Origin of the sequence: Kibdelosporangium philippinense (assembly GCF_021390435.2) — a bacterium.
In the GTDB taxonomy this organism is placed as follows: domain Bacteria; phylum Actinomycetota; class Actinomycetes; order Mycobacteriales; family Pseudonocardiaceae; genus Kibdelosporangium; species Kibdelosporangium philippinense.
In genome coordinates, this window is sequence record NZ_JAJVCN010000004.1 from 1,612,777 (window position 1) to 1,669,844 (window position 57,068).

Consider the following 57,068-nt stretch of genomic DNA (forward strand, 5'->3'; position numbering starts at 1 on the left):
AGCCGCAGGATCGCGGCGGCCCGCTCGATCGACTGGATAGGTCCTGGCACGGCGCGACCCTAACCCCACCGGCTGCGATTCGACAATGTCGAACACCCTTCCGTGGCCGTTCGACAATGCCGACCGCACCTCGTTGACCTGCTCTGAAAGCGATTTTAACGTTCGCGGGGCCAGGGGAGCCGGGTGTCCTTTGTGGAGGAAAGCAATGGTGCGAAACCTCAAGGCCCGCGGACTGCACGGCGAGTTAGCCGCGGAGTTCATCGGGACGTTGATCCTCATCCTGTTCGGATGCGGGGTGGTGGCCCAGGTCGCGGCCGCCGGGATCGGTGATCACGACAGCATCGCGTGGGCATGGGGGCTTGGCGTGACGCTGGGTGTGTACGTGGCGGCCAAAATCAGTGGCGCGCACCTGAATCCCGCGGTGACCATCGCACTGGCGGTGTTCAAGGGCTTCTCGTGGCGCAAAGTCGCCCCGTACGCACTGGCGCAGACCGCGGGCGCGTTCGTGGCCGCTTTGCTGGTGCGCTGGAACTACACCGAGGTGCTCAACGCGGCCGACCCTGGTCTGACGATGAAGACGCAGGGTGTCTTCTCGACCCTGCCGGGTAACGGCACGCTTCCGGTGGGTGACTGGGGCGCCTTCCGTGACCAGATCATCGGTACCGCGATCCTCGTGCTGGTCATCTTCGCCATCACCGACCTGCGCAACTCCGCTCCGCTGGCCAACATGACGCCTCTCGTCGTCGGGTTCTCCGTTGTCGCCATCGGTATGGCGTGGGGGACCAACGCCGGATACGCGATCAACCCCGCCCGTGATTTCGGGCCGCGGCTGGCTTCGTGGCTGACCGGGTACGAAACGGCGTTCAAGGACCAATACGACTTCCCATATTGGTGGATACCGATTGTGGCGCCGATTGTCGGCGGCCTGATCGGCGCGGCGGTCTACAAGTACTTCATCGAGAACTACCTGCCATCGGACACCAACGAACTTCAGGCCGCCTGAAAGGAGACCACTCATGCCGGACTTCGTCGCAGCCGTCGACCAGGGCACAACCAGCACCCGGTTCATGATCTTCGATCACGGCGGCACCGAGATCGCCCGCCACCAGCTCGAGCACGAGCAGATCCTGCCGAAGCCGGGCTGGGTCGAGCACGACCCGACCGAGATCTGGGAACGCACCCGCTCGGTGATCGAATCCACCTTCACCAAGACCGGCTTGTCCGTTTCGGACCTCGCCGCGCTCGGCATCACCAACCAGCGTGAGACCACAGTGGTCTGGAACCGCCGGACCGGCCGCCCGTACTGCAACGCGATCGTGTGGCAGGACACCAGGACCGACCGCATCGCGGCGGAGCTGGAGCGCAGCGGCAAGGGCGATGTGATCCGCCGCAAGGCAGGCCTGCCGCCAGCGACCTACTTCTCCGGCGGCAAGCTGCAGTGGATCCTGGAGAACATCGACGGAGTCCGCCGGGACGCCGAGAACGGTGAAGCGATCTTCGGCACCACCGACACCTGGCTGCTGTGGAACCTGACGGGTCAGCACGTGACCGATCCGACCAATGCCAGCCGCACGATGTTGATGGACCTGGAAACCCTGCAGTGGGACGACGAACTGCTGTCGTTCTTCAACATCCCGCGTCAGATGCTGCCGGAGATCAAGCCGTCGTCCGGCTTCTTCGGCACCACCCGCGCTGACGGCCCGTTGCACGGTGAGCTTGCCGTGACCGGTGACCTCGGTGACCAGCAGGCGGCGACCGTCGGCCAGGTGTGTTTCCGGCCGGGTGAAGCCAAGAACACTTACGGCACAGGCAACTTCCTGTTGCTCAACACCGGGCACGAGCTCGTCCGGTCGAAGCACGGCCTGCTGACCACGTTGTGCTACCAGTTCGGTGACGACAAGCCGGTCTACGCCTTGGAAGGCTCGATCGCGGTGACCGGATCGGCCGTGCAGTGGCTGCGGGACCAGCTCGGTATCATCAGCGGCGCCGCGCAGAGCGAAACCCTGGCCTCGCAGGTCGCCGACAATGGCGGGATCTATTTCGTCCCAGCGTTTTCCGGACTCTTCGCGCCCTACTGGCGGTCGGATGCTCGTGGCGCGATCGTCGGCTTGACCCGTGCGACGACCAACGCCCACGTCGCCAGGGCCACTCTGGAGGCGATCTGCTACCAGAGCCGCGATGTCGTTGAGGCCATGGAGAACGACTCCGGTGTGAAGCTGGACGTGTTGCGTGTGGACGGTGGCGTGACCGCGAACCAGCTGTGCATGCAGATGCAGGCGGACGTGCTCGGAGTGCCCGTGTCCAAGCCGGTCGTCGCGGAGACCACCGCACTCGGCGCGGCCTACGCGGCCGGTCTTGCCGTCGGGTTCTGGAAGTCCACTGAGGAACTTGAGCAGAACTGGAACGAGGACCGTCGCTGGCAGCCAACGTGGACCGAGGAACAGCGGGCCACCGGTTACAAGGGCTGGCAGAAAGCAGTCGGCCGAACCCTTGACTGGGTCGATGTTTAGGCCGTGTCTCAAAGCCCCGTCCGCGATAGCCGGGCCGGATGCGGCCCCTGACGCCACCGCCGGAACGCCAAAAGACAACCAGTATTCCGACGTCCCGGCGGCGACGCCAGGAACCGCCCCGCTGTGTCCCGACTCCGGCCTCCGGCCGGGGCAGGCTCTCATCGAACGGGGACTTCGAGACACGACCTAGGAGATGACCACAGTGCCTTCCGTACCCCTTTCCCCGCAGTACCGCGCGGACGCGTTGGACAAACTGCGGACTCAGGAAGTCGACGTCCTGGTCATCGGCGGCGGCGTGACCGGCGCGGGGATCGCGCTCGACGCCGCAACCCGAGGGCTGTCGGTCGGGCTGGTCGAAGCCCGTGACTTCGCCGCGGGCACGTCGAGCCGGTCGAGCAAGCTGATCCACGGTGGCCTGCGCTACCTGGAACAGCTCGACTTCAAGCTGGTACGGGAGGCACTGAAGGAACGTGGGCTGCTGCTCACGAAGCTCGCTCCCCACCTGGTGCGTCCAGTGAAGTTCCTGGTCCCGCTCAAGCACCGGGTGTGGGAGCGCGGCTACATCGGCGCGGGCGTCATGCTCTACGACACCCTCGGCGGCGCACGCGCCCTGCCGCGTCACCGGCATCTCAGCCGCCGCAAGGCTTTCGATGCCGCGCCAGCCCTGGCGCCCAACGCGTTGATCGGCGCGATCCAGTACTACGACGCTCAGGTCGACGACGCCAGGCACACCATGATGGTCGCGCGGACCGCGGTAGAGCTGGGTGCCTCGATCCTGACCCGGACTCAGATGACGTCATTGGTGCGTGACGGCGACCGGATCACCGGCGCACACGTCCAGAACCTGGAGACTGGCGAGGAATTCACCATCCGGGCACGTGTCGTGGTTGCCGCGACAGGGGTCTGGAGCGACGACGTGTCGAAGGCGGCTGGCATTCCCGCGCCCTTCACGGTCCGTGCCTCCAAGGGCATCCACATCGTGGTCGGAAAGTCCGCGATCGACCTGGACACCGGGTTGATCCTGCGGACCGAGAAAAGCGTGTTGTTCGTGATTCCGTGGGGCAATCACTGGATCGTGGGAACCACTGACACCCCTTGGGATCTGTCCCGAGAGCACCCCGCGGCGAGCAAGGCCGATGTGGACTACGTGCTCGATCACGTGAATGCCGTGCTGCGTAAGCCTCTGACGCACGACGACATCGAAGGCGTGTACGCGGGACTCAGGCCTTTGCTGGCCGCAAAAGCCGCTGAGACCACGAAACTCTCCCGTGAGCACGCCGTCGCGAACCCCATCCCGGGCTTGGTCCTGATCGCGGGCGGCAAGTACACGACCTACCGCGTGATGGCCGAGGACGCCGTGGACGTCGCGGCCACCAACATCTCTGGCGACGTACCAGGTTCGCGAACCGACCGGCTGCCGATCCTTGGCGGCGATGGGTATCAGGCTCTGTGGCGCGAGCGCCGGAGCCTCGGCTTGCCGTTGGAGCGCGCCGAACACCTGCTCCAGCGCTACGGCACCGCGATCCACGACCTGCTGTGGCTGATCTCCGAACAACCCGAACTCGGCGAGCCGATCCCGGGCGCGCCGGAGTACCTCAAGGCAGAGGCCGTGTACGCGGCAACCCACGAGGGCGCGCTGCACCTCGAGGACGTGCTGACCCGGCGGACCCGGATTTCCTTCGAGGAAGAGGATCGTGGCGTGACCGCGGCGCCGGAAGTCGCCGCCCTGATCGCGCCGGCGCTTGACTGGAATGACACCCGGCGCCAGCACGAAGTGGACAGCTACCTGTCCCGCGTCAAAGCGGAACGGGCCGCACAGGAACAGCCGGGCGACGACGCGGCCAACGCCACTCGCCTCAGCCTTGCGGCGCCCGTGGTGCCCGCCGGTCTTTCCGTGCTGCAAGCTCCTCAGCCGACACGGGCGTCAGCATCGGCGCGCCGGGCGCACAGAACATGGTGACCACCACCTTGTGCGATTTGTCCCAACAGCGGACTGATCCGGTAGGGGACGAGTTCGCGCATGACCAGGGCGACGTTCGTGCGTTCGACGCCCGGAATGGCGAGGATCTTCCCGGCGATGCGGTAGAGGTCGTCCGCGTCCGTGGCGACGACTTGGACCATCAGGTCGACGACACCGCTGATGCCGTCCACCTGGAGAACCTCGGGGACGGCCGCGAGGGCCGTGGCGACGGAATCCAGTTTGCGCTGGACCAGCTGGACAGTGACGAACGCGGTGAGCGGATAGCCCACGGCCGCGGGGGAGATCCGGCGTTCGAAGGACGCGAGGGTTCCGTCCTGTTCGTGCCGGGCTAGGCGGGCTTGCGCGGTGTTGCGGGAAATACCCACCTCGTCCGCAAGGGCGACGGTGGTCGCACGCGGGTTGTTGGTGAGCGCAAGCAGCAACTTGGCGTCGATCGGGTCGAGGCTGGGCATCGTGCTCACTCTCCGGACTCTCGCGGGTTCGTCCTGCGTGCGTTTTGCTCAAAATTCCTGGTGTCGATTGTGCTACTGCGCGGTCGGTGATGCCATTGTTCATCACTTTGCGCAGGAGGATGGCATGTCCGTGATGGCGCCGACCCGGCATCAGGTGCTGCGGGAGATCGAGGATCGCGTGCTGTGGCTGTCCGCGGCGATCGTGCATCACGCCAACCGGGTACGGCCGAACCCGTCAGGTCTCAAGGTCGGCGGCCACCAGGCGTCCTCCGCCTCGATGGTGTCGATCATGACCGCCCTCTGGTTCAACCACCTCAAGGCCGAGGACCGGGTCTCGGTCAAGCCGCACGCCTCGCCGGTCCTGCACGCGATCAACTTCCTGCTCGGTTTCCTGGACGAGGAGTATCTGCCGCGGCTGCGTGATTTCGGCGGGCTGCAGAGCTATCCGAGCCGTGTCAAAGACCCGGATCCGGTCGACTACTCGACGGGCTCAGTCGGGATCGGCGCCACCGCGCCCATCTGGGGCGCGATCGCCCGTCGATACCTCGGTGAAGGCACGCCTGGCCGTCAGTACTCCCTGCTCGGCGATGCCGAGCTGGACGAGGGTGCGGTCTGGGAAGCGATCATGGACCCGATGGTCCCGCAGCTCGGCGAGCTGGTCTGGATCGTCGACCTGAACCGCCAGTCACTCGACCGAGTTGTGCCCGCGATCGCCGCGGACAAGCTGCAAGGCATGTTCGATGCGGCAGGCTGGCAAGTCATCACGCTCAAATACGGTCGTCTGCTTGAAGAATTGTTCAGCCGTCCTGGCGGTTCCGAGTTGCGCGGGCGTATCGACACCATGAACAACCCCGAGTATCAGCGGTTGCTGCGATGCGACGCGGCTCAACTGCGGCAACGGTTGCCGGGTGACAGTGCTGCGATCGCCCAGCTCATCTCCTCCCTTGACGACGACTCGTTGCTCGCCGCTTTCGCGAACCTCGGCGGGCATGATCTGGCCGCGCTGGACAAGGCTTTCGACGCGATCGACGACACGCGGCCGACCGTGATCTTCGCCTATACGGTCAAAGGACACGGCCTGGCGACCCAGGGGCATCCGCAGAACCACTCGTCTCTGCTGACGACCGAGCAAATGCGCGCGCTGGCGACCCGTCTCGGCACAGACATTGATCAACCGTGGCAAGGGTTTCCGTCGCCCAGCGAGGCCGCGCGGCTATGCGTTGACACGGCAGCCCGGTTGCGGCGTAACGAGATCAAACATACCGAGCCTCCTGCGCTGCCCTTGGACATTGGGCGGACGCTATCCGGGACCGCGACCACCCAAGCCGCTTTGGGGCGGATCTTGCTGGATCTGACTCGCTCGGCGCCGGAGGCCGCGGCCCGAGTGGTGACCGTGAGCCCGGATGTCAGCTCGTCGACGAACCTCGGGGGATGGGTGAACAAGGTGGGCGTGTGGTCGCCGACCGAGCGTCCCGACTGGTTCGCCGACGACGCCGAGACCATCCTGCACTGGCGGGAAAAGCCGACTGGGCAACACATCGAACTCGGTATCGCCGAGGTCAACCTGGTGAGCCTGCTCGGGGAGCTCGGTGCGACGTGGAGCCGGTGGGGCAAGCCGCTGCTACCCATCGGGGTGCTCTACGACCCCTTTGTCGAGCGGGCCCTTGAACCGTGGTCGTACGGGATCTACGCGGGCGGTCAGTCCATCATCGTCGGCACTCCGTCCGGGGTGACCTTGGCTCCCGAAGGTGGCGCGCACCAGTCGATCAAGACGCCGTCGATCGGGCTGGAGCAGCCGGGGTGCATCACTTACGAGCCCGCGTTCGCCATCGACACCGAATGGACCTTGCTGGCCAGCTTGGCACGGCTCGGCAAGCCGGATGGCAGTTCGGCTTATCTCCGGCTGTCCACCCGACCGGTCGACCAAGCGCTTGCTTGTGTGCCAGCGGATCCCGCAGCCAGGGAACGTCGCCGCAGGCAGGTGGTCGCGGGCGCGTATTCCTTGCGGCAGGTGGAGACGCCTCTGGTCACCATCGCCGCGATGGGAGCCTTGGTGCCTGAGGCCCTTGCGGCGGCGGATCGTCTGGCGCAGGCCGGGGTGGCCGCGGACGTGGTCTGCGTGACCAGTCCCGGCCTGCTGTATCGAGCTTCGCGTGCGCGGCAAGGGCATGAGCACGCTGATTCGTGGATCCTGGACCAGGTCTTTCCGGCTGCGAGGGCCACTCCGTTGGTCACCGTCCTTGACGGACACCCGCACACGCTTTCGTTCCTGGCCACCATCAACCAGGTCCGGCACACCAGCCTCGGGGTCACCGGGTTCGGCCAGTCCGGGTCCATTGAGGACGTTTACCGATACCACGGCATCGACACGGACAGCATCATCCGAGCGAGTCTGGACTGCGTAGCGCCGTAGGCGGCTGGGCAAGGACACGCCGCGACGGCCGGGGTTCCGGTTGGCCGAGGACGTAGGCTTGGTCCGCGGCATAGATCGCGGCCAAGTCCGCCTCGGTGAAGCCGCGACCGGTAAAGCGAGCCACGGCGGTCATGCCCTTGGCCTTCTTGTGCCGGTAGTCCTCGAAGTCGAGGTCCTCGGAGTTCGGCGGGTCCGGATCGATCCGAGGTTCGCCCGAGTACACCAGCTTTCCGTTCTCCGCGAGCGTGATCCGGAAGAGGGCATTGACGTTCCAGAACACACTCGCGGCCGTCCCGTTGCGCGACAACGCCGCAGCTGTCTCCGGGTTGGCGCCTTGGAAACCGTTGTCCTCAACGGCCAGAACGTAATCATCCACCGCGAGCACGGCGAGCACCGACACGTAGTCGTGCTGCGGCCACGAGTCCGCGATCGACCTGATCGGCACAGGTGCCGCGGGATCGCCGCCGAAGATTGTGATCACCTCGTCCACTGTGAGGCCCTTGATGACAGTGATCGTGGCGGCTTCGCAGATCAGGCTGTCCTTGATCCACCGGTATTCCGCTTCCGGCGCGATCACCACCGGTGGCTCGGGTTCGCCGCGCAGCCGGTGACCGAGCCGGTCGGTTTTCTTGAGCACGACATCCGGCGTGGCCGGTGCCTGCCAGATGATCAGCTGGTACGACTCCTCACCTTCGTCCCGGCCGGACACCTGCACGCGGATGCGATAGTCGCCAGGCCATGGCGGCGTCTCCACCCGGCGCTGACGATGGCGGTACGTCGGCTCCTCGCGTTGCAAGATCGCGCCGCCTTCCGGCGCGGTCCAGCTGATCTCGACAACCTCGTCATATGCGACGAAATCCTCGTCCTCCGGCGGGCCTTCGAGGATGCGGAGCAACAGACTCAGCCGACCTTCGGCCATGCCGGTTCGAACGGCCACGCCATCCTCGACGGCCGCGACAAGGCCGTTTCCGGAGAAGTCCACAGTGGAAGGGGCAGATCCTTCGGTGAGGAAGAACATGTGATCGTGGACCGCGACCGACGCCGAGGATTGGCTTGGCAGCAAATACTCGGCCCTGCGTTTGGCAAGCACAGCGGCGGTATAGGCGGCTGGCTTGGGCACAGTCGGGAGCACGATCGCGGCCGCGCCAAGCGCCGCACCGATGATCGCCTCCGTCTCACTGGCCACCGCCGTGCCCAACGAGCGGAATACCGCTGTGGACACCACGACCGCGAGCGCGAGATGGGAGGCACCGTGCTGGGCCGCGACTTCCTTCTCACTCCCGGTCGCCTCGGGTACAGAAGCCTTGTCCACCAAGGCTTCCACGAGCTCGACCACGAGATCCGTCGCGCCGGGATGCACCTGCTCGACGACCGCGAGCGCGCGCTTGGTCGCGGTTTCCTCGCCCATCATCCCGACCATGCCGAACCTGCCGCCGGTCGGTCGTTCCAGATTCGCCACCAGATCGCCTGGGATGTCCACGGACAGCCCGTCGACCTTGAGTTCCAGCGCGCCAAGCAGCCGCTCGGACAGCATGTCGCCGAGTTCGTACAACGCCGACTGGACTTTCGTGCCGCGATCGGGATGGCCCTTCGGCTCCCAGCGCCCGAGCCGGGCCGCTGGCTCTTGCGGCACGAGCGCCGCGATCTCGGGCAGCACGGCCGTCACGAGTGGTTCGAAGTCTCTGATCCCCATCGTCATATCTTGGCTGAGCGATAATGCAGCCATGAGCAGTGGGGGATGGCGCGTCCTGTTGTGGGACGACGACGTCAACAGTGTGGCCACGGTGGCATTCGTGCTGCACCGGGTGGTCGGTCTGCCGCTGGGCACGGCGCTTGACCTGCCCCATGAAGTGGATACGCGTGGCGTCGCGGAAGTCGGGCTGTACGACAACATCGAGGACGCCGAGGTGACCGCGGCGCGGATGCAGGTGTTCGGCCTGCACAGTGGGGTGGTCGCGGCATGATCCCGGACAGACTCGTCCACGAGGGACTGCAGGTGCTGGCCGAGATGTTGCAGGGTTTCCAGGCCCGGCGGCTGCCCTCCGGCGGGGTTTTCGCCTCGCCGAAGCTCGGCGGCCCCGAGGCGCTGGCCACGCTGTTCCCGCCGGTGTCAGCGGATCCGCAGATCGTCGCGGACTTCCGGGCCCGCCACGAGGCCGGTATGCGCGGCGAGGTCTACGCGGCCGTGATGCGCACGCTTGAGCGTTGGGGCCACGAGTGCGGACCGGGCTGCGATCAGACGCACTTCGACGACCTGTTCGTATCGCTGACGAATCTGCGATTCATGCTGCGTCCCCGCAAGGACGGCGCCGCCAGGGTCCACGACCTGGCCGAGCAGTTGGCGATGCGGGCAACGCACTATCTCGACGCGCTCACCGAGACCTGGTTCCAGCCCTTGATCAGGGCCAAGCTCAACGGAGAAACCTCGCAATGAAGCCAATGGTCGTCCTGGACGCGCCATCCAACCTTGGCCTGCGCATGCCCGCGCCCGGCGTCGTGCCCGGTTGCTACAAACTCGCTGGCGCGCTGCGTGATCAAGGCCTGCTGACCAGGCTGGGCGCTGCTGACGCTGGCTACGTCGTGCCGCCGCGGTACGACGTCTCGGCCTGGTCGCCCGGTGATGGCCTGTTCAACGCCGATGCGATGGCCAGCTACACCGTGAAACTCGCATCGCGGATCGGGAAACACCTGGACCAAGGGGAATTCCCGGTCGTTCTTGGCGGCGACTGCAGCATTCTGTTCGCTGCCATGTTGACGCTGCGCCAGAAAGGCCGCTATGGCCTGGCCTATTTCGACGGCAGCGCGGATTTCCTGCGTGCCGAGCAGTCAGGCCGGGTGGGCGCGGCGGCGGCCGCGACGCTGGCCCTGATCACCGGCCGAGGGCAGGCCGATATCACCGACATCGACGGCTGTGGTCCGTACGTGCGCGACAGCGACATCGTGGTGCTCGGCAACCGAGACGACGACGAGGACGTACCGAACCTGGCTGAAGCGGACATCCTCTGCTGGACCGCGCCACAGATCCAGGCCGAGGGTGCAGCCGCGGTGGCCGAGCGGACGTTGGCGCGGTTCGAGGGGCTCGACGGGTTCTGGGTGCACCTCGACGTGGACGTGCTGGACATCGAGGTCATGCCGGCCGCGGACGCCCCTGATCCCGGCGGCCTGCAGTACAGCGAACTGCTGGACCTGCTGAGGCCGATGCTCGCTGATGAGCGGTGCGTCGGCCTCAACGTGGCGATCTACGACCCGGACCTGGATCCCGACGGCCGCTACGGCGCTGAACTCACCGATGCCCTGGTCGCAGCCTTTCGTTAGTCGGCGAGGCTCTCGATCAGCTCACGCGCGAGCGCGCTGAAATCGGCGTTGACCTCGGGAATCAGCAACACCAGCTGGCACATCGAAGCCAGGATGGACACGTTGCGCAGCTGGTTGGCTTTGGCCAGGTCGAGCCAGCGCTGAACCACGGCGTGCTGGATGTCCCCGCGCGTGTCAGGGTCCACCCACGCCATGGTGACCAGGGCGAACGCGGCCGCCTCGGTGATCCAGTCCTCGGGGCCGTCCAACAGGTCCGTAAGGATCTCGCGGCGTCGCGAGGTCGGCCACGGCTCGGCGGTGGCGTGGTGCAGGATTCCCAGGCACGCCCACGCCTGCACGGCCCGGATCCACATGTGCGGTGCGTGCCTGCGCAGCAGCCCGCCAATGTGATCGTCGGACGGCTCAGGCGGATGCACGAGCACGCTGACCAGTTCATCCGGGTCGAGCCCGGACAGCACTACCGCGCCGTCGTAGGCGTCGATCGGCGACAGCCAATGAATAGCGGCCGTGCGCCGGACCGCATCCGCGACCTCTTTGGACGGTGGCGGCACCGCGGGATACGACTCGGTGCCGTCGTATCGCCACACGACATGCGGCGTCTCGCGGGCCGCGATCCTGATGTCAGGCTCAGGCACCGACTCGAAGGTGAAAGTGGCCTTGGGAACGCCGTCCGCAGCGCGAGCAGGGCACTTGGTGGTTCCACGGCCGACAACGTCACCGTGGACAAGCTGTCCGGCTGCCAGTCTTGTTTGCCAAGCACCTGCCGAAGCAGGTTGATCACGGCTTCTTCCGGTTCCGGCACGAGTCCGAGCCATGGCCGGTGGTTGCTGAGCTTCGCGAGCACGTGCTCCGCGAAGCTCCCGGGCTGCTCCCTGACCTGGTCAGCGAGCGCGATCAGGCGCGTGACGTCCTCGTCGAGGTCGTATCGCAGGCCCAGTGCCACGGCACCGGCCTTGGGGTGGTCAGGTTCCCGGTCGAGTACGTGCTGCGTCCACTTCAGCGCCTCGGCGGGCCGGTTCGTGCTGCCGAGCAGTTCAGCCACGTCCAAGCACAGTCCCAAGTCTTCGGGCGTGCGCTCGATTTCCGCTTCCCACAAGGCAATCGCCTCGTCATTGCGACCCGCGGAACGCAGCGCGTAGCCCTTCACCACGACTGCTTCATGCGACGGCTCGATCTCGTAGGACTTCTCCGCCCACGCGATGGCCTCGTCGTGCTCGCCAAGCCTGCGTGCCAACAAGGACGCACACCACAGCAGCATCGCGTGATCGCCATGACGTGCAACGGATGCGCTCAGCAATTCCCACGCGGGCAGCAGCGGTTCCCGCTCGTCATCGGGCACTGGATCGGCGAGCCCTTGGGCGAGTCGTCCCACAGCGATCGCCATTGCCTTGGGCGACACGTGATCCGGCAAATCCGGGCGCCGCAACCACGCCACGTCCAGCCACGACCGGCTCGGCTCGTGCCCGGCGACAGCGAACAACGTGGCAACCGCGCCATCCCATTGTCCGGCAACGGCACTGGCGTGTGCGCGGAGCGCGATCGTGCCGATGAAGTCCTGGCCTTCGACCTCATCGAGCACCTGCAGCAACTGCTCAGCGCCGCCCGCACGGGCGATGATCTCGGCGAGCGCCTCGTGTACGTCCGGCAGCCGAGGGTCGTACGCGATGGCGTCCGCCAGATGGCGAAGAGCATGCGGCAGATCGCCACTGTCAGCCACGAGTCGCGCGACCGCGACTTCGCCTTCGGCGTCGAGTTGTTCAGCCGAGCACTCGTGTTCCACATCAGCTCCCAGGATCGCGGTGCCGCAGCCTAGCGCCCACGTTTTTGGGCACACTGGCGGCATGGTCGATCGAGTGGGTTCGGAACCACAGTACGAAGTATTCGCCGACGAGTTCCTCGAACACGCGCGTGACGGCCTCTACAACGCGCACTACGACCGGCCCGCGTGCCTGGAACTGTTGGGCGATGTCGACGGTCGCACTGTGTTGGACGCGGCCTGCGGCCCTGGGCTGTACGCGGAGGAACTGGTCGCCAGAGGCGCCCACGTGATCGGGTGCGATCTGAGCCCGCGGATGGTCGAGTTGGCCAGCCAACGGATTCCGTCCGGCGAATTCCATGTGCACGACCTCAACCACCCCATCGACTGGCTGCCGGATTCCTCGGTCGACCTTGTGTTGTTCGCGCTTGCCGTTGAGTACGTCGATCACCGAACAGAGCTGCTGCGGGAATTGCGGCGGATATTGCGGCCCAACGGCGCGCTCGTGGTGTCCCGGCCCCATCCGACCGGCGATTGGCTTCGGCTTGGCGGCAACTACTTCGAGACGCGGGTCATCGAGGAGGTGTGGAGCCGCGGCTGGCAAGTCCGGTACTGGGTCGCTCCCTTGGAGCGCGCGTTCGAGGAGTTGCGCGCGGCCGGCTTCCTGATCGAGCAACTCGTTGAGCCACGGCCGACTCTCGCCGGTGCCGAGGTGGATACGGAGCGCTACCAACGTCTTCTGACGCAGCCAACTGGATTCCTTGCGATCAGGGCGATTCCAGACCCCAGGCGAACGTGAGGCCGGTCACGTTTGACAATCGCGCAGGCCGCTGACCGCGTCCAAAGGTGAAGAAGTGGATGTCTGCGCGGACATGAATGCCGATCACGCACAACTTTTCCGGGCTGATGTTCGTACATAAAGCGTGAGATCAAGTGCGCGGAGGCGGCCGCTGTTGAAGTTATCCGCGGTGGCGGTCGCGGCTGTGGCGGGTGCGGGCGTCGCCTTCACCTATGTGGCCACCGGGGGAATCACGAAGACCACGCCACCAGCCGACGCGCAGGCAGCTGGGCACGGCGGAGTGCTGTTGAACTCCGAGACTCCCCAACCGACGTCGACCGCCACCACCCCGACCACCACCGCCGCGCCGCCGGAGAACCAGGTTCTGCCGTTCAACGCGAAGCTGACGACCGACAACATCCCGGTCAAAACCGGCGGTGTCCGCAGCGGAGCCTGCAGCGGTTCATTGATCGCCCGTGAATGGATTCTCACCGCCGGACACTGCTTCCGGAACGTGAACGAAGTCCGGGTCTCCGGAAAACCGCCGTACACGATGAAAGTCGTGGTCGGCAAGCTCAAGGACAGTGACCCCGGCGGGCACACCGCCGAGGTCGTCGACGTCCGGCAGTCCAAGGTCAGCGACCTCGCGGTGGTGAAACTCAGCGAGCCGGTCGACGGCATCACACCCGTGAGCTTGGGTGACTCGAAGCCCTCGGTCGGGCTGCAGGTGAAGTTCGCGGGGTGGGGGTCGCTCTCCTCGACCGTGCTCTCGCCGTCCGATCACCTCAAACGCGGCGACTTCAAGGTCGTCAAGGTCAACCAGTACACGCTGGAAGCTGAGCCGATGGTGCCGCGTACGGTTGAGAACAGCCCGTGCCCGCAGGACTCGGGCGCGCCCTTTTTCGTATCCGACGACGACAAGACGGGCAAGGTCATCGCCATCGTGAACACCGGGCCCTCCTGCCCGCAGCCCGGTCGCGAGATCATCGCCCGTGTCGACGCCGTCGCCGACTGGATCCGCGAGCAGACCGGTTAGGGTTTCAGCAAAGGCCGGAAACAGGGCGGTGAGCTGGCGTGAGGTCCACGATCTGCTGGGTGGCGGCAGTCTTGGTGGTAACGAGCGCATGCGCCGCGGGTGGCGAGTCACCACAGCAGCCAGCGCCGACCGTCACGAGTACGCCGACGACCACCACGACTGAACCCAGCGTGACGCTGCCGCCGATAACAAGGCCGTCGACCAAACCCACTGGCGGCGGCGCAGGTGAGGTGTCGGTGGAAGGCACGGTCGTTGCCGGTGTCGAGGCGACGTGCGTGCTGCTCCAGACCGGATCCGAGAACTACCTGCTGCTCGGCGCCGATCCGCGGGTCGCTGTGCCTGGGCGGCGTATCGCGGTGCGTGGCAAGGTCGAGCCAGGGATGGCGACTATTTGTATGCAGGGAACCCCGCTCGTGGTCAGCGAAGCACGCGCGATTCAATAACGGCCGTCTCGCATTACTCGTTGTGCCAACGGGATTACTCCGTGAGTCCGATGAGGAATCCGTTATCGACCGTTCACCTAACCGAACGCGTGACAAGGCAGGATGCATGCGTTCATTCGAATGACGCGTTACGGAGGCCCTTGTGTCTGGTGTCGGGTCGGTACTGAGGGCCAGTATTGGTCTCGCGGTCGCCGCTGGATTCGTTGTCGCGATACCCCTAGTGTCCGCGCCTTCGGCGCCGCAGCCGGAGCAGTGGTCGCCGATGACCCCGGTCGCGGTCAGCTATGACACCGAACGCGATGGCAGCACCGCCAAGGGCCGCCTGCTCGGCTTCAACGACTTCCACGGCGCGCTTGAGCCGCCGACCGGAAGCGGCGGCCTCGTCAACGGCACGCCGGCTGGTGGTATCGAATTCCTCGCGACCCACGTCAAGCGGCTGCGCGAAGCGGGCGAGGCCAAAGGCCAGCAGGTGCTCACGGTCGGCGCCGGTGACCTGGTCGGCGCGACCCCGCTGATCAGCGCGGCATTCCACGACGAGCCGAGCGTGGAAGTGCTCTCCAAGCTCGGACTGGACATCAGCTCGGTCGGCAACCACGAGTTCGACGAAGGCGTCACCGAACTCAAGCGCCTGCAGAAAGGCGGCTGCCACCCGACCGACGGCTGCCAGGACGGCGACGGATTCGCCGGTGCGGCGTACAAGTACCTGGCCGCGAACGTGGTGGACAAGAAAACGCGGTTGCCGATCCTGTCGCCGGTTGACGTGAAGTTCGTCCGCGGTGTCCCGGTCGGTTTCGTCGGCATGACCCTCAAGGGCACGCCGGGCATCGTCAACCCGGCGGGAATCAAGGACGTCGAATTTCTCGACGAGATCACAACAGCGAACTTCTACGCCGACCTGCTCCGCCTGATCGGCGTGAAGTCCCTTGTCCTGCTCGTGCACGAAGGCGGCGCGCAAAACCCGCCACCCACCGTGCAGGACCCGTCGAGCTGCGCCAACTTCGCTGGCCCGATCACCGACATCGTCAAGGGCCTGCGTCCCGAATACGGCGTGGTCGTCTCCGGTCACACGCACAGGTTCTACAGCTGCGCCCTGCCCAACTCATCCGGCGCGAACACGGTCGTGACGAGCGCGGGTTCGAACGGCACCTTGGTCACCAACATCGACTTCACGATCAACAAGAAGACCAAGCGCTTCGCCGAGGTTTCGGCCCGCAACAACATCGTCGAGAACGGCATCAAGCGTCCGGACGGCACCTGGGCAACGGACCCGTCCGGTGCATTCCTGCGTAACCCGGAACTGGTCGACAAGGACGCCAAGGTACTGGTCGACAAGTACCGCGCAGCCGTCGCACCCATCGCCAACCGCATCGTCGGCAAGATCACCGCTGACATCGGCCGCACCGCGAGCCCTGCGGGCGAGACAGCCTTGGGCGACGTGATCGCCGATGCCCAGCTCGCGTACACGACATCAGCGGGCGCCCAGATCGCGCTGATGAACCCGGGCGGCATTCGAGCAGACCTGAGCTTCGGCAACTCCCCAGGTGGCGAGCCAGCCGGTGACGTCACGTACGGCGAAGCATTCACCGTGCAGCCGTTCAACAACTTGGTGGTCACAGCCTCGTTGACCGGCGCGCAGCTGAAGGAAGTCCTTGAGCAGCAGTTCGTCGGCTTCGGCGGCCAGACCGTCCAGCGAATCCTGCAGGTGTCGAACGGATTCACGTACTCGTACGACAGCACGAAGGCCGCGGGTGAGCGCGTGTCCGCGATGGCGTTGAACGGAACCCCGATCGACCCGGCCGCAAGCTACAAGGTCACCAGCAACGACTTCCTGGCCAACGGCGGCGACGGCTTCACCAAGCTCAGCGTCGGCACCGGCCGAGTCACCGCTCCCGGGTTCGACGTGGACGCCCTGGTGAACCACCTCGGCGCCGCCCCAGTGGCCCCAGGCCCCCGCAACCGAATCACCAAGATCGCCTGACGAACGAACCCAGCGCTGGTACGCCTTTCCTGGCGTGCCAGCGCGTTTTTCGTGCGACAACGCCGAGTAACTGTACACCTTAGAGTGACGACCAGGCCGGAAAGTTGCGATAATCTGAACGTATGTTCGAAAAGCTCGACGACCTCGAGCGGGTCTTCCGAGAGAAAAGCCGAGGTCGACGCCAAATGGATCCGAACGCTGGCCGGATACGCCACCGAAAACCAGCCCACAAGGAAAGGAACCACGATCGCCGATGGGGCGCCCGAGGAGATGGCGCTGCGGCTGAACATGAGCCCGAACAAAGCCGCCGCTGAGATCATCTTCGCCCGTGACGTGATGGAGCGGTTGCCGCGCACGCTGGATGCGTTGGCAGAAGGTGTTTTTGACCTGTCGCGGGTGAAGGCGATGCGCGACTACACCGAACCTCTCGACCCAGACCAGGCCTCGGAGGTGGAGAAGCGCGTCCTGGACAACGGCCCGCGCGACAACGTCACCAAGTTCAAACGTGGCCTGGCCGCGAGGTCATCCGTGTGGACCCGGAGGGGGCGGAGCAGCGGCGCCAGCTCGCCAAGAGCGAACGGGACGTCATGAAATGGCACAGGCCGGACGGTCCGTCCGCGATCACGATCTATCTCGAGAAGCATGAGGCCGAGTTCGCGTACAACCAGATCGACGTGCTGGCCAAGCGGATCAACCACGGCCAGCGCTACCCGGACAGCCGTACGCCGACACCTCCGATCCCCGCAACATCGACACCCCGGAACGCAACCTCGCCCAACGCCGCGCCGATGTGTTTCATGGACCTCGTACTTGGGCGCAACACCTTGCAGCCCTTGGTCAACGTGAACGTGGTTGTCCCGATGACCACGCTCATGGGTGTCAACCGGGAACCGGGTGAGATCAGCGGGGTGGGCCCGATCACGGCCGAATACGCCCGCGAGCTGGCCACGAACGCCACCTGGCGGCGGATCCTCACCGACCCCGCCGGTGAACTACTGGAAGTCAGCCAGAAACGCTTCCCATCACCAGCGTTGCGGCGGTTCATCCAACTTCGAGATCGAGAGTGCAGGCAACCCGCCTGCTCCGTCCCCGGACATCGCTGCGAAACCGACCACATCATCGCCCACTACAAAGGCGGTCCCACCTCTCAAAACAACCTCATCCTGCTCTGCAAGAAACACAACCTCCTACGCCAACGCAGCGCATGGAGCTACGACCACGTCAAACCCGGCATTCTCGCCTTCCGCACCCCAACAGGCCACACCCACACCACCAAACCCGAACCTATGACCTGCGGCCGTTTTAGTGGGGGAAGCGGGCGACGAAGAGGCCGCCGGTTGGACTGTCTTCTACGGTGAGGGTTCCGCCGTGGCGGGTGGCTATGCCGCGGGCGATGGTCAGGCCGAGGCCGGAGCCGCCGGAGTTGCGGGTTCGGGCGTCGTCGAGGCGCGTGAAGCGTTCGAAGACGCGTTCCCGGTCCTCCACCGCGATTCCGGGGCCGTCGTCCTGGACTTCGAGGACTACCCAGGACTCCGAGTCGCGGACGGTCACCACAATCGACGACTTGGCGTGGCGGGCGGCGTTGTCGACGAGGTTACGCAGCAAGCGTTCCAGTTGGCTCGCGTTGCCGCGCATCAGCGCGTGCGGAGGCACGACGCACGAGACCCGCGGGCGGAATTCCTGGACCAAGGCGGCCAGGTCGACGATCGCGGCGGGGGGAGTGGAATTGTTGTCGTTCACAGCAAGCATCAACAGGTCCGACGTGAGGTCCTGAAGGCGTGAGATGTCCTGAAGAGACTCACGAGCGACCTCTGGCCAGTCCGCTCGATCGGCGTGGGTCAGCGCGACTTCAAGGCCGGTCCGCAAGTTCGTCAACGGGCTGCGAAGCTCATGGCTGGCGTCTGCCACGAACTGCTGCTGTCGGCGATGAAAAGCCTCAAGTCTGTCCAAAGTGGCGTTAGTGGTCCGGGCGAGTTTGGCTATCTCGTCGCGGGAACGAGGGACAGGCACCCGGCGGTCGAGGTTGTGTTCGCTCACTTCAGCGAGTTCATGACGGATCGCCTCGACCGGACGAAGAGTACGACCGGTGACGAACCACGCCAGACCGGCAACGAAAATCACAGCCAAAGGCAGCACGATCCGCAGACCGCGATTGAACACTGTCTCCGCGCTGATGGCTTCCCACGGCAGCACGAACACATACACCGTCAGCCGATACGTTGCCGTGCTGGAAGAAGGCGTCGTGGGCGCCAGGTCTCCCGTTCGCCTCAACGGTTCCACCAGGCGCGCGGGCACGTTCGATACCGCGGCGCCGACCACGGTGTACGTCCGGTTCTCCCGCCAATCCGGATGCGTTGGGGAGTTCAAAGCACTCTTGGTCTCCCACAACTCTGGCGCATTGGCTGGTGCCGGTGGCAGGCCTGGCCATGAGGGATCGAGCCGCCGAATCGTCCTGCTGCGAACAACGGTTTCCCCGGAATCGGTGACCACCTCGTACATCGAGTCACCGAAGAGCGAGATGTCCACCGAAGTGCCCGCTCGGTAAGCATCGGTGATCCGGCTGAGTTCCAGCTCGGCCTCGGTTTTCGACGACCCGAGCACAGTGTCCACCATGTACTCGCGCAACCCGATGACGCCGAGCGTGAAAACCGCGAGGCACGCCACGGTCGCGGTCAGTGCCGCGCTCGCCCGCATCGACGCGGGCCACCACTTAATCCTCAAGGCGATACCCCACGCCGCGAACCGTGGTGATCGTGTTACGCCCGAAAGGCGCGTCTATCTTGCGGCGCAACGTACTGATGTACACCTCGACGATATTCGGATCGCCATCGAAAGCCATGTCCCACACCTGATCAATGATGTCCTGTTTGGACAAAACCTGCCCCGCGTGCCGAGCGAGACACTCCAGCACCGAGAACTCCTTCGCGGTCAACGGAATGGCCACAGAACCGCGATGACACGTCCGCCGAGACGAATCCACCGTCAAGTCACCGACGGAAACCTTGGCCGAGCTGCCAATCGGGCCACGGCGCATCAGTGCCCGCAGACGGGCCGTAAGCACAAGGTAGGAGAACGGTTTACGCAGGAAATCGTCAGCGCCGGTGTCCAACGCCTCGGCCTCGTCGTACTCGCCATCCTTCGCGGTCAGCATCAGGATCGGCGTGTGGTTGCCTCGCTTACGCAACTCCGCACAGACCCGGTAGCCGTTCATGCCCGGCAGCATGATGTCCAGAATGATCACCTGATACGGATGTTCGGAGGCAAGGCGCAGCCCGTCGAGACCGTTGCCTGCCACGTCGACGGCATACCCGTCCGCCTCCAAACCCCATTGCAACGTATCGGCGAGCCGTTTCTCGTCCTCAACCACCAGCACCCGCATAACAGCGATCTTCCCAGATGGACAAACCGGCGCCTGAAGAGATTTTCAGGGTGTTTCAGGATGCGTTCAGTGGCGCGTTGGCACTCTTTCGGCGAAGCAATCCACTGAAAGGGACCATCATGCTGACGGCTGTCGGGGCTGACCACGTGGTCAAGGCTTATGGCAAGGGCGATGCCCAGGTACACGCGCTGCGCGGGGTGAGCGTGGCGTTCCCCGCACGCCGGTTCACGGCCATCATGGGGCCGTCCGGATCCGGCAAGTCCACCTTGCTGCACTGCCTTGCCGGACTGGACACAGTGGATTCCGGGGTGGTGTCGGTCGGGCAGACCGCGATCTCCGGCATGACCGACCGGCAGCTGACGTTGCTGCGGCGCGACCGGATCGGGTTCGTCTTCCAGGCGTTCAACCTGCTGCCGACGCTCACCGCCGAGCAGAACATCCTGCTCGGCATGCAGCTGGCCGGTCGTCAGGTGGATCGGCAGTGGTTCGACGCGGTGGTGCACATGCTGGGCTTGCGGGACCGGCTCGGGCACAAACCCAGCCAGTTGTCCGGTGGCCAGCAACAGCGGGTGGCGTGTGCGCGGGCTCTGGTCGGCAAGCCGGAAGTGGTGTTCGCCGACGAACCGACCGGCAACCTTGACTCCCGTTCAGGCAGCGAGGTGTTGCGGTTCCTGAAGATGTCGGTCGGCGAGCTCGGCCAGACGGTGATCATGGTGACGCACGACCCGGTCGCGGCGTCGTATGCCGATGAAGTCGTGCTCCTGGCTGACGGTCAGATCGCCGGGCGGATCCAGGGCCCGACACCTGCCACGGTCACGAACGCGCTCGCGCAGTTGGCGGCGTGATGCTGAGGGTTGTTCTTGCCGGGCTGAAGGCCCGGACCGCGAGGCTGATCCTGTGCATGGTCGCGATCGCGCTCGGCGTCACGTTCGTGACCGGCGCGATGACCCTTGGCGACGCGGTCAAGGCGGAGCTGAGGGCGCAAGCGGCCGCGAGCGTGCGGAATGTCGACGTCCAGGTCGAGGCCAGTGCCAAGCGGCTCGAAACCAAGGCGTTGGACGCTGTCCGCGCCGTTCCCGGAGTCGCGGCGGCGGACTGGCGGGACGTATCGGCGACTCCGATCGTGGAAGGCCGCACGGTCAAGGACGCGGCCGCGACCACGCTGGCGACCGACGACCGGCTCCGCCCGTTCGACCTCGTCAAAGGCCGCTACCCGGCCAGTGCGGCCGAGGTCGCGGTCGATGAGCGGGCCGGATACGAGCCCGGACAACAGATCACGCTCATGGTGCAGGGCCAGCAAACACCTTTCACCGTCGTCGGCACGATCAAACCATTGGTCACCAGCGGAGACCTTGGTGGCAGCGGAACCCAGGTGACGCTGCTGCCTGAGGTGCTGCACAGCGACGAGCACAGCAAGATCGTCGTACGAGCTGCGCCGGACACAAGCCGCCAAGCACTGGCGAGCGCGATCTCCAAAGTGGTCTCCGGGGCCAAGGTGCAGACCGGGGCGCAGGCGGAAGCGGAACTCGTGCGGCAAACCCCACCTGGCGGTGACAGTCTTGGTGATTTTCTGACTGCCTTTGCCATTCTGGCGTCGGCCGTGGCCGTTTTGGTCATCCACAACACGTTCACCATCCTGATCGCCCAGCGTTCCAGCGAACTCGCCCTGCTGCGCTGCATCGGCGCGGGCAGGCGGCAGGTGTTCATGGGCGTGGTGGGAGAGGCCCTGGGGATGGGCATCGTGGCCTCCTTGATCGGATTCCTTGCCGGGCTGGGGCTTTCGGCCGCACTCCAAGGCTCGCTCGGCCAAGACGTGTACATGCCGATCGCGACGCGCACGATCGTGGCGGCGTTCGCGGTTGGCGTGCTGGTCACCCTGTTCGCGTCGGTCCTCCCGGCCCGGCGTGCCACGGCCGTCGCGCCGATCGCCGCGTTGCGAGCGTTGCCGGACGGCGACGTGCAGCGCACGAGCAAGAAGCGCGTGGCGGCGGCAGTGGTGTTGTTCGCCCTTGGCGTGCTGGCCGCAATCGTGGGTGTCCCCAATGGTCAAGATGGCGCCGCGATCGTCGGCCTGGGCATCTTGGCCTTCTTTGGCGCGGTTCTCGCGCTCGGACCTGTCCTAGTTGGACCGTTCGTGCGGACGTTAGGAGCGTTGCCACGCCGTATATTCGGAACTACTGGCGTACTAGCGACCGCGAATGCGGATCGAAACCCCAGACGGACCGCGGCGACAACGGCGGCACTCACGATCTGCCTGATGGTCGTCATCCTGGTCACGACGGTGACCGCCAGTGTCGAGCAGAGCACGAACGACGCCGTGAACAAGCAGTTCGTCGCGGATTACTCGGTGGTGTCAGCCATTTCCGGTCAAGCGCTGCCCGAGTCCCTTGTGACACGACTGGGTGAAGTGGCCACAACCACACCGATGTACAACTCGTCGGTGAGCCTCGACACCGGCGGCGGAGCCTCATTGACCGGTGTTCAAGGCGATGTGGTCGGCACACTGCTGCGGCCGGCCGTGATCAGCGGCTCGCTTGACCGGATCGGGCCGGGTGACATCGCGCTCAGCCAAGAGTTCGCCAAGCAGTCCGGCCTGACGGTCGGGCAGACCGTGACGGCCGATCGGAAACTGAAACTGACAGTCACTGGAATTTACGAAGCCGCCTCGGGCCCTGGCGCCGACATCGGACTCACCATGGTGGACATGAGCACGGCGCGGCAGTTGGAGACGGATTTCCGTGGCTACGACGCGATCTTGGTCAAACTCAAGCCAGGAATCACTGCCGCACAGCTCGAACAAGTCGTTGCGACCTCACCATTGGCCCAGATGCGCGACATCACCCAGCTCAGGGACCAGATGACCGAGTCGTTGCGGGACACCCTCGCGGTGTTGTGGGCCCTGATAGGGCTGGCTGTTGTGGTGGCGCTCGCGGGCATCGCGAACACGCTGTCGCTCTCAGTTCTCGAACGCACCAGGGAATCCGCGTTGCTCAGGGCGCTCGGCCTGACCAGGGGAGGCCTCGGCGGGACGCTGGTCATCGAGGCTGGCCTGATCACCGGTGTCGGTGCGATTCTTGGCTTGGTGCTGGGGATTGGCGGCGCCTGGCTGATCGTGTTGACGGCATCAACTGACGCCGCACCGATCACGCTGACCGTCCCGTTTGTACAGATCGTGGTCCTGCTTGGCGCAGCGGTTCTCGCGGCACCGCTGGCGACGTTGCCGCCCGCGCGCAAGGCCGCGAAGGGACAAGTGACCGAGGGGCTTGCGGTGGCGTGAAACGGAGTTTTAGCCTAAGCGGGCAGTAAAATGGGCTGTTACCGCCTGGAAGGGCAATTTCCCGCCAGGCGGTCCAGCGAAACCGCACGTAGCGTGGCCTCTATGCGAGCCGATATCTCCGAGAGTAACAAGCTGGCGGGTCGCGCGCTGCCGTCGAAGCGGCTGCTGTGCAGCGAGCCTCTTGGCTGGCAGTCGATGCTCGCCAGGACATACCGCGATCCGGACGTGACCGACGAGTTCACCACCGTGGCATCGTCGGAACTGACCCTGGTGGTCGCGCTGAGTGGCACGATGCAGATCGAAAGTCGCAAGGGCAGGGGCTGGCACCGGGCGAACTACCGCCCGGGCTCAGCCGGGCTGACCGCGCCGGGCAACGTCAGCGTGCTGCGGTGGAAGTCCACCTCGCCGTATCCCTTGGAATCACTGCACTTGCATCTGCCGGTGGACGAGTACTGGGCGTTCGACTCACTGCTGCTCGAGGACCCGTTGGTCGCCGCGGCGGGCAACGCGTTGAAGCGCGCGCTGCAGCAGAGTGCGCCTGAGTACTACGCGGAGTCGATCACCCAGATGCTCGTCGCCCATCTGATGTACACGGCCAACAACAAACCGGCCGTCGAACCGCTCGCGATGGGACGGTCCGGTTTGGATCAAGTCACCGAGTACATGCGGGCTCACCTGTCCGAGGACATCCGACTGGATGAACTCGCGGCACTTGTCAGCGTCAGCAAGTACCACTTCCTGCGGATGTTCACGCGCGCGACAGGACAGACTCCACACCGTTACCTGACCGAGCTACGGATGGCACGGGCGGCGGAAATGTTGCGGGACAACGACAAGACTGTGTTGCAAGTCGCAATCGCGTGCGGGTACCGCAGTCCTGGCCAGTTCGCGGCCGCTTTCCGGCGCCGGTACGGCGTCTCGCCGACCGAGTTCCGCAATTTCGGGTGACCATCCCGCAATGCGGGGTGAGAAAAGCCTGGCTCTGCCATCCAGTCTGAAACCCTCGAATTGACGAATGGGCAGGTCAGATGGTTGACGCGACAAGCGCGGAGACGGCGACGACGCCCACAGCGGTCAGTGTTGCCGGACTGCTCGTGGTCGTTCCCGCCTTCGTCTTGCTGGCGTTCGGGTTCGGCGGACCCGAGCAGACGGTGGACGCACTCGGTGCGGTGACCACGTACGCGCTGCCTGCGATCGCGATGATCGCGTTCTGGTGGCAGGACTGGCCGGGCAGCCGGTTGCGGCCGGGTTGGTCCGGTTTGACCGATACCGCGATCATCCTGATCGTCGGGCTCGGTCTGGCGTGGATAGGTGACATGGTCGTCGCCGCGGACGACACGGTTCCACTTGGGATCGCGGTGTTCGTGGTGATCTTGCAACTGACCCTGGTGTCGGACGGCTGGCCATTACAGGGGCGTGGCGTCCACTGGCCGGGCCTTGTCGCCCTGGTGGCCAGCTGGATCGTCGGCGCGGGACTCTATCTTGTCGCGACCGCCGCGGGCATGGGACACGGGTTCTTCTCGTCCCTGCTCGCGGCGATCGGTATGTGGCAGACAGTGTTCTTCGTGGCGCTGCGCGGCTGGCCGTTCAGCAAGATCAGCAGGTTCCGCCTCAGGTTGGCGGCCAGCAACCTCGGGGTGATCGCCGCGGGTCTGCTGACTCACGTTGTGCTGCTCGACGTGGTCGGGTGGGACTACGGCAGGGTCGGCGCGGTCGGCAGTTGTGGTATCGCCGCGGTTCTCGTGGTCGCCATGCTGTTCGAGCCGATGGGCAAGGTGCTGACGGTCACAACCGTCGTGATCGGCACCATTGTGCTCTACTTAGGACTGTCCACTGTCGTGAACCAACTGACCGAGCCTGACCATTGGGTGGCTTACGCCGCCGCTAACGCACTCGGCATCGCAGTCATCATGCACGTCGCGGTATGGCGACGCTGGCCGGTGGGAGGTAAGAAGAAGTGAAGATCACGCTGAAGGTCGACGGGGTCGAGCACAAGCTGGACGTTGACCCGCGTACGACGTTGCTGGACGCGCTTCGTGACCGGCTTGGGATCACCAGTACCAAGAAAGGCTGCGACCACGGCCAGTGTGGCGCGTGCACGATCCTGCTTGACGGCAAGCGTGCGGTCAGCTGTCTGGCATTGGCTGTGGCGCACCAGGACGCGGAGATCGTGACCGCGGCAGGCCTTGCCGATGGCGACGAGCTGCACCCGCTGCAGAAGGCGTTCATCGAGCACGACGCGTTCCAATGTGGATACTGCACGCCCGGCCAGATCGTTTCGGCCGTCGGCATGATCCAGGAGGCCAAGGAGGGCTGGCCGAGCGTGGTCAGTGAGGACCCGAACGCCGAGCAGGTCGAGCTCACGCATACCGAGATCGCCGAGCGGATGAGCGGCAACCTGTGCCGCTGCGCCGCGTACTGCAACATCGTTCCCGCCATCTCGGAGGTCGCGAACTCATGAAGCCGTTCCGCTACGAGCAGCCGGCCGACGTGACCTCGGCGATCACGATGATGCGCGACGAACCGCATGCCGCGTACCTTGCCGGTGGGACCAACCTCGTCGACCTGATGAAGGTCGAAGTGGCCACCCCGGACGTGCTGATCGACATCAGAACCTTGACCTCGAAGCAGATCGAGGACCTGCCAGACGGCGGCCTGCGGATCGGCGCGGCGGTGTCCAATTCGGAGATCGCCGCCGACCGGCGCGTCCGGCGTAACTATTCGATGCTCTCGCAGGCGATCCTCGCCGGTGCGTCCTACCAGTTGCGCAACTGGGCCACGGCAGGCGGAAACCTGTTGCAGCGCACCCGGTGTTCCTACTTCCAGGACGTCGAGATGCCGTGCAACAAGCGCGAGCCAGGCACCGGATGTTCAGCGCTGCAAGGACATCACCGCGACCTCGCGATCATCGGACACTCGCCTTCATGTGTGGCGACTTTTCCGTCGGACATGGCCGTGCCGCTCGCCGCGTTGAACGCTGTCGTGCGGGTGCAGGGCCTCGACGGCGAGCGGATGATTCCGCTGACCGACTTCCACCGGTTGCCTGAGGACACACCTGACCGCGACAACGTGCTCGAACGTGGTGAGCTGATCACCGCGATCGACCTGCCAGCGTTCTCGGCGCCTTCGGCATATCGCAAGGTCAGGGACCGGGCGTCGTACGCGTTCGCCCTGGTTTCTGTTGCCGCGTCGCTGGAAATCGCCGACGGGGTCATCAAGGACGTCCGCATCGCTCTCGGCGGGATGGCGCACAAGCCTTGGCGTGCTTGGGAAGCCGAGCGGATGCTACGCAGTCTGGCGCCGACCGTTGACCACTTCCAGGTGGCCGCCGAAGCCGAGCTGGCTCAGGCACAGCCCTTGCGGGACAACGGTTTCAAGGTCCCGCTGGCCCGCAATGTCATTGTTCGCATGCTTTCTGACCTTGCCAATATCACGGAGGTTGGCCAGTGACCGCCATCGGCAAGCCGCTCAACCGGATCGACGGCCCGCTGAAGGTCCGCGGCGCCGCGCCGTACGCCTTCGAGCAGCACGTCACCAACCCGGCGCACGTGTTCCCGCTACTGTCCACGATCGCAGCTGGCCGCATCGCCCAGATCGACGCCGAGCAGGCGCTGGCCGAACCCGGCGTGATCGCCGTGGTCACGCACGAGAACGCCATCAAGCTCAACGCGACCGGCGACCCACAGATCGACGTGCTGCAGAGCGACGAAGTGGGCTGGTACGGCCAGTTCATCGGCGCGGTCATCGCGGAAACCCCGGAAATCGCGCGCTACGCGGCGGGTTTGGTCCAGGTGCACTACGAGCCACGTACCCACGACGTCGAGATGCGCGGCGACCGTGAGGACGTCGTCAAGCCTCACCACGCCGCGCTGTTCGGCGAGATGGACGGCGAGCTGCAGAACGGTATGCCCGCCGACACCAGCTTCGGCGACGTCGACGCCGCGTTGGCGGCCGCGGACTTCCGGATCGACCAGACGTACACGACACCGATCAACCACCACAATCCTCTGGAACCGCATGCCGCGGTGGTGGAGTGGGCCGACGACTCGCACGTCACGGTCTACATGGGCAGCCAGGGCGTGTCGATGAACCAGGGGATCATCGCCGCGCTGTTCGGGCTTGAACCGGCGAACGTCCGTATTGTCGCGCCGTACACCGGCGGTGGGTTCGGGTCGAAGATCCGGCCGCACTCCTACGCGACGCTGGCGGTCATGGTCAGCAAGATCGTCGGCCGGTCGGTGAAACTCAACCTGACGCGCCAACAGATGTTCTCGACGGTCGGATACAGGACGCCGACGTCGTCACGCGTCCAGCTCGGTGCGACCGCGGACGGGAAACTCACCGCGGTCGCGCACGACACCGTCCAGGGCAGCTCCAACGCGTACATGTACGCCGAGCAGATCGGCGTGTGCACGAGGCTGATGTACGACGCGCCGAACCGGCGAACCACGCACCGGTTGGCGATGCTCGACATGCCGGTGCCGACGATCATGCGTGCGCCAGGCGAGTCACAGGGCATGTTCGCGCTCGAGTCAGCGATCGACGAGATGGCTGAGGCGTGCGGGATCGACCCGGTCGAGTTCCGGATCATCAACGAACCCGAACTGCACCCGGAGTCCGGAAACCCGTTCTCCAGCCGCAAACTGAAGGAGTGCCTGACCGAGGGCGCCCGGCGGTTCGACTGGGCCAACCGGTCAAGGCGACGCGAAGGCGCCTGGCTCTACGGCAGCGGCGTGGCCTCCGCGACCTATCCGTCGCCGCGTTTCCCCGGCAACTCCTGCCGGATCACGCATGTCGATGGTCGGTACTCCGTGCAGATCGCGGCGGTGGACATCGGCACCGGCACGTGGACGGCCTTGTCGCAGATCGCCGCGGACGCCCTTGGCGTCGATATCTCCCTTGTGGACTTGGAGATCGGCGACAGCTCGCTGCCGATGGGCTCGACGGCCGGGTTCTCCTCCGGTCTTGGCAGTTGGGGCAACGCCGTGATGGAGGCGGCGAAGCTGCTCAAGGACGGCAAGAAGACCGAGACCGAGGTGTTCGGCGGCAACCCCAAGGCCGCGGAGTACGAGATGAACACCTTCGGCGCGCACTTCGTCGAGGTGCGGGTGAACTCCGAAACCGGCGAGATCCGCGTGCCCCGGATGCTCGGTGTGTTCGACGCTGGCCGGATCATCAACCCGAAGACCGCCCGGTCGCAGCTGGTCGGCGCGATGACCCAGGGCCTGTCACAGACACTGCACGAGGCGACCGTGGTGGACACCCGCTACGGCCAGTTCGTCAACCGTGACTTCGCCGGGTACCACTTCGCGGCCAACGCCGATGTGGGCACCGTGGAGGCGTACTGGGTCGAGTCGAAGGACGAGTACACCAACGAGTTGGGCACGAAGGGCATAGGCGAGATCGGCATCGTCGGTATGACGGCCGCCATCGCCAACGCGGTGTATCACGCGACCGGTATCCGCGTGCGTGACCTGCCGATCACGCTCGACAAGATCATCGGGCAGATATAGGTTGCAACCCTTGCTGTGTCGGGACCGTCTTTATCAATATGGCGGTCTCGACACGGTTATCGGCGCTCGGTTTGGTTTTGGTCGTCACGGCTTGTGGCACTGACGCTCCTCCCGAGCCGTTGCCGCCCGCACTTCCGGTCGCACACCAGGTCCCGGCGGATATGGCCAGGCTGGTCTCGGCCATGGACACGTTCGGACTCGACCTGCTGACCTCACCGACCCTGGCGGACCGGTCCAACCTGGTCGTATCCCCGGCCAGTGTGTCGCTGGCGTTGCAGATGGTCGGCGCCGGGGCGGCTGGGGAGACGGCTGCGCAGATCAACAAGGTGCTGCACCTGCCCGAAGGCGTGCAGCCTCGGATGCCCGCGTTCGACCTCACCGACCTCAAGGTCAACAACATCGTCTGGGCGCAGCAGGGCATGGCGGTTGAGCCTGCGTACACCGCCACGTTGCGAAACCAGTTCGGCGCCACGATGAACGAGGCCGATTTCATCAGGGACTCGCGCGGTGCTCGTGAGCGGATCAACAAGACCGTCGAAGACCAGACCGCAGGCAAGATCTCAGATTTGTTCCCGTCTGAAGCGATCAACCCGACGACACGGATGGTGCTCACGAACGCGCTGTATCTGAAGGCCGCGTGGGCTCGGGAGTTCCCCAAGGAGATGACCAGGGACGATCCGTTCACCCGCGCCGACGGCTCGACCGTCACCGTGCCGATGATGCGCAATGATCTTTCCAAAGAGCCAAAGGCGCAGCTCGGCTACGCCGAAGGGCCGGGGTATCAGGTCGTGACTGTGCCGTACAAAGGCGGCAAGCTGGCGTTCACCGTGATCCTGGCTTCCTCGCAGGAAGCTGTTCGTACCAAGGGAATCGCGGCTCTGCTCAGCGAGGTCCAGCCGATGGACGTGCAGCTCGCGATGCCCAAGTTCACCGTGCGGTCAGGCATGGAGCTGGCGACGACCCTCGAAGACGCCGGAATGCCGCTCGCGTTCTCGCCATCGGCGGACTTCAGCGGAATAACCCTGCAGGAGCGGCTGTACATCAGCTCGGTGCAGCACAAGACTTTCGTCCAGGTGGACGAGGAAGGTACCGAGGCCGCGGCGGCGACTGGCGTTGTCATGAAAACCACGTCGGCGCCGATGGTGCAGACCGTGACCGTGGACCGGCCGTTCATCTTCGTCATCACCGACACGACAACGGGAGCGCCTTTGTTCCTCGGCCGGATCAACGATCCCACAGCAGGCTGAAGCACTAAGGTGGTCGCGTGCACCTGCGGATTACTTCCGGCCTCGTTGCCGCTGCCATGCTGCTGACTGGCTGTACCAGTCAGCCGGAAGCGGCTCCTCCTCCAGCGAAGACCACCGCCTCGCCCGAGTTTTGCCGGGACCTGCCGGCGTTCAACGACCATGTGACGACCTATATGGCCCACAGCTTGGGCCTCATGGACGGTGGCTCCATAGATTTGGTGTCCCTACAGCAGTCCTCTGCCGCCGTCGCCTCGCTCGGTGAGAAGATGGCGCCGACGGTGCCAGCGGAGATCGTGCCGCAGTTCGGCGTGGTGCGAAAGATGGTCGCCACGTCGGCAGCAGGCGTCAAGCCTGACTGGAAAGCCAGCGAAATCGATATCCCGATGAGCGATGAGCAGGCTCGTGCTTGGGAAGCGGTACAGCTGTACAAGGGATGCTGAGTTCTCAGGTGCTCGACTTCCGGCGGGCGTAGTGCGCGCGGGCTTTGGCGCGGTTGCCGCATCTGGCCATCGAGCACCATTGGCGGTTGTGCTTGGGTGACGCGTCGACGAAACGCACCCCGCAGGTGTCGGACGCGCAGATCCGCACCAGCCCGTTGCTGGCCACGAGGTCAATGGCATCCGTGGCCAGCTCGGCCAGGATCGCCCGGACCGGGCCTTGGGAAAACCGAAGCACTCGCTGCGGCCCGTCGGCATGGATCTGCAACTGGGGAACCGGCAGCTCAGCAGCCATTTGGTTGACCAGGCGCACGTCGGCCGCCTTCGTTTCGCCCCGTGCCAACCGGTCGATGGCTTCACGCAGTTCGCGGGCCAATGCCAGTTCTTCGGCCGTCACGCGGTGACGACGTTCGGCATGCCCGGCCGCGACCAGCCATTCCGCCAGCAAAGCCGGGTCGGTCAGCTGTTCACGGCCGCTCGTGTAGCGGTCGCGCAGCGTGTTCACGAAGTCGAGGCAGCGCCTGCCGCCGTCGAAGATCCAGTCCACGGTCTTGATTCTAACCCTCTCATAGGGTTAGAAAGAAGTATGGACTCAGCGATGCTGACGGTGAACGGGATTCGCATGCACTACCGGCGTGGCGGCGACGGGCCACCCGTGGTGCTGCTGCACGGATGGCCGCAGACCTCCTACTGCTGGCACAAGATCTTCGACGATCTGGCGGCGACACATACCGTGATCGCCCCGGACCTGCGTGGATACGGGCTGACCGACAAACCCCGGGACGGCTTCGACAAGCGCACGATGGCCTCGGACGTCTCGGAACTCGTCCGTGCGCTGGGGTTTGACCGGGTCAGCGTGGTCGGGCACGACCGGGGCGGCAGAGTCGCACATCGATGGGCGCTCGACCGTCCCGATGAGATCGACCGGTTCGCGGTCATGGACATCATCCCGACGCGGGAGATGTGGCGGCGGATGACCGCCGACACCGCCCGCGGCTACTGGCACTGGCTGTTTCACCTACAGCCCGATCTGCCGGAACTGCTTGCCGGGCAGAACATCCCGGCGTACCTGAACTACTTCTTCGAACGCTGGACCTACCAGCGGCAAGGGCTCGACGCGGCTGACGAGTACATCAAGGCGTTCTCCGCGCCCGGTGCACTGCGGGCGGGTTTCGACGACTATCGCGCGTCTTTTCCCGCCGACGCCGACCATGATGACGCTGACGCGGGACGCAAGCTGACGATCCCGGTGCTGTCCCTATGGGGCGCAACAGGTTTGCTCGGCAAGTTGCCGACGCTGGAGATCTGGCGTGCCTATGCCGAGGACGTCACGGGCTTCGCGATCGAGGAGTGCGGGCACTTCCTCGCTGAGGAGCAACCGGCCACTGTGGCCGATCACCTCAAGAAATTCCTTGTCTAGTAACGGACATCGCTCTGCAGTAATGGCGGGTACACATCGGACGGCACACCATCCACTGTGGCCCGCGAACTGCGGCATCTGGCGCTGGGCGCCGTGCACCCGCCAGATCGGCCTGGCCGACAGCGCGCTGACCCACATCAACCGGGCGGTCCGGTGGATCAGGGACAACTACGCCGAAGCCGTGCGCGTCGAAGACCTCGCCCGGCTGGCCGCGATGAGCCCGTCGGCGTTCCACCGGCATTTCCGTTCCGTGACAACGATGAGCCCGGTGCAGTTCCAGAAAACCATCCGCCTGCAGGAAGCCCGGGCGTTGTTGGTGTCCAGACCCGGGGACGTGGCTGGCGTCGGACACCTGGTCGGCTACGAAAGCGCGTCGCAGTTCACCAGGGAGTACCGCCGCATGTTCGGCACCCCACCCAGCCAGGACGCGGTCCGCCTACGCGCCCGGAGTCTGCCGTAGCGGCACGCGCCAACACAGCTCGGTGCCCGCTTTCGTTGACTCCGCGGTGAAAGTGCCGCCGAGCTGGCTGGCCCGAGTGGACATGTTCGCGAGCCCGCTGCGGCGGCCACCTGCGGGAATGCCGACGCCGTTGTCGGTGATGCGCAGCATCAGATCACCGCTCAAAGCGACTTCGACCGAAGCTGTGGTGGCCTGCGCGTGCCTGGCCACATTGGACAGTGCCTCCCGGAGAACCGGAAGCAACTGCTCGCTGATCTCCCTGGGCACCGAAGTGTCCACTGGGCCACGAAACCGCAACGAAGGCGCGAACCCCAGGGCGGCATTGGCATCGTCCACTGTGGCCAATACAAGGGAACGCAGGCTTTCGAACGATTGGTGCTGCAGCGCGAACACCGTCGTACGAATCTCCTGGATGGTCATGTCCAGGTCCTCGACAGCCCGGCGGACGCGGTCCGCCGCGTCTGCCGGATCCGTGGGAATCACGGTCGCCGCGGCCTCCAACGCCATGCCTGTCGCGAACACCCGTTGAATCACCAGGTCGTGCAGGCCACGCGCGATACGCTCGCGATCCTCGAACACCACGAGCCGCTGCTGGTCGGCACGCGCCCGTGAATACTGCACGGCCATCGCCACGTGCGCGGCGAAGTTGCGCAACAGATCCAGATCCGCCTGCTCGAACAACGGCTCATGCCGCAACCGGACCAGCAACAGCACGCCAAGCGGCTCGTCACCGGCAGGCAACGGTACGATCGCAGCCGAACCCAGCCGGTTCAACAGCCCGCTGTTGTCGCCTTGCCAGGTTGCCGCGGCATCGCCGTAGTGATCGATCAGGATCGGCTGCCCGGTCTGGAACACGTGCCCCGACGCGGTCCCCTCGATCTCGATCGAAGTACCCGCGAGGTTCTCGACGCCTTGGACGACCTCGAAAACGAGCAACTCGCCCTCTTCGTCGGGCAGCGCGATCGCGGCCATCGGCGCACCCGCGACTTCCCTTGCGTGCTGGGCGATCAAGCCGAGTTCGTCATCGGACTGCCCGCCGAGCAAGGTCGCCGTGATCTCGTTGGACGCACGAAGCCACGCCTCCCGGCGCCGGGACTCCTCAAGCTGCCGGTAGTCCCGTATCGCCAACGCAGCCGCGAGAGCCATAGCGTCGACGGCCTGCCGCCGCATGGGCGTGAACTCGTCGCCCGCGACATACAGGTAGCCGACCGTCTTGTCCTTCAGCTGGATCGGCGCGGCCAGGACGTCATCGCGCGACCAGTCCGGGCCGATAGCCGCGGCGGCGTGGTCGTCCAACCCGACGTGGACCAGAGTGGTGAACTGTTCGCCGTCCCGGTCAAGGATGCCGAGCGCCGAGAACCGGCCGCCCGTCAGGTCCAGCGCACCCTTGGCGATCTCCCGCAACACCTCAGGCAACGTGCGGCCGGCTCGCATCGCCGTCATCGCCTGGAGAAACCGGCGCCCCCGCGGTAGATCCGCTTCCATCCCCACATCATGCCGTCGTCCACTGCGGACCACCGAACGTCTTCACACAGCAGAGTCTTTGGACTCTAAGAGTTGAGGGCACTTGGCCCTGATTCGACGCGACAAAGGGTGCCACCGTGGGCGGCGAGTGCGGAGGTACCCATGCGAGAGCTGACGGTAGCCATGGTGATGACCAAGGACCCGGTCACCGTGGCGCCCGATACAGAAGCCAAGGGGATCATCGAGACAATAACCAGGTACGAGATCAGCGCTGTGCCCGTGGTCAGCCGCGACGGCGTGCCGATCGGGGTGGTGGCCGCCGATGACGTGGTCGCCGGAATGACCGACCGGGCGTTGCACCTGATGACAGTGCCTGTCCGGGCGGTGGACGCCAACGAATCGGTGAGTTTCGCGGCCCGCGAGCTGAACCGGCGCGGCGTCCGGCGGCTGTACGTGGTCGACCACGGCAGCCTTGTGGGCGTGGTCTCCCGGCGTGACCTGCTGCGGGTGTTCCTGCGGTCGGACGAGGAGATCAAGGACGACGTCCAACGGGAAGTCTTCCAGCGGGTGCTGTGGGTGAACCCGAACGCCGTGGTGGTGTCGGTGAACAACGGCACGGTCACGTTGAACGGCCAGCTCGGCAAACGCAGCGAGGTGGAGATCGCGGCCCGCCTGACGACGACGATCCCCGGCGTGGTCGACGTCCGCAATCGCCTTGACTACGTCTGGAACGACCAGCACTACAACTAAGAACCAACCAGCGCCCAGTCCGCTGGTGGCAGCCACACGTCCGCGCGGCGCGGCGGCTGATACGTGCGGCGGACGTAGCTGATCAGCTTAGTACGGCAGCCGCACCTTGTGATATTTGAGGTGTTGTCGCTGGTAGTGGCTGCGGCGGGCTCGGGTTTGGTGGCGTCGTCGCCAGTCTGACCAGTGGTTGGTGTGGGTTTCGGGGTGGACCGGGTGGGTGAGGGTGGCCCAGAGTCGTCGAATTTCGTTACAGGACAACGGAATCAGTTGGCTTAAGGTGGCGAGATCGCCCCTTTTTGGTCATTGCGGCCGCGTTCTCGATATGCGGTGACGGCGAGGAACGCGGCGGCCAGCATCGCCAGGGTGATGTGCCGGTACCAGACGTCGTACTTGCGCACCTGATAGTGATCCAGTCCGGTCTCGTTCTTGGCGAACTGGAACGTTTCCTCGACCGCCCAACGGGATCCGGCTACCCGGACCAACTCGGCGACGGGTACTGGTTGGGTGCTGTGGCAGATGTAGTAGGCCAGCTCGCTGGGCTTGGAGATCGAGCGACGCACCAGCAGGAGGTGCTCGTCAGCGCCGGGGTCGATGAGCAGCCAATCGTAGAGGCGATGTCCCTTGCTGCCCTTACCGGCTGAGAGTCGTTGCCAGCCTCGTTTCGGCGCGGTCGCGGCGAGTTCGTCGGCTCGCTGAGGCCCGGTTGGAGTGGTGAACCGGTCGTCGCAGGAGACCGCCATGACGTAGTTGATGTCCTCGTCCTCCAGCCAGTCCCGCAGTCCGGGGTTGTCGCCGTAGGCTTCGTCGGCGGTGAACCAGCCCACCGTCTGCTTGCCGTGCTTGGCGATGAGTCGTTCGAGCATCCGCCGCGCCAGCTTCGGTTTGGTCGCGAACCCGACCGTGTCCGCGATGCCCGCCTCGGCACACCGCTCCCGGTCACCGGTCCAGGATTTCGGCAGGTAGAGCTCTCGGTCGATCAACGCCCGCCCCCGCGACGACACGTAGGTCAGGAACACGCCGAGCTGGCAGTTCTCGATACGCCCGGCAGTGCCGGAATACTGACGCTGCACGCCGGCGGATTTGGTGCCCTTCTTGAGAAAACCTGTCTCATCGCCCACCACGACCCCGCTGGGGTCGGCGAGAGTGTCCAGCACATAGGAACGTAGATCATCCCGCACCGCCTCGGCGTCCCAGCGGTAGAAGTTCAACAACCGCTGCATGCCATCCGGAGTCAGGTCACCAGCCTGCTCCGCGATGGTCCAGGAGTTCTTACGCTCGGCTGCCGAGAGCAGTCCCAGCAGGTACATCCGTGCCCGGCGACGTGAGTCCGCCTGCGCGAAACGCCCGGCCACCAGCGCGAACATCTCATCGAACCCCGCTCGCCACCGCGTGAGGCGATCATCAACTACAGTCTTCGACGCGGCCACCGCGTCTGCTTCGAGTCCTAACACACCTTGAAGTTGATCACGCGGTGGCCGCGTCCATGATCACGACCCCACACCAAGATCACACAGTGCGGTTGCCGTATTAGGCAGGGCCGAATGCGGCTTGCGGCGATGCCACAGCAGTGCCGCGAGGTAGCTCGGCCGCGGCGGGGCGACCGGGATGCGCACGACGCCGGGGTGTTCTGGCAGCCTGCAGGACTGGCCGACCAGACTGAGCACGTCCGTCGGCGTGGTGAACCGGTGCACGAAATCCTCCCAGCCGAAATCGGGCCCCCTGGTGTCGAGCGTCAACCGGAATTCATCGGCGACGTGGTCGTAGAAATCGGCCCATTCGCTGCCGGGACATTTCCGGGCATCCAGATCGTCCACTCGGACAATTCGGCCATCGACACACTGGCCCGTTTCGCCAATGGGTGGCTGGCATTCGCGAGAACCTCAACGGGATCGAAGCATGCGGGAAGGCTGTCGATCCCGTCCTGGTCCAGCGCGCCGAGTGGCCGGGCGAACGCGGCGTCGATCGTGCCTGCTTTGAGCGACTCCCGCGAGACGCGCAGCCCACGCGAGGTCACGATCTCCAGTTGGACGTCCGTGGTGCGGTGGAATCCGCGCAGCATTTCGGTTGGCGCGATTCGTGTGTCGAGAACGCCCACGCGCAGTGGCAATCGCTTGCGGCGCAACATGTCCACGGTCTGGTCGGCCATAGCCAGGAGGTTGCGGGCGTGAGGGAGGAACGCGGTGCCTTCCTTGGACAGCGTGGTGCCGGAGCGTAGGCGGGACAGCAGGACCGTGCCGTAGTCCGCTTCGAGCTTGGCGATCCGCCGCGACACTGCCTGCTGGGTGATGCCTAGCTCGGCGGCGGCCTCGCCGAAGTGCTTGAAGTCCGCGACGGCGACGAAGGCACGGACCGCGGCCAGATCCAGGTCGCTCACAGCTCGACAATACTGACGGCCGCCCGCTGCCCGGCCTCGGCCTTCCCGCCGTGGCCATTTTTCTGCTTCCGTACTCGTCGGACAATTGTTGGTTGTGGCCGTGAGCGTGTCGTTTGTTTGATCCCACATCGCCTTCTCGGCTCGAATACGCGCCGTGTCCTCGTTTGTTCACCTGCATGTCCACACCGAATACTCGATGCTCGATGGCGCGGCCAAGATCGGTCCGCTTTTCGCCGAAGCCGCACGGCTGGGAATGCCCGCGGTCGGCATGACCGACCACGGCAACGTGTACGGCGCCGACGAGTTCTACCAAGTCGCCAGCAAGACGGGCATCAAGCCGATCATCGGCATCGAGGCGTACGTCGCCCCAGGCAGCAGGCACCACAAGAAACCGGTGTTCTGGGGTCAGGGCGGTGGCACTTCTGGGGCAGATGTGTCCGGCGGTGGCGCGTACACCCACATGACCATGATCGCCCGCGATGCCATCGGCCTGCGGAACCTGTTCAAGCTGTCCTCGCTGGCCAGCGTGGAAGGCTATTACCGCAAGCCACGGATGGACCGGGACCTCATCGCCGAGCACGCCGAGGGCATCATCGCGACCACTGGTTGCCTGTCCGGCGAGGTGCTGACCCGGCTGCGGCTCGGGCAGCGCGCGGAGGCTTTGCAAGCCGCCGCGGACTACCGGGACATCTTCGGGCCCGAGAATTTCTTTCTCGAGGTGATGGACCACGACCTTGCGGTCGAGCGCGCGGTCCGCGACGACATGCTGGAAGTCGGTGCCAAGATCGGCCTGAAGCCCTTGGCCACCAACGACTCGCACTACGTGAGCAAGGAGCAGGCCGAGGCGCATTCGGCGTTGCTGTGCGTGCAGTCCGGCAAGACTCTCAACGACCCGGCCAGGTTCAAGTTCGACGGCGACGGCTACTACCTGAAGTCCGCCGAGGACATGCGGGCGTACTGGGATGCTCAGATGCCCGGTGCCGCGGACAACACTTTGCTTGTGGCAGAACGGGTCGAGTCGTACGCCGAGGTGTGGGAACACCGCGACCGGATGCCGATCTACGAGCCGCCCGACGGCCACGACGTGCCGTCATGGTTCCGGGCCGAGGTGATGCGCGGACTCGAATGGCGCTTGCCCGGCGGTGTCCCGGAGGAGTACGTCAAGCGAGCGGACTACGAGATCGATGTCATTGTCCAGAAAGGATTTCCCGCGTACTTCCTGATCACGGCCGACCTGATGAACCACGCGCGGGAGGTCGGCATCCGCGTCGGGCCTGGGCGTGGTTCGGCGGCCGGGTCGTTGGTGGCGTACGCGATGCGGATCACCAACCTCGACCCGATCGAGCACGGTCTGCTGTTCGAGCGGTTCCTCAACCCGGAACGCGTGTCCATGCCCGACATCGACATGGACTTCGACGACCGCCGCCGCGGCGAGATGGTCCGCTACGCGACCGAGAAGTACGGCGCCGACCGGATCGCGCAGGTGATCACGTTCGGCAAGATCAAAACCAAGGCCGCGATCAAGGACTCCGCCCGGGTCCATTTCGGACAAGCCGGATACGCCATCGCCGACCGGATCTCCAAAGCACTCCCGCCACCCGTCGCGGCCAAGGACATTCCGCTGTCCGGCATCACCGACCCGAAGCACGAACGGTACCCGGAAGCCACCGAGGTCCGATCGCTGATCGACACCGACGGTGACGTCTCCACCATCTTCCAGACCGCACGCGGGCTGGAAGGTCTGATCCGCAACGCGGGCGTGCACGCCTGCGCGGTGATCATGTCCTCGGAGCCGCTGCTTGACGTGATTCCGCTGTGGCGTAGGGACGACGGCGCCATGATCACCGGCTGGGACTACCCGTCCTGCGAGGCCATCGGCCTGCTCAAAATGGACTTCCTCGGCCTGCGCAACCTCACGGTCATCGGCGACGCGATCGACAACATCGAAGCCAACCGCGGCGAGAAAATCGATCTGGACCTGCTCAGAACCGATGACCCGAAGACTTACGAACTGCTGTCCCGAGGCGACAGCCTCGGCGTGTTCCAACTTGACGGCGGCGCCATGCGTGACCTCCTGCGACGCATGCGGCCGACCGGATTCGAGGACATCGTCGCGGTCAACGCCTTGTACCGCCCCGGCCCGATGGCGATGAACACGCACAACAACTACGCGGACCGCAAGAACGGCAGGCAGCAGATCGAGCCGATCCACCGCGAACTGGCCGATCCGCTCAACGACATCCTCGCCGAAACCCACGGCCTTGTCGTCTATCAGGAGCAGATCATGCAGATCGCCCAACGGGTCGCGGGTTTCTCGATGGGCCGCGCGGACGTGCTACGCCGGGCGATGGGCAAGAAAAAGAAAGAGGTACTGGAAAAGGAGTTCGAAGGCTTCCGGGAAGGCATGCGCGCCAACGGTTTCGCCGATGACGCCGTGCAGGCGCTGTGGGACACGATCCTGCCGTTCGCGGGCTACGCCTTCAACAAGTCGCACGCGGCGGGATACGCTCTGGTCGGCTACTGGACCGCCTATCTGAAGGCGAACTACCCGGCCGAGTACATGGCGGCATTGCTGACTTCGGTGTCGGACAACAAGGACAAGTCCGCAGTGTACCTGTCCGAGTGCCGTCAGCTTGGTATCAAAGTGATGCCGCCGGACGTCAACGAGTCCTCTTTGCGGTTTGCCGCGGTCGGCAACGACATCCGGTTCGGGCTCGGCGCGGTCCGCAACGTCGGCGCGAACGTGGTCGAATCGGTCGTCGAAACCCGTGCCAGGAAAGGGAAGTACACGTCGTTCAGCGACTTCGTGGAGAAGTCCGAGCTGGTGTGCTGCAACAAACGTGTTCTGGAGTCCTTGATCAAAGCGGGCGCGTTCGACTCGTTCGGCCACCACCGCAAGGCACTCATGGATGTCCATGAGGACGCCGTTGACGCTGTGATCGGCCTCAAACGCAGGCAGGCCATGGGTCAGTTCGACCTGTTCGGCGGCGCGGAGGACGACAGCCCGGAGTCATCACCCTTGGCACACTTGAGGTTCGACGCGGACGAGTGGCCGCGCAAGCACTTGCTCGGCCTGGAAAGGGAGATGCTGGGCCTGTACGTCTCCGCGCACCCGCTTGACGGTGCCGATCACGTACTGCGCCGCCACGCCTCGAAACCGATCGCGGCCCTGTTGGCGAATCCGCCGAAGGAAGGCGAGATCACGGTCGCCGGGATGATCTCGTCGCTGGAACGGCGGGTCAACAAGAAGGGCGAGAGCTGGGCGATCGCGGTCATCGAAGACCTGGACGCCTCGATCGAGGTGCTGTTCTTCCCCAAGAGCTACAGCGTGCTGGCCGCCGAGCTGATCGAGGACTCGGTGGTGCTGGTCAACGGCCGCGTGAACTGGCGTGAGGACAAGATGGCGGTATTCGGCGCCGATTTGAAGACTCTGGATGTCACTGTGGACGAACCGCCGCTGACCCTGGAAATGCCCGCTGCCAGCGTGAACACCGACATGGTCGCCGAACTGCGCTCGACATTGCGAGCGCATCGGGGCAGTACGCCCGTGCGGATAGTCGTCTGCCACGAGGATCGACGTACGATGCTCGCGGTCGACGACTATCCGGTCACGCCCAGCCCAGCCCTGCTAGCGGAAATCCGCGCCATCCCCGGCATCCGCCCAGCTCAAGCCTCGTGAGTGGTTATCCGCGTTAGAACGCGGATAACCACTCACGAGGTCAGTTTCTGGTATGCCACCAGGCGGACACAGGTTGCCACACCCGCGATGGCCTCTTCGATGTCCGCGAGGGATGGGAAGGTTGGGGCGATCCGGATGACCCGGTCCTCGGGGTCGTCCATGTACGGGTGGGTCGAGCCTGCCGGGGTCAGCGCGATACCGGCCTCGGCCGCCTTGCGCACGATCTCCTTGGCGCAGCCGTCCGGCACGTTGAGCGTGATGAAGTAGCCGCCCTTGGGGTGCGACCAGGTCGCGATGTCCTTGAGCTGCTCGTCGAAGATCCGCAGCACGGCGTCGAACTTCGGCCCGATCAGCTCACGGTGCTTACGCATGTGCGCGCGCACGCCGTCGTAGTCCTTCAGGAACAGTGCGTGCCGCAGGTGGTTGATCTTGTCAGGGCCGATCGTGCGCGCGGCGGCGCAGTGCAGCATCCACTTCACGTTGGCCTCGGACGAGCCGAAGAACGCCACGCCCGCACCGGCGAGCGTGATCTTCGAGGTTGAGCCGAAGATGAAGGCGCGGTCCGGGTTCCCGGCCTCCGCGCAGGCGGCGAGGATGTCGCCGACCTGGACTTCCTCGTCGGTCAGGTGGTGCACGGCGTACGCGTTGTCCCAGAAGATCCGGAAGTCGTCAGCCGCGGTCTGCATGGTCGCGAGCCTGCGCACGGTCTCGTCGCTGTAGGTCGTGCCGTCCGGGTTGCTGTACTTCGGCACGCACCAGATGCCCTTGATGCCGGGATCCGCGGCGACCAGACGCTCGACCTCGGCCACGTCCGGGCCGTCCGCGGTCATCGGCACCGGGATCATCTCGATGCCGAACCGCTCACAGATGGTGAAGTGCCGGTCGTAGCCGGGGACCGGGCAGAGGAACGCGATCCGCTCCTCGTTCGACCAGCGCCGCTGGCCGCCGGGCAGCTGGTACATCTGCGCGAACACAACAGCGTCGTGCATCAGCTCGAGGCTGGAGTTGCCGAGCGCGAGCAGCTGGCTGGCAGGAACCTGCAGCGCCTCGGCGAAGATCGCCCTGAGCTCCGGCAATCCTTGCTGCCCACCGTAGTTGCGGGTGTCCGTGCCGTCGGCTGCCTTGAACTCGTCGCCCGGCAGCGCGAGCAGGGCGTCGGCGAGCGACACCTGCTGTGCCGACGGTTTGCCACGGGTCAGGTCCAGCTTGAGCTTCTTGTCCAGCAGTGCGGCGTAGTCCTGCCGGGCGGCGTCAAGGCTGGCGGACAACTCGGCGTTCACGGGTGCGGTCACGTGTGGACGCTATCAAGCTGCGCCGGTTCCGTAGAATCGGCCAGCGGAGCACCTGGCCGAACAAGAAGGGGGAGGCCTTGTGGGCGAGGGCCAGCTACGGACGAAGACGCGCAACTTCTTCCTGGCATGGGTTCAACGACGGCGCTATTACGCGTTCGTCGCGGCGGCTTTGGTCGTCGTTGTCGTCGTTCTGTTGTGGATTTCGAGGTCGCTGACCGACTACGGCAAGAACCTGAGTCTCAACCTCGGCGCGGATCTGATCGGCACGATCGTGGTGCTGTTTCTGATCGCGCCCTTTCTGACCAGAGCGGACCGGCTCAACGAGGCGGTGCTTGACCGATTCAACCACCGTGCGTTCATCCGGCAGGCCGCCAGCGCGCGGCACCGGATCATGGTGATGGAACTGTGGACGGACCTGCTGCAGGGCGGCTACCAGGACGAATTCCTCAGCGCGGTCAGGGATGTGCTCGATCGCAAGGTCGAGGTGCGGATCCTGTTGCTCGACCCGGACGCCCGGGCGGCCGAGCAGCGCGCGGACGACCTGTTGCAGCAGACCGACGTGGTCGACAACATCCTGGACAACCTGCGGGTGCTCAACGAGTTCAAACGCGACTTGCCTGAACGGATGCGCCGTTACCTTGACGTGCGGATCTATTCGGCACTGCCGCCAGTACAGATGTACCGGGTGGACGATCACGTGATCGTCTCGTTCTATCCGGTGAACATGACATCGTGGAACGCCGCGCAATACCAGACGAGCCCGCAGGCGCAGCTTGGCCAGTTCGTCGGCACGAAGTTCGACGAGCTGTGGGAGGCCAGCAGCACCCGCTGGCTCGACCAGTTCTGGACGCTGACCCTTGACGACCAGAACGAACACTACGAGGCGCGGTTCGTCGAGATCGACGACCAGTTCTACGTCAGCGGCCGCACGATCGTGGAACACAACCTGCGCGGCGGGATCGACGGCCTGCCGGTGCGGATCGTCAACGACAACGCCAAAGGTGAAGTGAAGCGCTCGAAACCGTTCCTGCTGACGCCGCTCGACCAGAACTCACCGGATCTCGCGGTGGCGTTGGACTACTTCAACCGCAAGTACGGCAACACCCATCAGGACGTGATCTTGAAGCTGTTGCCGTCCAACGAGTAGGCGCGAGCCAGCCGCCGCGGATGGAACCGTGTGTGCATGGAATGCCGTCGGCCCGTGAACGCGGCGAGGACAGCGTCGGCGACGTCAGGCGATTGGGTGAAACCGCCCGTATTGTGACCACCGGTCACGACCAGGGTGCCATCGCCTGCCGTCACCATCGTCTCGAAAACGCCGAGGCAGGACGCGGTCCATGGCCGCACGCAGATTCGGCGGCTGGCCGCGAGCATGCCGGTGTCCAGCGCGGCCGCGTAGGCCTTCGGGAAGAACCGGCGAATGGTGTCGGCCAAGGCCTCGAACAGCATTTCCAGCTCGGCCGAGTCGATGTTGGCCGGGTCGGTGCCGGTCCAGCCGTACCCAGCGCCGCAGATCAGGATCGGCTCACCGTCCGGACCGGACGCCAGCGTCACGTTTGTTTCCTCGGCCCGATGGCCCTTGCGGGCGATCTTGACTGAGTGATCCAGCCGCGGTTCGACGTTCGGCACGGTCAGCCAGACGCCAAGCATGCCTTGGATCTGGCCGTGGGAGGCCGTGCCACGTAACAACTCTTCGCCGTACGCGCCGGGGGAGAGCACGTAATGGTCCGCCCGGATGACCTCGTCCTGTCGCACAACACCGTCAGGAACGCCAGGTTCGGCCCAGTTGATGCCGGTGATCGAGGTGTCCCAGTGGAACGTGACGCCCTCGGATTCCAGGAGATCCACCAACCGCCCGAGGAACTGGTGAATGTTCACGGTGAACCCGACGACCTCGATCCCACCGGCGACCGGGGCGTCGGCCAACGCTGGATAACCAGCCCGAACCTGGTCGGGAGTAAGGACATTGCGAGTCGCACCGAGTCGTTCGTTGCGCTCGACATGCCAGCGGTAGTAGTCGTCATCGGTGTAGAGCCGGAGAATGCCGTCGCGATACCCCTCGAACAAACCGGGATCCGAGGCCATCAACCGCTCCCAGCCAACGCCAGCGGCCCGGTTGGTGTCGAAGATGTCCCGCGTGTAGCTCGCCGCGAGCCAGCCAGGCATCCGGTGGAAGTCACCGGCCCACGCCAGCTCCGATGTGGACAGTCCTTCCGGCTTGGCCACCAGCCAGCCGTGCTCGGTGATGGACCTGGTCAGCAGGTCGTGCGTCGGCCACGACCGGCTGTTGTAGCTGTCGGCCTCGGTCAGGGTGAACATGCGGCCGTCCCCGCCACCCCTGGTGCAGCCGTATGCCGTCCAATCGGCGTCACCCCGCGGATCCGGCGCCTTGTCGTGCACCTCGACCCGGTACCCGGCCCTGATCAGCGTCAACGCCGTCATCAGGTTCACGATCCCCGCGCCAACCAGCACAACGCTGTTGCCGTTGGTGCCAACCGGAATGTGGACGCTGTCCGCGAGATCCTGCTCCGCCTTGGCCAACGCGTGGTCCTGGCGCAGGTCCTCGATCGCCTCGGCGATCCCTTCGTCACTCGCTGTCACGCCGCCGTTCCGCCTTCGCTCGTCTGCGAAACATGCTACTTGGTCCGGTCATCGAACCCGGCGTTGAGCAGCGCGAATTCAGTGTGCGCTGCCCGGTGTTCCAAGGCTGTCCGAATAGGACTAAAGTGGCGCCCTGCCCACCCGACCTCAGCAGGTGTCATGTCGCTCACGGCCAACGGCGCCAACGTCATTCGCATTGCGGCGAATTGGGCGGGCGGCTGGGGGTAGTGCTTTCGGGGGAGTAGGGGTTTCCCTCGATCGGGTGTTGCGGTCCATTCCTGGTTACAGATGCAATCTTCCTGAAATTGATCTCTGAGCGTGGTGGATAGGTGTAGCATGTTTGAAATGGGCCCAAGGGGCGTCGGGCATAATGCCGACTTTGACTGGGACGACTTCGATCCCGACGCCTATTATGCCCATAACTACCGGCAGCTCAGGGATGATGACCGGTATATCATCGAGCGGGTAAGAGATCATTTCGCGGACGCGTTCGGCGACCAGGTTCCCGGGCGGCCGCTGCGCGGAATCGATGTCGGAACGGGGTCGAACCTCTACCCCGCGCTGACCATGCTTCCGTTCTGCGCTGAGTTGACGTTGTTCGAGCGTTCGCAGAACAACGTCTTGTGGCTGAAGAACCAGAAGAGCAACGAGTTTCCGTCGTGGGTCGACTCGTGGTGCGAGTTCTGGAAGGTGCTCGAGCAGCGTAAGGCCTATCGCGAGGTCGGTGACCCGCCGGCGGAGCTTGCCGCGCGGATGGAAGCGATACAGGGCAACGTCTACGAGCTCAAGGCCGATCCGCCATATGACCTAGGCACGATGTTCTTTGTGGCCGAATCCATTACCGAGGAGGAGTCCGAGTTCCGCTCTGGAATGGATCATTTCCTTGACGCGTTGCGGCCGGGGGCGCCGTTCGCGATCGCTTTTATGGAACACTCGTCCGGCTATGCCGTCGCTGATCTGCAATTCCCGGCGACGGACATCGACCGTGCCAAGGTTGACGACTGCCTCAAGGGTCGTGTGCAGGGGAAACTGCTGATCGAGCGCATTGGCCGCGGCGACAAACCTGTACGCAATGGTTACACCGGGATGCTGATCGCTCTCGGCAGGGTGAACTCGAAGGGATGAAGGCGACGGCATGAGACTGCAGCCCCGTCAGCAGATCTTGGACGTATGGAGATCCGTAGCGCGGTATTCGCGCAGGGGCGACGCATGGAACTGGGGTGGCCGCCAGCTGCGCAATTCCATCAGTGATGCCGAGCAACTGCTGTGTTTGATGTACCCGGCGGCCGCGGTGAGCAACCTGCGGCTCGACGAACCGGATTCGACCGCGACCGACGTGCTGGAAGCGTTGCGGCAGCTCGGCGACGGGGTGGAAATCCCGAAGCTGCTGATCGACGTGATCGACGAGTACATGGCCACCTACACCGCCGAGGACGGCACACCGACCTTCGGTGGCGGCCGCTACTTCCTGAGCGAGGACCCGGACGGCGAGCTCACCGACAAGCAGCTGTCGCTCGGCGTGGTCGACTCGTTCGCGACGGCGATCACGTTGTCGCTGGCCACCCTCGGTTTCCTGAACGTGTTCAGCAGGGCGGTCCGCAGGCAGGCGATGAAGGAGCGGATCGACGCGCTCGAGGCCGCGACCAGCAAACGACTGTCCGCGGCGATGGTCGGCCTGCTGCGGTGTTTCAGCATTTACGTCTTCGAGCCGGACTCCAACCCTGGCCGGGCGTTGTGCCGGACGCTGAACCAGGACGGCGAGCCGGACCGGCTGGTGCTCGAACGCATCCAGGAGCGGCTGGAAGGTGTCCGCGCCAGCTTCCGTGAGGCCAAACTGGGCCTGAGCCAGGACGACGCGCTCGACAACCCGAACATGCTCTTCGAATGCGGGTTCTCGTGGGGAATCGTGCGGGACGCGCCCGTCATCGACACCAGCGAGGACGTCGGTGACCAGCCGGACGGCGTCGCGCTCGGCGCGCCCTACCTGTACTTCACGGTGGTCGCGCTCGACGGCATCAGCGACCTGTTCTCCGACCGGACCCGTGTTCTCGGTCTGCTGAACGAAGAACAGCAGCGGCTGGCGCAGGCGTTGCAACTGCGGTGGGACCTGACGCTCGAATACTGGTCAGCGGTCGCGCGGTTCGGTGCGGGCAAGTGGCCGCTTGAGGACATCCCGTGGCGGACCACCGATGAGGAAGAGTCCGACTACTTCAGTCTCCTGGTCACCGCTGTCGTGCTGCTGGACCTGTTGCGCCGCAGGGCGACCGACGACGACCTGACCAGAACTGTCAAGGTGCTCGAAGAACTCGCCATCCGCGGCCGCGTCAACCGACGGGTGGTCAAGGGTGATCCGGCCGTCGGCCTGCACGCCCCGGGCGTCTCGCTGAAGCTCTCCGGTGCCGAGACGTTCGGGCCGGAGGTGCGATGGGTCGTGTCGGACTTCGCCGTGCTGCTGTTGAAGCGGGCGGTGCGTGCCGCGGGGCTGTCGCGTAACCGTGGTGCGCGTGACCGGTTGCTGGAAGTGGCCGAGGAAGCGCTTGGGCACGTGTGGCGCCGACGGCTGGTCGACGGTCCGGCGCAAGGCCTGTGGGACGACCCAGGTCAGGTGTTCCCCGGTGTCGTCGTCGACAGGCAACTGCCGTCCTGGTATCTCACCGAGCGTGTGATCGAATGCCTTGTGCTGGCCGCGAGTACGGTCAGCGAATCGCCGATCCGCAGCCTCCGGCTCGTTGAGATCGCGACCGACCTGCTCGGTGAGGCCGATCAGCTGTTCAGCCAGGAACAACTGGCCGCGTCGCAGCACGAGAACTCGGCGATGCAGATTGCCATGCAACGCATCCAGGGCAAGTTGACCCGCGCCCGCCAGCTGCTGCAGGACCGGCCGGGCACCGCCGCCGCGTTGATCTACGAAGCACTGGGAGACCTCGACCAACGGGCCGTGGCACGCCAGGACGCGATCAGGAGCGTGTGACGATGCTCGTGTTCGCCACGTCCGACAAGGGCGGCACCGGTCGTTCGGTCACCAGTTGCAACATGGCTTACCAGCGCGCGTTGCAAGGCACCGACGTGTCCTATGTGGACTTCGACTTCGGCAGCCCGACCGCTGGCGCGGTGTTCCAGGTGACCGATGTGGAACGCGGAACACCGGACGGCGGCCTGCATTCCTATCTGCAAGGCCGGATCACCGAACCGGAAAGGGTGGACATCTGGTCGGCCACCGACCGGCAGAACCTCGTCGACAATTACGCGTCGCCCGGCAAGTTCATGTTGTACCCCGGGGACAAGAGCGGCGGGGAGTTCGCGGCGACGCCGGAAGCTGTGCAGCGCTGCGCGAAATTGTTCGCCCGGCTTGAGGAAGAGTTCGAGATCAGCCTGATCGACCTGAGCGCGGGCCGCTCGCACGCCATCGACATGGCGTTGGAGGCGACCGCGCAACCCGGGCTGAGCAACACAACCTCGCGCTGGATGGTCTTCCATCGCTGGACTCGTCAGCACATCATCGCCGCGCACGGCCTGGTTTTCGGCGAGCACGGCATTCTGCGTACCGGTGTCGCGTATGGACACAAAGAGGACGATCTGCGCGACTCGATCAGGTTCGTCCGCACGGCGACCCTCGATCTCGACTCACCCAACCTGAACCTGCGTGATCCGCAGATCGCCTGGCTGGAAACGTGCGATGTCGGGCTGCGGACCGAAGCGGCCAGGAAGTCCCTTGGTGCCAGCACCTTGCTCGGTCACACGCCGCTTGACCCGGTGCTGCAGTGGCGGGAACAGCTGATCTCCAAGGACGACGTGTTCAAGAAGATCGCCAACGAGGAAACCCTTGCCGCGTTTGAGGATCTGGCACGCAAGCTGACCTTGGACCGCGCGTGGGAGGGTCTGTGAACCGGGCCGACGCGACGTTCCGGGAGGCGGCGGCCGAGCCGCGGCTGGAGTCGGAACGCTTTTCGCACGTCTCGGTCGAACTTGGCCACATCTACATGGAGGACTTCGCGGCCGGTGCAGAACGCTTGCGCACCATGCTCAGCGGTGTGGCGCGCTGGGTGGAGGTCGCGAGCCAGACCGACGCCGCGAAGCCTCGGGTCAGCACGTCGTTCATGATCGACGACTACTTCAGCCTGTACTCCACACCGGCGAAGGTCCTGCCGATGCTGCTGGATGTCGCGCACGACTGCGGGCTGAGTATCGATTACCTGGCAAGGGAATCGGCGTGCGCGGTGTTCGACGGCGTGCCGCTGGCCGAACTGGTCGAAGCGCGGCTTATCCCGGTCCCGCCGGTGGGCACCAACGGATCGAGGCCGCTGGCCACCGAGATCGGCTGGCTGAGCAACGGTGAACGCACGCCAGCCGACAGTGAGGCGATGCGCCGATCGGCGTGGAAACCGCCGGTGGAGATCGGCGCGCGCAACCATTCGGTGTTCGTCGACGTCGAGCTGTGGAGCAAGGTCAAGGACGGCAAGCGCAAGTGGTCGTGTGCGTTCCTCGCGGCGGTCTGGCAGTTGATGCGTCTCGGCCTGATCCGTGACCAGGGCCGCGCGGTCGTGCATCCCCGACCGTGGGACGGTGACTTCCCGGCCGCATGGGATGAATTGCCAGCCATCACCCAGCTGAATCCGCGCGCTAAACCGTTCGCCGCATATCGGACATTCTCCGTGCTGCCGTCACGGTTCCTTCAGGTTGAGCTCGCGGTGCGGACCATTCTGTCGCAAGTCGCGATGGATCCGGCGTTGCTCGATCATATAATCAACCGGGCCACGGGCGAGGACATGCGCATTCCAGCGGAATTGATCGACCGTGTGGGTTATGTGTTCCTGACCGAGTGAGCCGGTTGGAGGCTGGCAGATGCTCATATTGGGGGAAATACGTACCTGTCTGCTGCGCAGCTCTTCGAGTGTGCGTCAGAATGTCGTGCGTGAGCTGCTTGCGCTGATACCGGGGGAGCCGGTCAGGGTGTCCGAGCGGCCGATGGCACACGCCGTTTCCGCCGACGTGATCAGAGGTGTCGATTGTTCGTTGCCAACCGAATCCGGCACCAGGAGCAGGGCGATCGGCACGGTTTCCGGGCGTGCGCTGATCAGCGCTGGCCGGGTGCTGCAGGGCTCGGTGACAACGAGAATCGAACGGGCGAAGTTCGGCCATCGGCTCGCCTGGCCGCACTATCTGAGCAGGCCCGGTGTCGTTGAAATGATCGGAAAAGCCAGTGCCACGGATGTGGCGGAGGGATTTCTGGCGAAGAAGCCGAGTGCGGCGACACTTGATCTCGGTGCCGTCTGCGAATCGATCATAAGCGAGGTTCAGCTGCATCCTGGAATGGATCATGATTTTCCGTTCCAATCCGCGCGGACCGCAATGCGATGGGCCGCGCTCGGCAGCGATGACGGATCGGAAGGTCATGTCACGTTTGGCGTGGAAAGTGACACGCTCAGGTCATTTTTCGTCTCGGTGCCCGAAAACGATCTGCCGTCGGTCGTTCGTTTTTGTGAAGATGTCGCATTGCACGATTGGGTGCTGACCACACTGCTGCGTCTGGTGGAACGCAGCGGCCTTGGTTCCGGCGGCGGCGACGAGGTCGTGCGGCGCCTCGGGCCTGCGGTCGAGCACGTGATGCACGTATGGATGCCGGGTTTTCACGTACCGGACTCGATGCTGCCGTTGTGGCGGGCACTGGAACGGCGAGCCGGGTTCAGCCTGCAGCGGGAGGCCACCGTCAACCGGATCCGTGACCTGCTCACCATGCGCTCGGTGCTCGCCAAGTACGAGGCGGACCAGGTTCGCCTCGGCGGACAACGACAGTCGGGAGGCGTTGGTGCCCAAACATGATGTCCGGACCTCAATACTCCGCAAGATCACGGTCACCTCGGTGATCGGTGGCATCACCTTCCCACTGACCAACTTCCTGTTCGACTCGATGACCGCGCAGCTGATCGGCGCGGTCAGCGTCGGCGCGGTCACGCTCGTCGTGCAGTTCCTTGTCGACTTTGAGCGGCGGCTCGGCTCGGTCGAGGACAGCCAGAACGAGCAGACCGCCGACATCCGGCGCGCGCTCGACGAGGGGTTCGCCAAGGTCAGCGCGGCGACGATGCTGAGCGCGCAGCTGGAAGCGGCCGGGCTGCGGACACAGGCCCTGCAGCGGCTGGTTTCGCAGGCCGCGACGATGGATCCGGTCTCGACACCGTTGCAGCGCGGGTTCATCGACACCGAGATCGAGCGGGTGACGTACGTCCTGCACGCCTTCGGTGAGCAAGAGGCCACGTACAACGGCGAGGACCGGGAGTGGCTGCTCGGGCTGACCCGCAACGTCACCAAGTCGATCGACGCGATCAGCACGTCCACTGCGGACGCGGGCGGCACCGAGTTCGAGAACGGTTTCTGGGGATCGAACCTCGGGCAGCATTACCTTGCCGCGCAACGAGACGCTGTCTGCCGTCAGGTGCAGATCCGGCGGATCTTCGTTGTCCGCGGCGAGGAGAGCCTGCACGATGACGGACGGTTATCGGTGTGCCGGACCCAAGCGTCACTGGGAATCGATGTCCGCGTACTGGACATCACGACCATGCCGAGCTCACGGACCAGCGACTCCATCCTGCACGACTTCATCCTTTTCGACGACGAGCTGAGCTACGACGTGATCACCGGCGAGGGCGCCGGTCCGGTCATCCTGTACACCAGGTTGGTCCTGCGTGACGAGGAGATCAAGAAACGCAGGGACCGCTTCAGGAACTTCTGGGAATGGGCAACACCGTTGTCTGTTGTGGACGGTCAGTTGGATGGTCACGCGCTGCGGAGGCTCCGGTGATCCCTGTCGCTCATGTCATCGACCAGGATGTGCTGATCAGGGCAGCGAGTGAGGCCGACCTCGCGGCCCTTGGCGAGCTCGACGCCGAGGTGTTCGGCGAGCTGGCGTACCCGCCTTTTGTGTTACGCCAATGGTTCGACCTCTACCAGGGCTGGTGGCTGGTCGCGCAGCACGCCGACGGCCTGCGTGGTTACTCGTTAGGCGTGCCGCTGTTCGACCGCAGCCTCGGCTGGTTGCTCGGTTTGGGCGTCCGGCAGGAGTTCTGGCGACGTGGCTACGGGCGTTCGCTGACCGTCAACTCGATGCGGTTGCTCGAAGGCGTCGGTGTACGGGAGGTGCGGCTGACCGTCGAACCGGGAAACCGCGCGGCGATCACGTTGTACCGCGAGCTCGGGTTCGTGGTCGATCGAATGGTCAAGGACTACCTCGGTCCCGGTCACGACCGGCTGCTGATGATCGCGGCCCTGCGGTAGGAGGTGCCTGTGTCCCAAGGTGTCCGCAACTCCGTGCTGCGTAAGATCATCATCACGTCGGTGATCGGCGGCATCACCTTTCCACTGACCAATCTGCTGTTCGATTCGCTGACCGCTCAGTTCATCGCGGCGGTCAGTGTCGGCGCGATCAGCCTGGTCGTGCAGTTCCTGATCGACTTCGAACGACGGCTCGCGGCGGTCGAGCAAGGCCAGCACGGTCAGACCGACGACCTGCGGCGTGCGGTGGACCAGGGCTTCGCCAAGGTCAGCGCGGCGACGCAGCTGTTCGCGCGGCTGGAAGAAGCTGAACTGAAAACCGACGCCATCGCCAGGCTGGTGGGCCAGGCCGCGGCGATCGAGCCGGGTGCGTCCCCGCTGCTGGTGAAGTTCGTCGAGACCGAGATGAACCGGATGACCGAGTTGCTCGGTTCGGTCGGGCAGCAGGAACTCACCTACGAGGGCGAGGACCGGGAGTGGCTGCTCGGCCTGACGCGCAGCGTGTCCACGTCCATCGACGCGATCAGCATTTCCACAGTGGACAACGGAAGGGCGCACTTCGAGCACGGCTTCTGGTGGTCGGATCTCGGGCAGCACTACCTGTCGGCGCAGCAGGCCGCGATCCGGCGTGGGGCACGGGTCCGGCGGCTGTTCGTGGTCGTGACCCCGGAACACGCCGACGACCACGAGTTGCTGTCGGTGTGCAGGCTGCAGGCGTCGCTGGGGATCGAGGTGCGGGTGCTGAACGTGGCCGACATGACCAGCTCGATGAAGGCGACCCGGTTGCTGCTGAACGACTTCATCGTGTTCGACGATGTCGTGAGCTACGAGGTCGTGCAGGCCACGCGAATCGGCATCACCGATCCACCGAGTCCACCGATCCTGTACACCCGCCTGGTTTCCGGACAGAAACAGGTCGGCGAGCAGATCGAGCGGTTCCGGCACTTCTGGGAGCACGCGAAGCCGCAGGGCGACAGCAGCCCCGGATGATCAGGTGATGTCGAACGACCACACTTTGCTGATCCTCGAACGTGACAACCAACGTGGCGACGCGGCCAAGATGAAGAAGGTCTACAGCGTCGACCTCAGGGGCGTCACGCCAGGCGCGGGGCGAGTCGGTGTTCTTGCGTCTCGGCTGGGTCTGATCACGTTCCGGAACGCAATGCCTCGACGGGCTCCAATCGTGCGGCACGCAATGCGGGGTAAACGCCAGCGAGCAACCCGACCAGCGTGCCCACGAGCGGGGCACCGGCGGCGAGGCTGAGATCGAGGACAGGTGTCCAGTCGCGGGCAACCGAGATCACGACGACCGTGATCGTGCCCGCGCTGGCACCGATGATCCCGCCAAGCAGCCCGATCGCGCTGGATTCCACGAGGAACTGTGCGGCGATGTGTCTGCGGGCCGCGCCAAGCGCCCGGCGCAGGCCGATCTCGCCGGTTCTCTCCATCACCGTGACCAGCGTGACGTTGGCGATCCCGATCGCGCCGACGACCAGCGAGACCAGGCCGAGAACCAGGAACAACGCGTTGACGTCGTTCTGCACGCCACCTCGCAACGTCGCCGGGTCCGGCGGAGCCAGGACACGCAGTTGGGCGAAGTCGTTGGGGCTCAGCGCAAGCGGTGCTTGACTGGCCACGAGCTGCGCCGCACCCAGTTCGGTGCGGATCAGGACCTGGGTTGGCGGTCCGGTGTTGAGCCGGTCGTTTCCGGTGGTGTAGGGCAGGATCACCGAAGACCCCATGCCTTGCTCGCTTTCCCTGCCGATCGTGCCGAGGATCCCGATCACGGTGAAGGCCTGGTCGTTCACGAACACCGTGGGGGAGTCGTCGATCCGGTTGATGCCGATCAGCTGTGCGGCAGCCGCGCCGAGCACGGCCACTCGGTCGTGCCGCAGGATGTGGCCCTGGTCGAAGAAGCGTCCAATGGAGACTTGGGCGTCGAGGGTTTCGAGCAGGTCGGATGTGGTCGCAACCGTTGGCAAGATTCGGTCTGTTACCGTTGTGGGGTCACGTAAATCGTTCGCTCGGACGCGTGCGCTCTCGGCGCTGCTCGGTTGCGCGATCGCGGTTGCTGAGCGGACTCCGTTGAGCCGCGTTAATTGCGGCAGGGCGTTCCATTCCACATGCGGCGGTGCCGTTTTGTCTATTGTGGACGGAATGGTTACCGTCACTTCGGTGGCGGTTACCTCGTCGAACCGCCCGGCGATCTGGTTTCCCGCGGTCGCGGCGACCCCGAGCGTGATCACCAGTGTCGTGATGCCCAGAACCGTTCCCAGGACTGTCAATGCCGAGCGCAGCGGGCGTGCGGCGATCCCGGAGAGCGCCTCTGTGGCGAGGTCACGTGCCTTCATGACAGCACGCCATCGTCGATACGGACTCGGCGATCGGCTCGTTTGCTCACGTCGTTGTCGTGCGTGATCACCACGAGCGTGACGCCTTGAGAACGCAGTTCGTCGAACAAATCAAGGACCGCCGTAGTGTTCGCGTTGTCGAGGTTGCCTGTTGGTTCGTCGCACAGCAACAGAGATGGCTCGCCGAGCAACGCCCGCGCGATCGCCACGCGCTGACGTTCGCCGCCGGAAAGCCGGTCGGGCCGAAACTTCGTCCGGTGCGACAGCCCGACACGCGCCAACGCGGCTTCCGCGCGTTCCGTCCGGCCGCGCCGGTCGACCTTCTGGTACAGCTCGGCCAAGCCGACGTTGTCCACCACGCTGCGGTGCGGCAGCAGGTGGAAGGCCTGGAACACGAACCCGATCCGGCTGCCGCGCAGCTTTGCTCTGCGGCCGTCGTCCAGCTTGGTCGTCTCCATCCCGTCCAGCCGGTAGGAACCCTTGTCCGGCCGATCAAGCAGGCCAAGCGTGGTGAGCAAAGTGGACTTTCCCGAGCCGGACGGTCCGACGATGGACAGGTATTCGCCTCGGTCGACTCGCAGGTGCACGTCCCGCAACGCGCGAACCGGCGGATCGGCGGGGAAAGTCCGTTCGACCCCGTCCAGTTCGATCACCGGAACCGTCATGAAGTCCCCACCACGACCCGGTCGCCGACATTGAGCTCGCCGCCCTCCGGCGTCACCTGGACCGCACCCGTCGCCGTCAAACCCAGCTTGACCTGCACGTCCCGCGTGCTCCCCGGCGCGGTCTCGACGCGCACCCTGGCTTTGCCGTCCGCGTTCGTGACAACGGCCGAAACCGGCACCGTGAGCACGTCTCCGCCGGTGGTCGCGACCTCGACCGTGATCCTGATGGCCTGTCCGGAGAACGGCGCCAACGCTTGCGGATCGTTGGCGATGAACCGCAACGGCGTCGCGGCTGGCCCGTTGTTCTGCTGATCGGGCTGGGCCGTGCCGCTCGACGGTGGCGCCTGCGGTTGCTGGACGGCGGCTTCGTTGCCCAGAGCGTCAAGCTTGCCTGGAATCTCGCTGCCATTGGGCAGGTGCAGAGTCGTCCCGAGTCCAACGTGGAGCAACTGCGCGTCGACCGACGGCAGAGTTCCTTGCACGACAACGTTCGAATCCGTGACCGTGCCGATCTGCCCGGTCGCGGCGGCTCCAGCTTTGCTGGTGACACTGTCGATCCGCAGTGGGAGCTTAGGTAGGAACAGGATCTCACCCGACGGCACGGTCACCTTCGCCGGATCGTCGCCTTCCACCTGGGCGTCGTAGCCCGCCTTGTTGTACAGGCATTTCATCGCGGCCGCGGTCGCCGCGTCGAACGTTCCGCTTGTCGGCGTGCTGTATCCCAGGCTGCGCAAGGCCTTCTGCAACTGCTTGACGTCATCGCCCTTGGCGTCCAAGCCCAGCTTGCGATACATCGGCACGAAACCGGTCAGCACGAACACCGGACGCCCGCTGACCTCCAGTGCCACATCACCCTGCTTGATGGTCGACCCGACAGTCGGTGCCTTCGTGATCAGCTGTGTTCCTTCGACACCGCCAACGGTTCCGGTGAGTTGCAAGGGCGTCGGTGTGCCGTAAGCCACAGTTCCTTGTGCCACAACGGTACTTTTCAACGTACGCCGCTCGACCGGGACGGTCACCAGCGACGCGGGCGGTGGTTGGTGCGACGCGGCCGCGTCAGCTGGGGACTGGACGCGGGTGCCGACCAGCCAGCCACCCGCGCCCGTCACCACAGCGACCACCGCGATCAGGAGAACGACCCGCTTGGGGTTCGCTGCGAACGGACCCGGCATGTCAGCCGTTGCCTCCGTCGCTCGACAGCATCTTCTCCACCAAGGGTTTGGCCAGCCGCTCGTATTCCTTGCCGCAGTCAAGGTCCTTCAGCGCGGCCTGGATCTCGCGTTGCAACCCTTGCTGCGCGGTGTTCGCGTCGATCGTGTCCGGCTTCTCGCTGCGTTCCTTCAGGAAGGTCTGCTGCATGGTCGACTCGATCACGCCCGGCTTGGTCGACGCGACCTGGAAACCGGCCTGGCGCAGGCAGGTTCCGTACGCCTGGCTGGCGTTGAGTAGCTGCGGGTCGGTCTGGAACCTCTGCAGCAGCTGCTTGAACTCGGCCTGCTTGGCGGGATCGGGCGGCGCTTGGGTCTGCGGCGGGTAGACCTGCATGGCGGCCTTCGTCGTGCACCCGTCCTCGCCACGGAATTTCTTGCCGTTCTCGGCTGTCAGTAGTCCGCCGCCCAGCGCCTTGTCGTACGCGTCCCGCTGGGCCGGGTCGAGCTTGTCCCGGATGGCCTGGTTCGGGTCTGGTGGCGGGGGCGGCGAGTTGCCGACGGCCGGATCGGTTGGGAAGACATCCCGGCTGTACACGCCGAATCCGTACTTCTGCCGGTAGGTCTTCAAGGTCTCGTACGGCACCATCGACGGGTCACGGCCGCCGACGTTCTTCTCCTGCACCTCGGCGGTGTTGTCCGCACTTCGTGGCCGCGCGATGTATTCGAACCCCTGCGCCTTCATGCAGTCTGCGATGAGGTTCTCCAGCCGCGCCTTCTCCTGATCCTCTTTGGACTGCTGTTGCTGCTGGACCTGCGGCGTACTGGCTGGCCCCGGCGCGGCCTGGTTCTGTGTTTGTGCCGCGCACCCGGCGAGCACGATCACACTCAGTAGTGGCACTACGACCCGCATACAAGATCCCTTCTCGTGTGCCATCAGCTACGGGCACGCGGCCGGGAAAGTTGACAGGCGCGGTTGTCAACCTTTTGCGAGACTCGCTCGTAGCGGCCCCACCTCTGACGAGATGCCGTGAAGGTCACCTTCGCGGCATCTAACGCGTCAGGGAAGGCCCTCGCGCGTCA

General features: G+C 65.1%; 53 protein-coding genes (1 of these 53 running past the window's edge). 35 read left to right on the plus strand and 18 right to left on the minus strand.

Annotation, left to right across the window (positions count from 1 at the left end):
* Window positions 1-50, minus strand: the start of a protein-coding gene (locus LWC34_RS50490; protein WP_233733293.1) for an IclR family transcriptional regulator. It extends 718 nt beyond the left edge of the window; the window shows 50 of its 768 coding nt (coding positions 1-50); it begins with the start codon at window positions 48-50; its stop codon lies off the left edge, out of view.
* Between the two features lie 155 nt (window positions 51-205).
* On the opposite strand from LWC34_RS50490, the gene LWC34_RS50495 reads away from it, so the two are divergent.
* From LWC34_RS50495 to glpD, 3 genes are all read left to right on the plus strand, one after another.
* Window positions 206-1,003: an MIP/aquaporin family protein gene (locus LWC34_RS50495; protein WP_233733295.1), complete on the plus strand. Its 798-nt coding sequence runs from the start codon at window positions 206-208 to the stop codon at window positions 1,001-1,003.
* Window positions 1,004-1,016: 13 nt separating this feature from the next.
* Entirely contained in the window at window positions 1,017-2,510 is a 1,494-nt protein-coding gene (gene glpK / locus LWC34_RS50500) for a glycerol kinase GlpK (protein ID WP_233733297.1), read from the plus strand.
* Window positions 2,511-2,703: 193 nt separating this feature from the next.
* Window positions 2,704-4,470 carry a glycerol-3-phosphate dehydrogenase gene (glpD, locus tag LWC34_RS50505; protein WP_233733299.1) on the plus strand — a complete coding sequence of 589 codons (1,767 nt, stop codon included), beginning with the start codon at window positions 2,704-2,706 and terminating at the stop codon, window positions 4,468-4,470.
* Here glpD and LWC34_RS50510 read toward each other — a convergent pair.
* A complete protein-coding gene (locus LWC34_RS50510) occupies window positions 4,419-4,943 on the minus strand; it encodes an Lrp/AsnC family transcriptional regulator (RefSeq protein WP_233734174.1) in 525 nt (174 codons plus the stop codon). The two genes, glpD and LWC34_RS50510, sit on opposite strands and share 52 nt — an antisense overlap.
* Window positions 4,944-5,067: 124 nt before the next feature.
* Between LWC34_RS50510 and LWC34_RS50515 the strand changes: the two genes are divergently transcribed.
* The gene (locus LWC34_RS50515; protein WP_233733300.1) at window positions 5,068-7,356 is read left to right on the plus strand and encodes a thiamine pyrophosphate-binding protein; all 2,289 of its coding nucleotides are present in this window, start codon (window positions 5,068-5,070) and stop codon (window positions 7,354-7,356) included.
* Here LWC34_RS50515 and LWC34_RS50520 read toward each other — a convergent pair.
* Window positions 7,322-9,049, minus strand: a complete 1,728-nt coding sequence (locus LWC34_RS50520) for a DUF6461 domain-containing protein (protein ID WP_233733301.1) — start codon at window positions 9,047-9,049, stop codon at window positions 7,322-7,324. The genes LWC34_RS50515 and LWC34_RS50520 overlap by 35 nt on opposite strands.
* A gap of 31 nt (window positions 9,050-9,080) precedes the next feature.
* On the opposite strand from LWC34_RS50520, the gene LWC34_RS50525 reads away from it, so the two are divergent.
* The 3 genes from LWC34_RS50525 to LWC34_RS50535 are packed head-to-tail and all read left to right on the plus strand — an operon-like array spanning window position 9,081 to window position 10,671.
* The gene (locus tag LWC34_RS50525; RefSeq protein ID WP_233733302.1) at window positions 9,081-9,320 is read left to right on the plus strand and encodes an ATP-dependent Clp protease adaptor ClpS; all 240 of its coding nucleotides are present in this window, start codon (window positions 9,081-9,083) and stop codon (window positions 9,318-9,320) included.
* A complete protein-coding gene (locus LWC34_RS50530; RefSeq protein WP_233733303.1) occupies window positions 9,317-9,790 on the plus strand; it encodes a DUF2017 family protein in 474 nt (157 codons plus the stop codon). The genes LWC34_RS50525 and LWC34_RS50530 overlap by 4 nt, the downstream gene beginning before the upstream one ends.
* Complete coding sequence (locus tag LWC34_RS50535; protein WP_233733304.1) at window positions 9,787-10,671, plus strand: arginase family protein; 885 nt, start codon at window positions 9,787-9,789, stop codon at window positions 10,669-10,671. The genes LWC34_RS50530 and LWC34_RS50535 overlap by 4 nt, the downstream gene beginning before the upstream one ends.
* On the opposite strand, the gene LWC34_RS50540 is transcribed toward LWC34_RS50535, so the two are convergent.
* Together LWC34_RS50540 and LWC34_RS50545 are read right to left on the minus strand one after the other, a co-directional pair.
* Window positions 10,668-11,222, minus strand: a complete 555-nt coding sequence (locus tag LWC34_RS50540; RefSeq protein WP_233733305.1) for a hypothetical protein — start codon at window positions 11,220-11,222, stop codon at window positions 10,668-10,670. The genes LWC34_RS50535 and LWC34_RS50540 overlap by 4 nt on opposite strands.
* Window positions 11,129-12,451 carry a tetratricopeptide repeat protein gene (locus LWC34_RS50545; protein ID WP_233733306.1) on the minus strand — a complete coding sequence of 441 codons (1,323 nt, stop codon included), beginning with the start codon at window positions 12,449-12,451 and terminating at the stop codon, window positions 11,129-11,131. Before LWC34_RS50545 ends, LWC34_RS50540 begins: the two co-directional genes overlap by 94 nt.
* 61 nt (window positions 12,452-12,512) lie before the next feature.
* Between LWC34_RS50545 and LWC34_RS50550 the strand changes: the two genes are divergently transcribed.
* The 6 genes from LWC34_RS50550 to LWC34_RS58515 all read left to right on the plus strand — a co-directional run bounded on the left by LWC34_RS50550 (window position 12,513) and on the right by LWC34_RS58515 (window position 18,020).
* On the plus strand, window positions 12,513-13,226 hold the full coding sequence (locus LWC34_RS50550) for a class I SAM-dependent methyltransferase (RefSeq protein ID WP_233733307.1): 714 nt from the start codon (window positions 12,513-12,515) through the stop codon (window positions 13,224-13,226).
* A 154-nt stretch (window positions 13,227-13,380) separates the two neighbouring features.
* Window positions 13,381-14,241: a S1 family peptidase gene (locus LWC34_RS50555; protein ID WP_233733308.1), complete on the plus strand. Its 861-nt coding sequence runs from the start codon at window positions 13,381-13,383 to the stop codon at window positions 14,239-14,241.
* A 59-nt stretch (window positions 14,242-14,300) separates the two neighbouring features.
* Window positions 14,301-14,684, plus strand: coding sequence for a hypothetical protein (locus LWC34_RS50560; RefSeq protein ID WP_233733309.1), 384 nt, complete (start codon window positions 14,301-14,303; stop codon window positions 14,682-14,684).
* Between the two features lie 142 nt (window positions 14,685-14,826).
* Window positions 14,827-16,662, plus strand: a complete 1,836-nt coding sequence (locus tag LWC34_RS58510; RefSeq protein WP_233733311.1) for a bifunctional metallophosphatase/5'-nucleotidase — start codon at window positions 14,827-14,829, stop codon at window positions 16,660-16,662.
* A gap of 84 nt (window positions 16,663-16,746) precedes the next feature.
* Window positions 16,747-17,253 carry a DUF222 domain-containing protein gene (locus LWC34_RS57695; protein ID WP_308200275.1) on the plus strand — a complete coding sequence of 169 codons (507 nt, stop codon included), beginning with the start codon at window positions 16,747-16,749 and terminating at the stop codon, window positions 17,251-17,253.
* Window positions 17,193-18,020, plus strand: a complete 828-nt coding sequence (locus LWC34_RS58515) for an HNH endonuclease signature motif containing protein (protein WP_308200276.1) — start codon at window positions 17,193-17,195, stop codon at window positions 18,018-18,020. The genes LWC34_RS57695 and LWC34_RS58515 overlap by 61 nt, the downstream gene beginning before the upstream one ends.
* Here LWC34_RS58515 and LWC34_RS50580 read toward each other — a convergent pair.
* Both LWC34_RS50580 and LWC34_RS50585 read right to left on the minus strand, forming a co-directional pair.
* Complete coding sequence (locus LWC34_RS50580) at window positions 17,965-19,383, minus strand: sensor histidine kinase (protein ID WP_233733312.1); 1,419 nt, start codon at window positions 19,381-19,383, stop codon at window positions 17,965-17,967. The two genes, LWC34_RS58515 and LWC34_RS50580, sit on opposite strands and share 56 nt — an antisense overlap.
* Entirely contained in the window at window positions 19,373-20,041 is a 669-nt protein-coding gene (locus tag LWC34_RS50585; protein WP_233733313.1) for a response regulator transcription factor, read from the minus strand. Before LWC34_RS50585 ends, LWC34_RS50580 begins: the two co-directional genes overlap by 11 nt.
* A 119-nt stretch (window positions 20,042-20,160) precedes the next feature.
* On the opposite strand from LWC34_RS50585, the gene LWC34_RS50590 reads away from it, so the two are divergent.
* The 9 genes from LWC34_RS50590 (at window position 20,161) to LWC34_RS50630 (ending at window position 30,518) form a co-directional block, all read left to right on the plus strand.
* Complete coding sequence (locus LWC34_RS50590; protein ID WP_233733314.1) at window positions 20,161-20,886, plus strand: ABC transporter ATP-binding protein; 726 nt, start codon at window positions 20,161-20,163, stop codon at window positions 20,884-20,886.
* On the plus strand, window positions 20,886-23,318 hold the full coding sequence (locus LWC34_RS50595; protein ID WP_233733315.1) for an ABC transporter permease: 2,433 nt from the start codon (window positions 20,886-20,888) through the stop codon (window positions 23,316-23,318). The genes LWC34_RS50590 and LWC34_RS50595 overlap by 1 nt, the downstream gene beginning before the upstream one ends.
* A 102-nt stretch (window positions 23,319-23,420) precedes the next feature.
* The gene (locus LWC34_RS50600) at window positions 23,421-24,266 is read left to right on the plus strand and encodes a helix-turn-helix domain-containing protein (protein WP_233733316.1); all 846 of its coding nucleotides are present in this window, start codon (window positions 23,421-23,423) and stop codon (window positions 24,264-24,266) included.
* A gap of 80 nt (window positions 24,267-24,346) precedes the next feature.
* On the plus strand, window positions 24,347-25,279 hold the full coding sequence (locus LWC34_RS50605; RefSeq protein ID WP_233733317.1) for a hypothetical protein: 933 nt from the start codon (window positions 24,347-24,349) through the stop codon (window positions 25,277-25,279).
* Window positions 25,276-25,779, plus strand: a complete 504-nt coding sequence (locus LWC34_RS50610; protein WP_233733318.1) for a (2Fe-2S)-binding protein — start codon at window positions 25,276-25,278, stop codon at window positions 25,777-25,779. Before LWC34_RS50605 ends, LWC34_RS50610 begins: the two co-directional genes overlap by 4 nt.
* Window positions 25,776-26,768: an FAD binding domain-containing protein gene (locus tag LWC34_RS50615; protein ID WP_233733319.1), complete on the plus strand. Its 993-nt coding sequence runs from the start codon at window positions 25,776-25,778 to the stop codon at window positions 26,766-26,768. Before LWC34_RS50610 ends, LWC34_RS50615 begins: the two co-directional genes overlap by 4 nt.
* Window positions 26,765-28,831, plus strand: coding sequence for a xanthine dehydrogenase family protein molybdopterin-binding subunit (locus LWC34_RS50620; protein WP_233733321.1), 2,067 nt, complete (start codon window positions 26,765-26,767; stop codon window positions 28,829-28,831). The genes LWC34_RS50615 and LWC34_RS50620 overlap by 4 nt, the downstream gene beginning before the upstream one ends.
* Before the next feature lie 38 nt (window positions 28,832-28,869).
* On the plus strand, window positions 28,870-30,078 hold the full coding sequence (locus LWC34_RS50625; RefSeq protein WP_233733323.1) for a serpin family protein: 1,209 nt from the start codon (window positions 28,870-28,872) through the stop codon (window positions 30,076-30,078).
* Window positions 30,079-30,095: 17 nt separating this feature from the next.
* Window positions 30,096-30,518, plus strand: a complete 423-nt coding sequence (locus LWC34_RS50630) for a hypothetical protein (RefSeq protein WP_233733324.1) — start codon at window positions 30,096-30,098, stop codon at window positions 30,516-30,518.
* A gap of 4 nt (window positions 30,519-30,522) precedes the next feature.
* Here LWC34_RS50630 and LWC34_RS50635 read toward each other — a convergent pair whose 3' ends face one another.
* Complete coding sequence (locus LWC34_RS50635; protein ID WP_233733325.1) at window positions 30,523-31,062, minus strand: CGNR zinc finger domain-containing protein; 540 nt, start codon at window positions 31,060-31,062, stop codon at window positions 30,523-30,525.
* Between the two features lie 39 nt (window positions 31,063-31,101).
* Here LWC34_RS50635 and LWC34_RS50640 point away from each other — a divergent pair, with 39 nt between their 5' ends.
* Both LWC34_RS50640 and LWC34_RS50645 read left to right on the plus strand, forming a co-directional pair.
* Window positions 31,102-31,935, plus strand: a complete 834-nt coding sequence (locus LWC34_RS50640; protein ID WP_233733326.1) for an alpha/beta fold hydrolase — start codon at window positions 31,102-31,104, stop codon at window positions 31,933-31,935.
* A 22-nt stretch (window positions 31,936-31,957) separates the two neighbouring features.
* Window positions 31,958-32,395: a helix-turn-helix domain-containing protein gene (locus LWC34_RS50645; protein ID WP_233733328.1), complete on the plus strand. Its 438-nt coding sequence runs from the start codon at window positions 31,958-31,960 to the stop codon at window positions 32,393-32,395.
* Here the strand turns inward: LWC34_RS50645 and LWC34_RS50650 are convergent.
* Window positions 32,372-33,880 (minus strand): GAF domain-containing sensor histidine kinase, encoded by a 1,509-nt coding sequence (locus LWC34_RS50650; RefSeq protein ID WP_233733330.1) that lies wholly within the window; start codon window positions 33,878-33,880, stop codon window positions 32,372-32,374. The genes LWC34_RS50645 and LWC34_RS50650 overlap by 24 nt on opposite strands.
* A gap of 141 nt (window positions 33,881-34,021) precedes the next feature.
* Between LWC34_RS50650 and LWC34_RS50655 the strand changes: the two genes are divergently transcribed.
* The gene (locus LWC34_RS50655; protein ID WP_233733331.1) at window positions 34,022-34,609 is read left to right on the plus strand and encodes a CBS domain-containing protein; all 588 of its coding nucleotides are present in this window, start codon (window positions 34,022-34,024) and stop codon (window positions 34,607-34,609) included.
* Window positions 34,610-34,881: 272 nt separating this feature from the next.
* On the opposite strand, the gene LWC34_RS50660 is transcribed toward LWC34_RS50655, so the two are convergent.
* From LWC34_RS50660 to LWC34_RS50670, 3 genes are all read right to left on the minus strand, one after another.
* Window positions 34,882-35,973 carry an IS701 family transposase gene (locus LWC34_RS50660; protein WP_443667746.1) on the minus strand — a complete coding sequence of 364 codons (1,092 nt, stop codon included), beginning with the start codon at window positions 35,971-35,973 and terminating at the stop codon, window positions 34,882-34,884.
* Window positions 35,974-36,096: 123 nt separating this feature from the next.
* Window positions 36,097-36,345 carry a hypothetical protein gene (locus LWC34_RS50665; RefSeq protein WP_233733332.1) on the minus strand — a complete coding sequence of 83 codons (249 nt, stop codon included), beginning with the start codon at window positions 36,343-36,345 and terminating at the stop codon, window positions 36,097-36,099.
* A complete protein-coding gene (locus LWC34_RS50670) occupies window positions 36,342-36,983 on the minus strand; it encodes a LysR family transcriptional regulator (protein WP_233733333.1) in 642 nt (213 codons plus the stop codon). Before LWC34_RS50670 ends, LWC34_RS50665 begins: the two co-directional genes overlap by 4 nt.
* Window positions 36,984-37,179: 196 nt before the next feature.
* Between LWC34_RS50670 and dnaE the strand changes: the two genes are divergently transcribed.
* Entirely contained in the window at window positions 37,180-40,662 is a 3,483-nt protein-coding gene (gene dnaE / locus LWC34_RS50675) for a DNA polymerase III subunit alpha (protein ID WP_235731303.1), read from the plus strand.
* A gap of 32 nt (window positions 40,663-40,694) precedes the next feature.
* Here dnaE and LWC34_RS50680 read toward each other — a convergent pair whose 3' ends face one another.
* The gene (locus tag LWC34_RS50680; protein WP_233733335.1) at window positions 40,695-41,954 is read right to left on the minus strand and encodes an aspartate aminotransferase type Ic; all 1,260 of its coding nucleotides are present in this window, start codon (window positions 41,952-41,954) and stop codon (window positions 40,695-40,697) included.
* 79 nt (window positions 41,955-42,033) lie between these two features.
* On the opposite strand from LWC34_RS50680, the gene LWC34_RS50685 reads away from it, so the two are divergent.
* Window positions 42,034-43,101, plus strand: coding sequence for a hypothetical protein (locus tag LWC34_RS50685; RefSeq protein WP_233733336.1), 1,068 nt, complete (start codon window positions 42,034-42,036; stop codon window positions 43,099-43,101).
* Here LWC34_RS50685 and LWC34_RS50690 read toward each other — a convergent pair.
* The gene (locus LWC34_RS50690) at window positions 43,062-44,555 is read right to left on the minus strand and encodes an NAD(P)/FAD-dependent oxidoreductase (protein WP_233733337.1); all 1,494 of its coding nucleotides are present in this window, start codon (window positions 44,553-44,555) and stop codon (window positions 43,062-43,064) included. The genes LWC34_RS50685 and LWC34_RS50690 overlap by 40 nt on opposite strands.
* Before the next feature lie 345 nt (window positions 44,556-44,900).
* Here LWC34_RS50690 and LWC34_RS50695 point away from each other — a divergent pair, with 345 nt between their 5' ends.
* The 8 genes from LWC34_RS50695 to LWC34_RS50730 are packed head-to-tail and all read left to right on the plus strand — an operon-like array spanning window position 44,901 to window position 52,811.
* Window positions 44,901-45,680, plus strand: a complete 780-nt coding sequence (locus LWC34_RS50695) for an SCO2525 family SAM-dependent methyltransferase (RefSeq protein WP_233733338.1) — start codon at window positions 44,901-44,903, stop codon at window positions 45,678-45,680.
* Window positions 45,681-45,690: 10 nt separating this feature from the next.
* Window positions 45,691-47,526, plus strand: coding sequence for an SCO2524 family protein (locus LWC34_RS50700; RefSeq protein ID WP_233733339.1), 1,836 nt, complete (start codon window positions 45,691-45,693; stop codon window positions 47,524-47,526).
* A 2-nt stretch (window positions 47,527-47,528) separates the two neighbouring features.
* Entirely contained in the window at window positions 47,529-48,440 is a 912-nt protein-coding gene (locus tag LWC34_RS50705; RefSeq protein ID WP_233733340.1) for an SCO2523 family variant P-loop protein, read from the plus strand.
* Window positions 48,437-49,378: an SCO2522 family protein gene (locus tag LWC34_RS50710; RefSeq protein WP_233733342.1), complete on the plus strand. Its 942-nt coding sequence runs from the start codon at window positions 48,437-48,439 to the stop codon at window positions 49,376-49,378. The genes LWC34_RS50705 and LWC34_RS50710 overlap by 4 nt, the downstream gene beginning before the upstream one ends.
* A 19-nt stretch (window positions 49,379-49,397) precedes the next feature.
* Window positions 49,398-50,375, plus strand: a complete 978-nt coding sequence (locus LWC34_RS50715) for an SCO2521 family protein (RefSeq protein ID WP_235730960.1) — start codon at window positions 49,398-49,400, stop codon at window positions 50,373-50,375.
* Window positions 50,362-51,351, plus strand: a complete 990-nt coding sequence (locus LWC34_RS50720) for a DUF6879 family protein (RefSeq protein ID WP_233733346.1) — start codon at window positions 50,362-50,364, stop codon at window positions 51,349-51,351. The genes LWC34_RS50715 and LWC34_RS50720 overlap by 14 nt, the downstream gene beginning before the upstream one ends.
* Window positions 51,348-51,824: a GNAT family N-acetyltransferase gene (locus LWC34_RS50725; RefSeq protein WP_233733348.1), complete on the plus strand. Its 477-nt coding sequence runs from the start codon at window positions 51,348-51,350 to the stop codon at window positions 51,822-51,824. Before LWC34_RS50720 ends, LWC34_RS50725 begins: the two co-directional genes overlap by 4 nt.
* Window positions 51,825-51,833: 9 nt before the next feature.
* Complete coding sequence (locus LWC34_RS50730; RefSeq protein ID WP_233733349.1) at window positions 51,834-52,811, plus strand: DUF6879 family protein; 978 nt, start codon at window positions 51,834-51,836, stop codon at window positions 52,809-52,811.
* Window positions 52,812-52,966: 155 nt separating this feature from the next.
* Here LWC34_RS50730 and LWC34_RS50735 read toward each other — a convergent pair whose 3' ends face one another.
* The 4 genes from LWC34_RS50735 to LWC34_RS50750 are packed head-to-tail and all read right to left on the minus strand — an operon-like array spanning window position 52,967 to window position 56,898.
* Window positions 52,967-54,172 carry an ABC transporter permease gene (locus LWC34_RS50735; RefSeq protein ID WP_233733350.1) on the minus strand — a complete coding sequence of 402 codons (1,206 nt, stop codon included), beginning with the start codon at window positions 54,170-54,172 and terminating at the stop codon, window positions 52,967-52,969.
* Entirely contained in the window at window positions 54,169-54,837 is a 669-nt protein-coding gene (locus tag LWC34_RS50740) for an ABC transporter ATP-binding protein (RefSeq protein WP_233733351.1), read from the minus strand. The genes LWC34_RS50735 and LWC34_RS50740 overlap by 4 nt, the downstream gene beginning before the upstream one ends.
* Window positions 54,834-56,009, minus strand: a complete 1,176-nt coding sequence (locus LWC34_RS50745) for a peptidoglycan-binding protein (protein WP_233733352.1) — start codon at window positions 56,007-56,009, stop codon at window positions 54,834-54,836. The genes LWC34_RS50740 and LWC34_RS50745 overlap by 4 nt, the downstream gene beginning before the upstream one ends.
* 1 nt (window position 56,010) lies before the next feature.
* Window positions 56,011-56,898 carry a hypothetical protein gene (locus tag LWC34_RS50750; RefSeq protein ID WP_233733353.1) on the minus strand — a complete coding sequence of 296 codons (888 nt, stop codon included), beginning with the start codon at window positions 56,896-56,898 and terminating at the stop codon, window positions 56,011-56,013.
* Window positions 56,899-57,068 lie beyond the last annotated feature (170 nt).

What these genes read in the sequence shown, in the direction of transcription:
- LWC34_RS50495 (WP_233733295.1), top strand. Translation starts at nt 206, where the DNA reads ATGGTGCGAAACCTCAAGGCCCGCGGACTGCACGGCGAGTTAGCCGCG.
- glpK (WP_233733297.1), top strand. Translation starts at nt 1,017, where the DNA reads ATGCCGGACTTCGTCGCAGCCGTCGACCAGGGCACAACCAGCACCCGG.
- glpD (WP_233733299.1), top strand. Translation starts at nt 2,704, where the DNA reads ATGACCACAGTGCCTTCCGTACCCCTTTCCCCGCAGTACCGCGCGGAC.
- LWC34_RS50510 (WP_233734174.1), bottom strand. Translation starts at nt 4,943, where the DNA reads ATGCCCAGCCTCGACCCGATCGACGCCAAGTTGCTGCTTGCGCTCACC.
- LWC34_RS50515 (WP_233733300.1), top strand. Translation starts at nt 5,068, where the DNA reads ATGTCCGTGATGGCGCCGACCCGGCATCAGGTGCTGCGGGAGATCGAG.
- LWC34_RS50520 (WP_233733301.1), bottom strand. Translation starts at nt 9,049, where the DNA reads ATGGGGATCAGAGACTTCGAACCACTCGTGACGGCCGTGCTGCCCGAG.
- LWC34_RS50525 (WP_233733302.1), top strand. Translation starts at nt 9,081, where the DNA reads ATGAGCAGTGGGGGATGGCGCGTCCTGTTGTGGGACGACGACGTCAAC.
- LWC34_RS50530 (WP_233733303.1), top strand. Translation starts at nt 9,317, where the DNA reads ATGATCCCGGACAGACTCGTCCACGAGGGACTGCAGGTGCTGGCCGAG.
- LWC34_RS50535 (WP_233733304.1), top strand. Translation starts at nt 9,787, where the DNA reads ATGAAGCCAATGGTCGTCCTGGACGCGCCATCCAACCTTGGCCTGCGC.
- LWC34_RS50550 (WP_233733307.1), top strand. Translation starts at nt 12,513, where the DNA reads ATGGTCGATCGAGTGGGTTCGGAACCACAGTACGAAGTATTCGCCGAC.
- LWC34_RS50585 (WP_233733313.1), bottom strand. Translation starts at nt 20,041, where the DNA reads ATGCGGGTGCTGGTGGTTGAGGACGAGAAACGGCTCGCCGATACGTTG.
- LWC34_RS50590 (WP_233733314.1), top strand. Translation starts at nt 20,161, where the DNA reads ATGCTGACGGCTGTCGGGGCTGACCACGTGGTCAAGGCTTATGGCAAG.
- LWC34_RS50595 (WP_233733315.1), top strand. Translation starts at nt 20,886, where the DNA reads ATGCTGAGGGTTGTTCTTGCCGGGCTGAAGGCCCGGACCGCGAGGCTG.
- LWC34_RS50600 (WP_233733316.1), top strand. Translation starts at nt 23,421, where the DNA reads ATGCGAGCCGATATCTCCGAGAGTAACAAGCTGGCGGGTCGCGCGCTG.
- LWC34_RS50605 (WP_233733317.1), top strand. Translation starts at nt 24,347, where the DNA reads ATGGTTGACGCGACAAGCGCGGAGACGGCGACGACGCCCACAGCGGTC.
- LWC34_RS50615 (WP_233733319.1), top strand. Translation starts at nt 25,776, where the DNA reads ATGAAGCCGTTCCGCTACGAGCAGCCGGCCGACGTGACCTCGGCGATC.
- LWC34_RS50625 (WP_233733323.1), top strand. Translation starts at nt 28,870, where the DNA reads ATGGCGGTCTCGACACGGTTATCGGCGCTCGGTTTGGTTTTGGTCGTC.
- LWC34_RS50640 (WP_233733326.1), top strand. Translation starts at nt 31,102, where the DNA reads ATGGACTCAGCGATGCTGACGGTGAACGGGATTCGCATGCACTACCGG.
- LWC34_RS50645 (WP_233733328.1), top strand. Translation starts at nt 31,958, where the DNA reads ATGGCGGGTACACATCGGACGGCACACCATCCACTGTGGCCCGCGAAC.
- LWC34_RS50650 (WP_233733330.1), bottom strand. Translation starts at nt 33,880, where the DNA reads ATGGAAGCGGATCTACCGCGGGGGCGCCGGTTTCTCCAGGCGATGACG.
- LWC34_RS50655 (WP_233733331.1), top strand. Translation starts at nt 34,022, where the DNA reads ATGCGAGAGCTGACGGTAGCCATGGTGATGACCAAGGACCCGGTCACC.
- LWC34_RS50660 (WP_443667746.1), bottom strand. Translation starts at nt 35,973, where the DNA reads ATGTTCGCGCTGGTGGCCGGGCGTTTCGCGCAGGCGGACTCACGTCGC.
- dnaE (WP_235731303.1), top strand. Translation starts at nt 37,180, where the DNA reads ATGCTCGATGGCGCGGCCAAGATCGGTCCGCTTTTCGCCGAAGCCGCA.
- LWC34_RS50695 (WP_233733338.1), top strand. Translation starts at nt 44,901, where the DNA reads ATGGGCCCAAGGGGCGTCGGGCATAATGCCGACTTTGACTGGGACGAC.
- LWC34_RS50700 (WP_233733339.1), top strand. Translation starts at nt 45,691, where the DNA reads ATGAGACTGCAGCCCCGTCAGCAGATCTTGGACGTATGGAGATCCGTA.
- LWC34_RS50705 (WP_233733340.1), top strand. Translation starts at nt 47,529, where the DNA reads ATGCTCGTGTTCGCCACGTCCGACAAGGGCGGCACCGGTCGTTCGGTC.
- LWC34_RS50715 (WP_235730960.1), top strand. Translation starts at nt 49,398, where the DNA reads ATGCTCATATTGGGGGAAATACGTACCTGTCTGCTGCGCAGCTCTTCG.
- LWC34_RS50735 (WP_233733350.1), bottom strand. Translation starts at nt 54,172, where the DNA reads ATGAAGGCACGTGACCTCGCCACAGAGGCGCTCTCCGGGATCGCCGCA.
- LWC34_RS50740 (WP_233733351.1), bottom strand. Translation starts at nt 54,837, where the DNA reads ATGACGGTTCCGGTGATCGAACTGGACGGGGTCGAACGGACTTTCCCC.
- LWC34_RS50745 (WP_233733352.1), bottom strand. Translation starts at nt 56,009, where the DNA reads ATGCCGGGTCCGTTCGCAGCGAACCCCAAGCGGGTCGTTCTCCTGATC.
- LWC34_RS50750 (WP_233733353.1), bottom strand. Translation starts at nt 56,898, where the DNA reads ATGCGGGTCGTAGTGCCACTACTGAGTGTGATCGTGCTCGCCGGGTGC.